Genomic DNA, 50,719 nt, shown 5'->3' with positions numbered 1-50,719 from the left:
GGTTTACACGCACAGCAACAGGGCTGGGATAAGCATTTTCAGGCCAATACCATTGGGCATCGAACGGTACTCTCAACGATTCGCTTGGGATTGGAGGTACTCAGGCGGCCTGATTATCAAATCACGGAGAAAGAATTGCTGGCGGCCTGGGTATTATTCGCCAATCAGTTGCTCAAATATGGCTATGCTATGGCTGATTTATGAGGGGATCCTTCAGTGCACCGCTGCATTTTACCAAAGGTCTGAGTAAGCTACTCAATCCCATAGGTGAACTGATTTATTAAACCTTTTGACTGAGTTTTTAAACAACAGCAAACGCATAGATTCATTTATAAATTCAGTTTAATGAGTCCATTACATAACTGACTACGATTAATCCCATTAAAATGACCTATTTTAGTGGGATTTTTTATAACATTTACCTATAAAACGGCAATATTAACCTTAGTCAATTACCACAAAAATAAAAAACAACCCATAAACAGACCTAACTATACCTCTTTAAATCAAGTAAATAGCCACGAAAAATACACTTTAATTCAACATTAGCAAATAAATAATGACATCGAATAAAAATTAAACTTGCATAAGCTATTTTTATTGATATACTGCACGTCGTTTTGAGATACACCTTGTTGTTTACCTTTTTAACCCAGCCTGATATTTAGCAATCAGAGTTCGGTCCTCATAAAGAAAGCCTACTACAAGCAAAACCCCATAAGCTCAATCATTCGATATCACTAAAATCATGTGGTTATGTCTGTGAACTTACCGTTCTCCTTGTTGTCATAGTATTGTCATTAAGCTATGGTCAACTGGTTGAATCGAGTTATTCCATTGACGTAATCGACAACATGAAATATTTATCGATTAAGCATCTCTTGATTAATGAATCAAAGATGGGGTAACCTCGATACTCAATAGAACGAATCTTTCGCACAATTGCTAAGGATATTTTATAGTTACAACTATCTCACCTATGGGTGAATTAACAAAAAGGAGTGTGGCATATGTCATACAAAATTAATGGACATGAAATTACAGTGAACTTCCCTGTAGATTCAATCTCAGTAAATAAAACCTCAATTGCTTTTACCGATCGTCAAGGTAAAAACAGACAGACTTTTTCTAAACGTACAGAAGCCATCAGCTTTATGAAATGGTTATTGTCCGCGAACAAATAAGTCAAAAAGTAAGTAAAACGATAAGTTAAAAATTAATACCGCAGTACCCGTTTACTCAAGTGTATTTAATCGGTTTCCATTATCTTCGCAGTACCGAGCACTTAAGTAGACTGATAGCCGAATGTCACGAACACGCTATCCTTTTTTACGTCATTATGACGAGCACATTTGGTTCAGGCTGTATCTCTCTCACACAGATACCTGCCGAACCAAATGAGTCAAATCCAGCGTTAGATCACCTCTTTCCATTGCAGCATCCGCTAATATTCATACACATGAATACTGTTCAGCACATCATCTATGCCAAAACCCAATACTCAAATTGCCATGCAAACCTTGATAAACCAGATCAAAGAGACTATTCCACTCAATTTAGAAGAAGCACAACTGTGCCAGGGACAATGTTTAGGTTGTTCGAAAAAAATGCTGGAAATGTTAGATGCCGAAATCAGTTATTGGCAATTTAGTGAGGTGACGCCTAGCCTAAAAGATTTAAAAAACCTCGAAAACATTGGCCGTCGTACCTATAAAATTCTTAAACGGAACCAGTTACTGTCTTAATCGCTTGTATTTGCATTTGACTATTTATGGGGCGCTTTACTTACACGACGTAAAATAAATTCAAAACTTAACTGACAATATGACCCTAATAGAAATCACATTGCCAGTTTTATCTTCGCTATTGTCGATAGCCGTTAAAAATCACAAATCGATAAGCTCAACTTCTAGACTCTGCCAACCTTGCGCGAATATCTGCCAAAGAATATTCCGTTAATAGTTCACCATCGGCAAATACGGGAACAAACTCGCAATTGTTGACATCTTGCCAGCTGGCTTGATCTTTAAGATAAAATTGACCCTGCTCATCTTTAAATACCGCTACTAAACCCTTAGCGGATTTTTTAGTGCCATCATCTGTTTTAGGATCTTTAAATATTTCTCTATCTTTACCATCAACTTTCGCAAAGGTCGCTTTCACGGCATAACCGTCAGTATCTCGGGTCACGTGTTGATAGGTAAAACTGCCAATCCCAAACACAATATTGGTTGACGCAAAACCTTTGGCCTTTAAACCAGCACAAATGGCTTCAGCACGTTCTATGGTGATTGAATCGCCATAGATCAGTCCAACATGGCTATTCAGCGCTTTGTAACCTTTGGCAGTTGTGCTACCCCCAAAGACGTCCCACAGACACTCAATAGCGCCTTTATATTCAGGACTCCCGATTGGTGCTTGTGGATCGCCACAAATGATCTTCACAGGGCAACCGGTATCAGGCCTAAACACCACTTTGCCATCGCGGGCAAGAATGCGGTCTTTTAACGCTAAGGTGAATTCTGTCATCACCTGCCAAAAATCCCAAGAATCTGAAACAATGCTGACAATGCCCGTAGGATAAATATCTTCAATCAGACGGCGGAACGTCTCTAATTCATTCTCCATGCCACCTGCACACATCACACTGTGCTCCGTTGCGGCCACACTGCCGCCAACGAGTTCATTATCACTATCGGCACGGTAATATTGCTCAAGAAAATCAATCGCGGGAATGGTATCTGTACCCGTAAAACTGAGTAAATGGGCGGCGCCGCTCATTACCGCAGCCTCTGCACCATACATGCCGCGGAAACTAAAATCATGGCCCTGCCAATCAACAAATGCGATGTCACCATCGGTTTCTAGCGCGTAAGTCTCAAATATTTTGCGGTATTGCAGCGCGGTAGTAGCACTGGTACACATACCCCACACATTAGCGGAAAGGATGGTTTCGAGATAATTGGTCAACCAAAAGAACCGCTCATCGGTATTGTACAAAATCAAGCAAGGCACTTTTAATGGATACACTGAGCCTTCAGGTAATGCCATAATTTTAATTGGTAAATAACCTAAATCATGCAACTCCTCAATATGCTGAGTGCCAACATTATTCGGCCCGAGATAGTTATTGATACGGCGGGAGAATTGACGAATGACCTGATCTTTAGGTTGTTGAAAGAAATCACGGTTCCAACTGTCGATCAAGAAATGCTTGATAAAATACTGCAAGCCAAAAAACACCATTTGGTCTGTATAACCACGACGGGATTTACGGGCGGTCAAGTTACTAAAAATCACTTGAGTATTATCGGGATATTGACGACGGTGGTCGACTTTATAGCCATCAATGGCGGTAACGGGATTCAAGTACATAATATTTTCCTTAATGATTCATATAACTCAAAACAGCATGGCAATCACAGAACTCGCTCGAAATATGTGCAGGGACACCTAAACTATCGGTACAAAATAATCTGTCGATGCCCACCTCGCGCAGAGCCGATTCGCTGGCCTTATCTTCATAATGTGACACGATCAAAATGACGCTTTGGGCCCCCTTTTGCTTTAACTTGATGGCAAGTTCGATAAAAGTTCTACCACCAGCACAAATGTCATCGACGATTAAGCAGGTTTTACCCGATAAATCATCACAGAACACTTCGGTAGCGATAATATGACCATTGACCACATCGCGATGTTTATCGGCCCTGATCACCGGCATTCCCTGTAACGCTTTAGCTAAGCCGAATACTTTTTTATTCGCCCCCGCATCGGGCGAGACTAACACTAGCTCACCCGATAATTGGGCAGTGATAGCGGCGACAAAGCTGTGATTGTCTATAACCTGAACTCGGTCTAACAATGCGGCGGTGACATCGCTGTGAGGGTCAAAAACGGTGACCGAAGCATATTGCTGCTGATTAATTAGGCTAGCATAGACTTTTACCGACAAGGCCTCACCGGCATTACACACCCTATCTTGGCGAGCGCCCGGCATATAAGGCAGTAACAGCTCAATTTGCTCTGCACCACTACGACGCAATGCATCAGTTAACAACAAGAGCTGCATGATGGAATGATCGCCACGATAACCGAAGAAAACTGTGACGCGTTTCGCTGGAGGAACCAGTAGTTGAACATGGTTTTCCCCCGCACCAAATTGAAATAAACGGTAGTGAGTCTCATCGCTAGCTGCGGGTAACCGATAAAAATCGGCTTGCGAACGTTGAGCGTGAGAAGCATCTTGAGACGTTTGAATACGTTGAGACGCTTGAATACGTTGAGACATAGTAACCTCCTGTCTGTGGCAAGATTGCCGAAATTGACGGCGCCCTTGTTATCTACATGAACAATAGTGTCTTAAAGACATTATTGTGTAAAGTTGATTTTTAGACTATTTCAAACGGAGCAACCTGAAATGTTATGCTTAAATGGCATATAGTGTCTTTTAGACACTATTAGTGGGAAAGACAACTAAGAAGCTACAATATGGGTATCAAGTGATACAAGAACCGGAGACATTAAGGCAAAATCAGTAATTAAACAGCCTTTACTGATTCAAAGTCACCATGAATAAGGCATAAGCAGTCGCCGTTACTCATATTGAGCAAGGCGAATATCTTGCTTAAATCCATATTCACTGTGATCAACATTCTAAATTTCTTAAGAAGCGATACGATGCGGTATTGGGTTTCAAGCGGTATAAATTAGCAGGACGACCACGTTCGGTGCGCTTTAATCCCGTATCGATCAATAAATCAGCCTGTTCAACCCGCCGACGAAAAGATTTACCTTGGATAGGCTTGCCCAGTAAAACCTCATGTACATGCTGCAATTCTGGCAAGGTAAAAGGTTCAGACAGTGCAAATCCTGGCACTAAAGAATATAAGGCTTTTTGTGTTAAGCGTTCCCGCGCTTGCTCGATTAACTGCAAATGATCAAACGCCAAGGGCATCTGCAACACATCCACTAATGGCCACCACTTAACATCACTCACTGAATCAATCTGAATTTGGCAAGCTTGATAACTCATCAAGGCGGTATAACACACAGTCACCGACCAGCCTCTGACATCGCGACGACTATTACCCACAGTGCAAAGCTGCTCAATATAAGGTGGCACTACTGCGGTTTTCTCATGCAGTTTACGTAATACAGTTTGCTCAAGGGATTGATCGCAATTTTCATCGATAAACCCTCCAGGTAATCCCCATAAACCTAAAAATGGATGATTTGAGCGTTGTACTAAGAGTACTTTAAGTTGCTGATCGTGATAGGTAAACAATACGGCATCCACTGTCAGTAGCTGAGCCTTAAAAACCTTAGGATTGTAATTGGCGAGATATTCCGCTTCAGTCATTGATATTCCCCATCGTTCCAAATCATCAGCTTAACTTAGCATTACACAGCTTCAAACATATTATGTCTTAGTGTCACTAAGTCAATGATCTGAGGCACAGGATTAGCCACTTTGGCCAAATTTACGCTGATAACGCGGCAACATGGTCTCGTTCCCCAATAATCCGCCTTGATGCAAATACATCACATGACCTGGTTCACTACGTTGTAAATAATCTTCAAGCACAATAAAACCTAAGGGATCGTAGAGTAATTCAAACTGCACGCCTGAGGCGCAGACCCGCTGCCACATGGCATAAAATTCGGGGTAAAGTTTACCAAAATGATATTTCTTGCCGACATTAACAATCTGTGGATGCTCACTGGTATTGGAATTAAGTAAGGAAAATTGCAAGCGCAAATAATCATCGCCACCGACAACAGCACAAGTCACGACGCGAATATCCGTTTGCTGACGGATAAAATACTGATTTAAAAATAACGCAGTCGTTCCCGTCCCCGATGGTAAAAACACCGTTAAATCAACCAATCCATTCGCATTCGCAAACAGTACTATCTCTTGCGCCAATCTATTAACCCCGTATTCGGCGTAAGCACAGCGACCACCCTCTGGGATAAAAAGCGCCGTCGGCTCATTCACGAGTACTTGAGCCTCGATATAATCTGGGCAACTCAGTCGCACATCGCCCACTTGCGCAGTAGGGTCAGGCCTAGCATTAAGATTTGACAAAACGTGAGGCTCAGATTGCGACTGAGTGCACGCCTGCTTTTGTGCTATTAACACACTTAAATCGATAATATTAGCGCCATTCGCTAAAGCGGCAGCGTAATTGCCCGTAGGATGTTTAACCACTTGACTGGCAATATGATCTACATAAAAATCACATTGCCAGCCTTTCATCTTCGCTAATGTTGACAATGAATACAGTGAGTTAGCCAATGGCGAGCCGTGACCTATCACCTTGCTGATGCCTGCAAATTCATGATCTAAAAAATAGCCGAATTTGCGAGCTTTATTGCCACTAAACGCCGGATGCAGTAAATCATCACGTTTTAGGAATATGTCTCTGCCAGCAAAGGCAAATGTATCGACAGGGGAATTTGCAAACATCAAGCTACTCAAACGATTAAATTCTCTGGTTTTTAAGCCAGTTAAGGGAAGGCTAGTGTAACTCCGACCTTCCTGTTACGCCCTTAAGAAATTATCAATTTGGCGAAAAACTAGTGAAAATGACACATGAATCTCGAATGCATAAATTTAAACCATTGATTATTAATAAGTTAAATAGTTGGCATAGTTATCGCTTAGACATTGACATATATTCAATTTATCAAAGCTAACGATAAAGGCTAACAGGGTAAACACAAGGAGTTTTCAATGGCTGTATTACGCTTAATATTCAACATAGCTTGGTTTGTACTCGGCGGATTTGTAATGGGACTCGCTTGGTGGCTCGCAGGTATCCTGTGTTTTATCAGTATCATTGGTATTCCCTTCGGCCGCGCCTGTTTTGTTATCGGCGAAATGACCTTTTGGCCCTTCGGCCAAGAACAAATGAACCGTCGCCACTTAACTGGACGTGAAGACTTAGGCACAGGTGCATTAGGCATGGTAGGAAATATCATTTGGTTCTTACTGTTTGGGATCTGGTTAGCCATAGGGCATTTGGTCCACGCCTTAGCTTGTTTTGTGACGATTATCGGAATTCCCTTTGGGATACAGCATCTTAAGTTGGCTTTACTCAGCCTCACACCGATAGGCCAAACCGTAGTGGCTAAAGCTTAATAAGACAATGCGTTAACTGCGCTATTCACTCTCGATTATTTGGTTTCAAGAGTGGATAGCGCTTTGTCATCCCATACAGCAAATATCGCTTCGTTTAAGGCTATTTCTTCCTCCAATAAATCATTGCAATCATATTGAGTATTGGCAGACTCGCTATCCGCAGAAAACTGCGCTTGCGGCTTAGTCGCCCCCACAATGTCCAACAGATAATGCGCCAGTTTTGCGGGTGCATCTATAGCAGCATCGTGACCACAATACGCGAGTACAATCAAATCGGTGTAAAAATGCCGTGCTAACGCCTTACTCGATGCCATACTCACCAGCGCATCACGGTCACCGCAGAGCACAGTTATCGGTACTTCCACTGTCAATGGACATTGGTATTGAAAAGCCGCCCAAAGTTGTCGCCATACATTGCGTCGACTTGGTGTGGTATCGCGGCGAAACTCACTCCACTTGACAATTAAATCTCGGTCTCGCCGATGACGAAAACTGGTTAAACGCACTATAGTCGACTCGATTGGATGTAAAGCATTACCCCGAGCACGCATGAAAAAAGCCTTCAATGCATTCAGCGGATTAAATCTTTGATACCAAGACGATAAATTCGCCGCACTGCTGTTTAATACAAAGACATGCCTTATCTGCCAAGGTCGCTGGCATGCCATTTCCAACGCCAACATACCTCCCATAGACAAGCCGAGGAGATAAATAGTCTCCCCTTCCTGTGCCTGCTCATCCAATTGCTGCCACACGGCATGGGCATAATCAGCAATCTTAAGCGGACTTAATTCGTGGGATAGCGTCCCATTGCCCGGAAGATCCGGTGTCAGCACTCGCAATCCCTTTTGTCGCAGACGCTGATCGAAACCATTCCAATGGCGCTGATCACGCATTAATCCTCTTAATAACACCCAAGTGGTCATGACTGAGACTCCCGATACCAATAATGCCGTGCGCACTCTGTCAGCTCAGCCAAACGTTCAGGTGTTAACTGCTCTAACGATTGGGCATAGGCCGCTTCCATCATAAATTGCATGAGTACTGTGTGCCTGCGTAAAATTCTGTGGTGACGATGTGTTTTTTGTGGATTAAAAAATCCAGCAAAATTAAATATTTGTCTAGGATTCTTCTTTATCCATGCCCAAGATCCCATCTCTAATGTCAAAGGTAAAAATGGCACCTGAGCAGAAGGATCTGCCACTTGGTGCTGGCGATAGAGATAATCCCAAATATCACCATGAGTGCGATAAAACTGGCTCTGCGGCGCGAGCCGATAATGGCCGTGATGGGGATAACTCTGTTCAAATAATTGTTTTAGATGAAAAATATAATTGGCATTTTCGAAGGCGGTACGGGTATGGGCGTAGGGGAACCAGATATGATCACTCAAACCAAATCCCGAGTGGGCATCGAGCGAAATCAAACTTGTGCTGCGACTCAACAGTTGTTGTACATAGGCAACTAAGCCCGCCGTTTCCAGCTCCATTCCCCCAATACCGCGATACCAGGGCAGCCGTGACGATATACGCTGTCCTCCCACCATAAAGGACACTTTTTCACGGGATTCTATCGGAGCGTTACGCATCAAATCCACTTGATTACCATTGCCCCGCGTTCCCATGAATAACCCAACAGGATTCACTACAGGTACAAAAGCTAACCGCAGGCCCGTTAGCATCTGTTGTAGGTGTTTATCCCAAACAAGCCGCTGCAATAAACTGTTTAACAATGCCAAAATAACTTGAGATCCAATACGTTCAACCCCATGCACGCCACCCACAAAGAGCACTGTCGAACAAGGCGTATCTGTACCACCTAACTCAACACTGTAAAGGGGGAAATGCTCTTGGCGGAATGGAATGTCGGCAAGGATCTGATAATCCAACTTAAGATGATGAGTATCAATGAGTTGCTGCAGTGTATCTAACTCAAATGGAAGCTCAAAAGGAAGTTTCTTCATGTCACCTTAATCAATAAAATGAGAGAACAACTCATGCCGTTAAAGTGATACTAATAGTGAACAAAGACAAAATGATGACAAACTGCATATCAGAAGTGACTTTACGGGGAAATAGGCGGAAAAATAGCGAGTAAAACAAAGAATAAACTATCCTAAAACCCTACATTAGTCTTCACGATAAAGTAGCTCTCCAATGATGGTTTCTACGTCAACCTGCGCTAAACCTTGGTCAACAATATCTCGCCAACGCCGTCCCTCTTCTGTATTACGAAACGCGATATAGAGCTGCTTATTCGCCAGAATTTGCCGATTGATTTGCAACTTTGTCACCAGCGGCTGTAAGGGCTTTTGCTTGAGTAAATAGTGCAGAACGTTGACATCAATCACCGCGGCATCAATCCGACCTGCGGCAACTTTTTTAACATTATGCTCATCCGAAGTCACAGCTTCAGTCCGCTGTACACCGGAAACGATCATGCGATCTAAGGCCTGAGTATTCACATAATCTTTCACCACACCTAAGGTATAGCGATTAAGATCTTCAATATAATTCCAACTTACTGGATGGGACTTTTGCTCCACCAGCCCCAATGGACTTTCGCCAATCGGTTTTGAAAAAATAAACTTTTCAGTTTCTACATAGTATTCAGGAAAATAACCTATGTAGTCAGAGTTCGGCATAGTCGTAAGTTTGACAGCGCGGCTCCACGGATAAAAATCCACTTTTAACTGATGTCCCATAACGTTCAGCGCCGCCCGTACCACGGCAATACTGGCACCCTGCTCCGTTAATTGCTCTCCTGAATAAGGCGGCCAAAGTAAAGAAGTGAGCATTAAGGTATCCGCTTTAGCTACGCTCAATCCCATAAAGGAAAGACAATACACAAGGAGCATTGAACGCCATCGAACCATTTAGTACTCCTTTGCCTACATGGATTTACGACTACATCATCGACAACTTAACGCTTTCGTTTTTATCTGCCGAGATTTTATGACTGGTTAGATTTTATGACTAGTTTTAGTATAGCCATCAAGCCACAGTGGGGAAGTGAAGTTTTGTTACAATTAGAATAACGACATTAGCAGCAAAAGCTAACTCAAAGTGCAGCTTGGCTTGATGGTATGACTCGCCGACTTTTTCGTTAGCCAATTAGCTTGTTCGTTTATCTACTAACCGAAATAGCTAGACAGAATCAAATTCAAGCCGCATTGCGCGGCTTGGAAGTCAAATATCAATAGTATTAATCAACTCAAAGCCAAATGACTTAAGCATTAATATCTTCATATAACTCTTGATACATCAGCTCACGCATTTTGAATTTCTGAATCTTCCCCGTCACTGTCATTGGATACTGATCCACAAACTTGATATAACGCGGCACTTTAAAGTAGGCGAACTTCTCGGTGAGAAAATGACGAATATCAGCCTCTGTAATCGCGGCTCCTGAGCGGACTTTGATCCAAGCACACACCTCCTCGCCGTATTTATCGCTTTGAACGCCAAAGACAGCCGCATCCTGCACATCTTTATGGGTGTAAAGTTTCTCTTCAATCTCACGGGGATAAATATTCTCGCCGCCGCGAATAATCATATCTTTAATGCGCCCCACAATTTGCACATAACCTTGCTCATCCATTTGACCAATATCGCCCGAATGTAGCCAGCCTTGACTGTCTATGGTTGCAGCCGTTTTCTCAAGATCATTCCAATAACACTGCATAATGCAATAACCACGACTACAGACTTCACCGGGTTGATTAATTGGCAGCACTTCGCCAAATTCATCGACAATTTTCACTTCGGTATGGGGTAAAGCACGGCCAACCGTGAGCACACGTTTCTCTACGGGTGAGTCGATTTCAGTAATGTGATTGAGCGGACTGCACTCAGTCTGACCATAACCAATCAGCACTTCCTTCATATACATCAGGTTTTGTACACGTCGCATCACTTCTTCAGGACAAGTTGCCCCCGCCATCACGCCGGTACGTAAGGAACTCAAATCAAAACGAGCAAATTCTGGGTGTTCCAACTCGGCAATAAACATGGTCGGTACGCCATGCAAAGCGGTGCAACGCTCTTGCTCAATCACTTGCAATGTCGTCAGTGGATCAAAGGATTCTCCGGGGAACACAGCAGTTGCGCCTTTAGCTAAGCAGACTAAACTGCCGAGTACCATGCCAAAACAATGGTATAAAGGCACTGGAATACAGAGTTTATCGTGACAGGTAAACTTCATCGCCTCTGCGACTAAATAGCCATTATTCAATATGTTATGATGGGATAGGGTCGCACCTTTCGGGCTGCCCGTCGTGCCAGAGGTAAACTGGATATTAATCGCATCGTATGGGCTTAATTCCTTAGCAATCCTCTCGAGCATTATCCTGTCAGCGGCGGTCACATCAACGATCAAGTCATCAAAATTCAACATACCGACGGATTTCTCTGCGCCCATACGGATCACAAATTCAAGCTCAGGCACGGCTTTAGCTTGTAATTTACCCGCTGGGCAAGAGGTTAGCTCAGGCGCCAATTCATATAGCATCTCAAGATAATTGCTGGATTTAAACTTATCGGCACAAATTACCGCACGGCAACCCACGTTACTCAGCGCGTATTGCAACTCTTCAGGACGATACGCAGGATTAATACACACCATGATGGCGCCAATTTTAGCGGTCGCATATTGAGTTAAACACCACTCGATATTGTTAGGCGACCAAATCCCTACCCTATCACCAGACTTAATACCGAGTTTTAATAGTCCTGTGGCGAGCGCATCGATTTGGGCAAGATATTGGCGGTAATTCCAGCGGATATGTTGATGGTGTACGACGACAGCTAATTGGTCGGGATACGTTGCCGCAATCTCATCAAGATATTGACCTATGGTCTTCTCAACGAGTTTCGGTGATGACACGCCTCTAAACTCGCTAACATTGAGCGGGCTTATAACTTGGCTTGTAGGAACTGACATTAAGGCCTCCGTGCATTTATTATTATGGTTAGCGAGGTCCAAACTAACCAATCCACGGATCATGTCACAAGTAAAAAAGCACTTTATTAGACTAAAGAGTAAGACAAACGATTAGATAACAATCCATTAAAGCCCAGTGCTAACGGCTGATAAACTCAAAATGAGCACTCGACTTAGGCACATTTAAGCTTTGTAACCGCTCAACAATGGCCAGTAACACCCCTTGGCGACGCATATTTTCTAACACGCCGGGGCTAAAAACCTCGAGTCGCGTCATGGCCGTCAACAGCAACTTACATTGTGCGATGCTCGCATCACGAATATAGGCAGGTTTATCGACTAAGTAACTGTTGTTATACCAATAGTCCCAAGTGAAATTAGCCAATAACCAACCTTGCGTTGTCAGGTCATTAATAAATTCCAGCATTCGCTCATGACTTAAGATCACATCACCCGCCGTAAAATCCTTAAGATATTTAGTGTATAAGCCACAATCGGATGTCATTGTTGAAGTCCCCATAACACACCTCACAGGTTTTGGTTGCCTCTGCTGCCACAACTTGTACGACACCAGTCACAAACCGAGATCGAATTTGACGCTTTGCCTTAGAAACGAGAATTTGCATAAGGCATACCAAATAAGATTACTGTCAACAGGCTAAGCCACGTTATCTGAACGGAAACTTAATCAAACTCACAATATTTGATATGGGTGACGAACTGGGGTATTCGACAAAATTCAGATAAACTCAGCGGTATTGAAGCGCTTAACGGCAACTATGAGTAAAGGAAACAAGATGAACTACTGGCTTATGAAATCGGAACCCGACGAATTCAGCATAGATGATCTTAAGGCTTGCCCTAACCAAACTGAAGCTTGGCATGGGATCCGTAACTATCAGGCGCGTAACTTTATGCGCGATGAGATGCAGATTGGGGACAAGGTATTTTTTTACCATTCAAGCTGCAAAGTGCCCGGAATTGTCGGCATAGCAGAAGTCGTGACAAATGCGTATCCCGACAGCACGGCCTTCGATCCAGAATCGAAGTATTTCGACCCTAAGTCAGATCCAACCAAACCAAGATGGCTGCGAGTAGATATACGCTTTGTCAAAAAATTTAACGAGATTATTCCCTTAAGTTTGATAAAAAGTTTACCCCAACTGGCGGACATGTATTTAGTCTCTAAGGGGTCAAGACTCAGTATCCAACCTGTGACCGCCGAACAATGGCAAGCCGTACTCATGTTAACCCGCTAGAAAGCAATCTTGAACCAGAACGTTCAGCTATAGTTCATTTCGCATCGCCTATTGTTGGCCACATCCAGCATTGGACACAACATCAACTCAATGCCCCTTAGGAGTACAGATGAATAAATTGACCTCAGTGGTAATCACAGGACTTGTCCTCAGCTTAACGATGTCCATCTCAACCTTTGCTAAAGATGACCATGAGCACCATAAAAAGGATAAAAGTCTACCGCCGGGATTACAGAAAAAAGTTGACCAAGGTCAGCCACTGCCACCCGGTTGGCAGAAAAAACTCCACCGTGGTGATGTGCTTGAACATGATATTTATGATCGCGGCCGCATCGTAGTGCCCTTAGACAAAGATGGCATCATTAGCATTCAAGTCGAAGGTGCACTAATCAAACTCGATAATAACAGCCATAAAATCCTCGATATCGTCAATATCATTACCGATTAACTTCGCATGGCAAAATGGCATTTATAACTGACACTTTTACAACTACGCCCAGCGCTTATCTGGGCGTAGTTGTACTTCCTAATACTGCTTTGATCTATCAAAAAACGTTGTTTGTAAGACAATTTATCACCCCAGTCCTCACTCAATAACGTTCTAACTTACAATAAAGCAACATATTGATATTTATCATATCTTTACTATCTGGCTATTGGTCGTAAATTGGCTAAATGCTAAACTCATGCAGGGTGAAAAGATATCGAACAGAACAAGATAAGTGTCACCTAAAAATACTCATGCGGCTAAGGCAAAATCTTAATTGAATTCATAGCATCCCGATAATGACCGTAGACTAACGCTGGATTTTTGATAATGGAAAACACCTCACTTCAACGGGTTAAGCAGGCAATTATTGCGGGGTTCTGGGCATCACTCGCCAGTATTTCTGTGGGGTTTCTATTTAAACTCTGGCTAGCACAATGGGTTGCCAAAGCCGATCTAGCGCTCTATCACACAGTGATCGACATTATCTCACTGTCGCTAATCCTAATGACGGGATTTCGCTCCTCTATGGTGGTGACCTACTCCCAGACCAAGCAAGATGTGGATATCACTAATATATTCCGCTACAGCTTGATCGCTATGGTACTACTGACATGGGGCTTAGTTTTACCCTATATCAAACACAAACTTCAGCTCAATGTAGAATATTTTCAATTGGTTGGGATTATTCTGAGTATGGGGCTCAAGGTCTATTTTACCAATCAAATTGCCATGTACCGGCTATATGCCATCTCCAATAGAGTCACTTGGTTAGAGCCGCTCGCGCAAGTGACTAGCTTTTTATTATGTTTCTATGGCTTAAAACAAACCGCCATTGCATCACTCTTTTACAGCATGACACTGTCATCGCTCATCGTTGCCTTATATATGTACTTAAAACGGCGCAAAGATATTGCCACTCCGCCCTTAAGTGCAGTGCATTTTGATACGGGTTTACGCAGTTTTATGAAGAAAAGCCTGACGGCGTCCATGGAAGCGGGGGCCAGTATCTTGATGATTTACATCACCGTACTGCTGACTATTGCCTATTTCAGCATAGATGAACTGGGTGATTTCCAAGTGGTGGTGCGGCCGATGATCACTTACCTCACCCTGCTTTTTGTCTTTCCCATCTACCGGTTTGTACTGCCCGAAGTCGCAGTGTGCGTACGAGAAAAACGCTTTGACGAAGTCCAACAAATTAAATCATGGCTGACGAAAGTTTCTTTGTGGATCAGCGGTATTTTTTTTGTCGTTATGGTTTTTGCGAGCAAGCCGTTAGTCGCTTGGTTATTCCCCGAGCAATACATTAAAGCGGCCCCAGTATTAATGCATTTCTCCATGTTTTTTATATTTATGATGCTCAATGGCTACCAGCTAGCTTATATCAAAGCTCATGGCTACTTTACTCAAAGCCTACTTATTCGCCTTGCTGGTATCGCAGTACTGGTCGGTACTTTCTACGCTTACCGCCTGTATACGGAGAATGTCGTCGCGGTGATTTTAGCCTTAGGCACGGGCTATTTGATGATGTATCTCATATCTAAACTAATTGAAAGACGCATTCAACAAAGCCTTAACAACGGCGAAAATGCTTAAAACAATAAAGGAAATGACAGGTTTCAACTAAAAAGGCATCCCAGAGGATAGTCTGGAATGCCTTAACAGGAGACAGCATGTCAGCTTATAATTTAGCGCCCATCGAGCATGCGACCAATACCACCAAGCACAGAGCCTTCACCGCGATCACTGCCACCCGCTGATGGGGCATGGGCGATAATACGGTCCGCCATACGTGAGAATGGCAAGCTTTGTAGCCAAACCGTCCCGTGGCCTTTGAGTGTGGCTAAAAACAAACCTTCACCGCCAAAGACCATAGACTTTAATGAGCCTGCACGCTCTATGTCGTAATCAATCCCTGAGGTAAATGCAACAAGACAACCTGTGTCAACTCTTAAGGTTTCACCTTTTAGTTCTTTTTTCACTAAGGTGCCCCCCGCATGGATAAACGCCATACCATCGCCCTGTAGACTTTGCAGAATAAACCCTTCACCACCGAAAAATCCGGTACCTAAGCGGCGATTAAATTTCATCGTCACGCGTGTACCTAAAGCCGCAGCCAAAAAACTGTCTTTCTGACAGATAAGCTCACCACCATGTTCGGCCAAGTCGATCGCTAGGATAGTGCCAGGATAAGGGGCGGCAAAAGCGACTTTACGTTTTTGATTGCCTTGGTTGGTAAAGTGAGTCATAAAAATGCTCTCACCCGTCAATGCCCGTTTACCCGCGCCCACCAACTTGCCAAAAAAGCCTGACTCAGGCTCAGAGCCATCGCCCATTTTGGCCTCAAAGCTAATATCTTGCTCTAGATAATTCATCGCGCCCGCTTCAGCGACCACGGTTTCGTTGGGATCGAGTTCCACTTCAACCAACTGCATACTGTGGCCGATAATTTCATAATCCACTTCATGACAACGTCTAGACATACTGTTCCCCTTAACTGTCAGTTCCTTGTTACTATCCTTTAGATTGACCCCGATGGACGACTCTTTACCTATCGCGGCTCAATTTCACTCTTCATCTCGACCCTAATCTAGATCTAAGCTCAATCTGAATTTAGGCCTTATTTTAACTCTCAATCTAAACCTTAATCTGACCTAGGCATTAATCTATGACATAAAATGTCAAAATGCGATTATTTTATGCGGTAACTTGTATCAAAAGATGACAAGCGAAGACTTATCAACCCAAACCCACACCATTAAACTGCTCAGCCTTAGCAAACTCCTCTAATATCAACTCGGTAAAAAGTTGTCCCGCACGGCCTAACGGACGCTCTAAGGTCGAGACGAGCTGTGGAATAAACGTAAAACGACTGCCACCGACGAAGTCGATTTCAACTAATTCGCCCTTAGCTAACTCTTCTTGCACTAAAAAGTCCGGCAACCAGCCAAAACCTAAGCCTTTTAACAAGGCGTTCTTTTTCATGATAAAGCCAGAAAGATAAAACACTTTATCGCCGCCAAATTGCATTTCATCGCGGTAACTTTTATTGGGTGAAGAGTCTTCGATAGTTAATTCCACATGTTGCTGCAGCTCAGACAAACTAATTTCGCGAATAAAAGATAAAGGATGCGAAGCACTGGCCACCAGTACGCTAGTAATTGCAGGCAACGGCTGCGGATGATAGTAGGGGCCAGTGCGATAATCTTTCACTAACATCAAGTCAGCATTATCACGCTCGAATCTGTGTTGTACACCGCCTAAAAACTCCATATTCAGCTGAATTTTAGTGGGGATCTGATGTTCAGCCATACGCTTTAAGGCCGTCATGATAGGCTCCATCGGTAAGGCACCGTCTATCACTAGCTCTAGCTTTGGCTCCCAGCCTTCACTGAAACGACTGGCAAGATGTTCAATGTTTGCAAGGTGTTGCAGTAACCTTTGTCCCTCGGCCAAAATCACACGGCCCTCTTGCGTCAGCTCAGCACGATATTGCTCACGGCTAAAAAGCGGCACGCCTAAGTGCTCTTCTAACTTTTTAACTTGATAACTCACCGCCGATTGCGCTTTGTGTAATCGCTCCGCCGCCTTGGCAAAACTGCCCTCTTCCACCAGCACTTGCAGCACATTAAAAGCATCAATATCGATGCGCATGGTCACTCCTTGGCTCTAATGAACATGTCACGGAAACACTACGATTCGTAAAGATTAGAATACCATCTAATTTTTAGATTGAGATAACGGATTTATTATTCTTTTTTTTGTTCATTCAAGCAACTAAATTGATAACAAGATCACATAACCATAACGACAAGCGAAGTAGAGCTAATCTCACGCCGCTGTAAAAACCAAGGATCCTCCATGCCATTTTATGTGAAACAAGGCCAGATTCCCCATAAGCGCCATATCGCATTTGAAAAGGAAAACGGCGAGCTTTACCGTGAAGAGTTGTTCTCAACCCATGGTTTTTCCAATATTTATTCCAATAAATATCACCACAACATGCCAACCAAAGCATTGGAAGTGGCGCCCTACAGCCTAGGCCATGGTGCCAATTGGGAAGATTCGCTGGTCCAAAACTATAAACTCGATTCCCGCGACGCCGACCGTGAAGGTAATTTTTTCAGCGCCCGTAACAAGATTTTTTATAACAATGACTTAGCACTGTATACCGCCAAAGTCACCGCTGATACCGACGATTTTTACCGTAACGCCTATGCCGATGAAGTGGTTTTTGTCCACGAAGGCGAAGCCACACTCTACAGCGAGTACGGCACGATTAAGGTCCAAAAGTGGGACTATCTCGTGATCCCACGTGGCACCACTTATCAGCTTAAATTCAACGATTACAGCAATGTGCGACTTTTCGTCATCGAGTCATTCTCTATGGTGGAAGTGCCTAAGCATTTCCGTAACGAGTATGGTCAGCTATTAGAATCGGCACCTTACTGCGAGCGCGATTTGCGCGTACCTACATTGCAAGATGCTGTGGTTGAGCGCGGCGCCTTCCCCTTAGTGTGTAAGTTTGGCGATAAGTACCAACTCACCACACTTGAATGGCATCCCTTTGATTTAGTGGGTTGGGATGGCTGCGTTTATCCTTGGGCATTCAACATTACCGAATACGCGCCAAAGGTAGGCAAAATCCATCTACCTCCTTCTGATCACTTAGTCTTTACCGCCCATAACTTTGTGATTTGTAACTTCGTACCGCGCCCCTACGATTTCCACCCTAAATCGATTCCGGCGCCTTATTACCACAACAACATAGATAGCGACGAAGTCTTGTATTACGTCGATGGCGACTTTATGAGCCGCACGGGCATTGAAGCGGGTTACATGACCTTACATCAAAAAGGTGTGGCCCACGGACCACAACCGGGCCGAACTGAAGCCTCAATTGGCAAAAAAGAAACCTATGAATATGCAGTGATGGTGGACACGTTCGCCCCACTGAAATTAACCGAACATGTACAAAATTGCATGAGCAAAGACTACAACCGCTCTTGGCTAGAAGACTAGCCCCAAGCCACCAGCACTCCCATGCGGGAGTCATTAGAGTGACGGCGTGTTGCACTAAAATAACGAGGAAAACAACATGGCAAGCGAACTAAATCCACTGGGCCTATTAGGTATCGAATTCACTGAATTCGCCAGCCCTGATACTGATTTTATGCACAAAGTCTTTATCGACTTTGGTTTTTCTCTGCTGAAAAAAGCCAAGAACAAAGACATCCTATACTACAAACAGAATGACATTAATTTTCTGCTCAACACTGAGCGCGAAGGTTTCTCAGCTAAGTTTGCTAAATCCCACGGCCCAGCCATTTGTTCTATGGGCTGGCGTGTAGAAGATGCCGGTTTTGCCTATCGCGTTGCCGTTGAACGTGGTGCAAAACCCGCCGATGATTCCAACAAAGATCTGCCTTATCCTGCGATTTACGGCATTGGCGACAGCTTAATTTATTTCATCGACACCTTTGGCGCAGATAACAATATCTATGCCGCTGATTTTGAAGATTTAGACGAGCAAGTCATCACCCAAGAGAAAGGCTTTATCGAAGTCGATCACTTAACCAACAACGTCTACAAAGGCACAATGGAACATTGGGCTAACTTCTATAAAAACATTTTTGGTTTTACTGAAGTGCGCTACTTTGACATCAGCGGCGTACAAACCGCGCTAGTGTCCTACGCCCTGCGCTCACCCGATGGCAGCTTCTGTATCCCGATCAACGAAGGTAAAGGCAGCGATAAGAACCAAATCGATGAATACCTGAAGGAATACAATGGCCCAGGTGTGCAACATTTAGCCTTTAGAAGCCGCGATATCGTTAAATCTCTGGATGCGATGGAAGGCAGCTCAATCCAATGCCTAGACATCATCCCTGAATACTACGACACCATTTTCGACAAGTTGCCTCAAGTGACTGAGAATCGTGAGCGCATCAAACATCACCAAATTTTGGTGGATGGTGATGATACAGGCTATTTATTGCAAATATTTACTAAAAACCTGTTTGGACCGATTTTCATCGAAATCATCCAACGTAAGAATAACTTAGGTTTTGGTGAAGGCAACTTTACTGCCCTGTTTGAATCAATTGAACGGGACCAAATGCGCCGCGGCGTACTGTAAGTATTCATCCTGCTAATAAAAAACGGTACGCACTGCGTACCGTTTTTCTTTCTACGAATATCTACATCGCCATCTAAATCACCATCAGCTTTGACACCAATCACTCGGCTTTAACTTTCCTACGCTAGTCCATATCGATAGGTTTGATAACCTTACAAGGGTTACCCGCCGCCACACAGTTCGACGGAATGCTCTTATTCACGACACTACCAGCACCGATGACACAATTATTACCAATGGTCACACCGGGTAGTACAGATACGTTTCCGCCTAGCCAGACATTATTACCGATTTGAATTGGCGCGCCGTATTCCGTCGTTTGCCGCGCAATGGGATTAATAGGATGTGTTGCGGTAGAAATCATCACATGGGGACCAAACATCACATTATCGCCAATCGAGACGGAGCAAACATCTAATATGGTTAGATTATGATTGGCGTAAAATTGTTTGCCAATATGGATGTTATAGCCGTAATCGCAAAAGAAATTAGGCTCAATATGGGCGCAGTGTTGAATATCAAGCAGGCCACGAAGATGCTCCATTCGGGCATCAAGCAAAGTCGGTTCGGCCAGATTAAACTGATGACAAATGGATTTCGCCCGCATCCGCTCAGCCAATAACTCATCATCCCAAGCCTTATAGGGCTGGCCCGCCAACATTTTTTGTTTCTCAGTCATCGTATTGTCAACATTCAGTCCATGATGACCTAACCCTAACAATCGATTGATGAAAGTTCAAGAACTGCCTCATATGCTCTTGAATGAACTACCCGTCTTGCTGACAGAACATTTAGCTAATAGCCAATGTGAGTCACATTCAAGCATTAAATCTCAATCGAGACAAAGGTCATTGCCTTTGTTCGTCATCACAATAGAGTTCTGCAAATAAATACACTAGACACAAACTGTTCAGCGGCATGACAGGATTTGTCCAAATCATCCGGCTGTGACGCCCTGCTTCACCGAAGATTTCAAGCAATAAATCCGAAGCCCCATCGAGTGCTTTAGGATGTTCAAAGCAAGATTGATGCACATTTAGCACTCCTTCCAAGCGGTAAATTTGTTTTATCCGCGAAAGCTCACCGCAAGCCTGTTTCAATTGGGCAATGGCATTTAGGGTCGCAAGACGACAGGCAGCGTAGCCTTCGCTCACAGTATGATCTGCGCCCAATTGTCCTTGATACTGAAGCTCGCCCTCTAAATAGGGAAACTGACCCGAGGTCATTAACTGACTGCCAACAATTGAATAGGGTTCATAATTTCCAAGAGCCGCAGCAACCTCAGGTAGTTCAAGCCCAGCGGCCACTAGCCGCGATTCAGGAGTGATCATCATAATGTCACCTCCTGAGATGAGACATTCGCAGGATTAAGCAGCGGGGCTAACCACGTCGTCAAATGCTGAGGATTGACTGTCAGCCAGTTCGCAGCGGCCTCATCTTCCGTCATTCCTTGTCGATTAACCGCATAATCGAGTTCTGCAACCATTTGATTCGATAATACTATGTTATCAAGTACCTGAATTTGTGCGGGCGAGAAATTAACCGCTAACTCGCGTTCACGGGCGAGCAATACCGCTTTATCTTTTCCCCCGAGTAAACCTTTAGGGTCCTGAAGATCGCGAATGCCGTATTGATGATGTAAAAATTGTGGATGCCACAAAGGAACGATCACCCAATCGTTTACCGCCACAGCAGATTCAAAAGCGGCGACACAGTCGGCCTGAGTGCCAGTTCTAAATTGATAACCCGCCGCCGTTAATCCATATTGCGCCATGATATTTTTAGAAAATCGCGTGATCCCCGCCCCCTCACCAATCCCTTGAATGATGGGCCGCATACGTTGCTGCACGTTAGGTTTGAGTAAATCCTCAATGCTCGATACTTGCTCAACAGGCACATAATCGGGTACGCCCCAGAGCGCATAGGGTCCATAATGTAGCCCGAGTTGCCGCGTAGCAACTCGCTCTTCGACACCTTGTCGATAAATCCCGTGGCTATGGGGCAGCCATGCTGAACACAGCATATCCACTTTGCCTTCACCTAGCTGCTCAAAATTAGCCTCGTGCAATGCATAGCTTCGTTGCACCTCTTTACCCATAATCCCTATCACATGGGTCACCACAGCGGCGGTGACGCGATGAAAACTTAAGTCTGTCACTCCCATGCGAATCATCGGCTTACCCTGTGGGCTCTCCATATTTGTACTCGTATTCAATGAATTCATACCCATCACACCTCGAGGAAATAATGCCAATGATGCCAAACTGCCCAATCCCAGCGTTTGCAATAATTGCCTTCTGAAGACATTAATCTCCGCCATGTTCAGGCTCCTTGGTGTCTAAAATAGTGAGCCTATCCATCACAATTCCTACGATGGCGTTATCCTTTGCATAGGGGAATATCATCTCTACTTTGATGCCATTCGGATCTTCAAGAAACAACTGATGTTCACCAATCTCAGGCACAATTCGTTCCTCAAAAATCATCCTCTGCTGGCATAAATGCTGCTGCATCTGGTGTAAATCCGTACCACGAAACGACAAATGGTCAACACGTCCCGAGCCATAAATATTTCTGCTTTCCCCTAAGTAGGCATCTAGCGCTTGATCGCCCGCTTCCACCAAATGCAAAATGGGCTTATTTGAGGCATAGAGCCAATGTCCAGGAAAACCAAACTGTGGCCGCCAACCTAATTTCAATCCAAGGATAACTTGATAAAACAACAGCGTTTCAACCAGTTTGGGTGTTCTGATGGTAAAGTGATCCAATCCGATTATGTTCATATTGTCATCCTCTGGCAGTACTGACTCGGTATAACCAAGTGCGAATCCAAACCGTTTTAATCCGCAAAAATCGTGTGAATAAATTCAGTTAAGATAAGCACTTGACGTAAGGTTATAAGATTAATTGTTAAGGTTAATTACCACGAACGCCCGCCGCTAACGGCTTAAAACGGAAAATATAATAAGGTGGACTGTTTTCAGCTTTGCCATTGTTTAATGGTGCCGATAACGGTAATTGCGCAGCCCCAGAGTACAAATAACCTTGCTTGCCATAACTCACACCGTCGGGCCAAACCATACGTTCATCATGGACATAAGTGCGATACTGGCGAGAATCAGCAGGGATCACACCAATGGCCCGCTCTCCCACTTCTGTTAGATACAAATTATTCGCTTCATCAATACTTAAGCCACCGTTGTCGGGCTTATCGGCATAAGCCTCCACTTTGGCAGAGAGTGCCGCAGGCGTTAACGAAGGATTGATGAGATCTGTCATCCGCACACGGTAAACTTTGTCTTTATTCATCGGGGCAAAGTAGAGCCATGTTTGGGTTTTATCTAAAGCAATGCCATCGGCACCCACATAGACTTCAATCTGCTTTCTACCTTTTGAGTCCTTATCGATAATCAGTGGCCGCTGTAAGTCTGGCATCACACTGTTATCACCCTGTAATAGGCGCCGACTTTTCCCTGTATTTAAGTCCACAACCACCAGCGCAGCCTTTTCACCAATGGGACCCGTGCCAATCCCCTCATCGGCAATCACAATCGCTTGATGTCGAGATGAGATAACAAAGTCATTATGTTGTGACTCAGGAAGAGAGACTGGCGCGGGCAAATGAATAATGCGATCTAATTGGTTTTTCTTGGTATCCCACGCCACTAATTTAGGCTCAATACGTGGCGCCTGCTGGCCAGAGTCTAATAGCCAAACTCTGTCTTGATCGTCGGTTCGCAGCCCCAACACCCAATTAAGGCAAGTGTCAGGTTCTTTCGCTTTGCCCTGCGGATCATGGCATTGCTGCCAATCCGAATTAGGAAATGGCTTAGTACTACCATCCGCTAAAAGCTCTGCCACCTTAATGTTAGGTTGATAGAAAGGGTGATAACTGAAAATCAATCGATCATCTGATGTGAAAGTAATACCGCCCACAGCCCCATCAAGTTCGGCAAAGACTTCCATTTTTGCCAGCGGCTCAGTCTGTGTCGCCCATGAGTGAGAACACAACAAACTGGTTGCCAGTAGAGTAAAAGCCTTTGATAAAATTGGGTATGTAATGCGCTTAGATAATATGGTCATCTTCATTCCTCCTAACGTGGGCCAGCTAAAAGCGTTAAACTTGCTTCGCCTAATCTATGCTGCCAAAGATAGAATCCCACCAAAGCGGGTGTTGATCCCTTGTCTATCGGCAACTGCGCCACATCCAAAGCATGCACTGTCCATACATAACTGTGTTCACGTCCCTCTGGTGGACAAGGTCCAAAGAATCCAGGTTTACCTAAATCGGTATTAGCTTCAATGGCACCACTGGGTAGCGCTCCGCCATTCACACCACCTGCGAGAGTCGACACCGGTGCCGGAATGTCATACACAACACGGTGCCAAAAACCACTGCCAGTAGGCGCATCTTTGTCATATAAAGTGACAGCAAAGCTCTTGGTACCGGCAGGTACATTTTGCCAAGTTAAACGCGGCGCAATATTTTCGCCCGAACAACCAAATTGATTCCAATAATACTCAGGAGGAAACCTTGAATTATCAGCTAAATTACTTTCGAGACTAAACGCAGAGGCACTGTCGTCAGCCATAACGTAATTAATACTGGCAGCCAAAGCGACAGTCACCAAGAGAGTCTTTTTAAAAGAGGAGAAATAAGGCGATTTCATAATGTGCTGAACCCATTTTTGAACTGTCCTAGAACAGTCATTAACCATTGATTTGAGAATGTGGGTTAGCATATCAATCAAATTATGATTGATAAGGCGCATTTGGTTGATATGAGTTTCAAAAAATATTGGATAATCTCAACATGCTTCTCAGTTATTTTTAGGTTATGGTACTTTCAGCAAAAATAATGCAAAAAAGTAACAGCCAAACGACTAAGATATGTTCGTAACACAATAATATAACGAGGATTCGCTATGATTAAAGCGGCTTATCAACCTTGGTTTCCCGTGAACAGAAACCTAAAGCCACACCCGAACCTGAGTTGCAGATTAGACCATTTATCTTTAACCATACTGTGGCAGGAACTTGATAACGATGCATTCACGATGGAATTATATTTCCCTACGATATCAGGAATACAAGTAATTGATGAGTCAAGTTATCAAACCTTCTTAGATAACATAAGTGATATTCAACATGATGATAAATGCAATACGCCATTCCCTATTGATTCAGATTTAAATATCACGAATCAATCCAATGCCGATTATTTTTCTTTACCTTGGCCAATATGGAAGTCGGTAAAAAATGCACGCCGCCCTTATTATGGTGAATTAGGCGAACATATTTACCAAGACCTATACAGTTATTATATAGTGGGCGCCGATAGTGTTTACTTGATCGATACTGATGTAGAACCTACAGTCAATGTCTTATCTTGTTAACTATGAAGTTAATCGCTGTTAACCGAACAACTGCAGAATTAATCACAATGGGGTTAGTGAGCATATTGTTAATAATAACTACAATATGCTTTTTGCGTGAAATATCGCCAGCCAACACAACCGATTACATTTAAAGAGAGCAAGTTCAAAATAAGCAGATTGGCTAAATCCGCCGTTTTCATTACACTATCGATCTTCTCATCTTCACCCAAGAATGACCAAACCATGCCTGATTTTGCCTTACTCGCTGTGTTTATCCCGACTTTTTTCTTTGTTTCTATCACTCCGGGCATGTGCATGACACTCGCCATGACACTGGGTATGAGCATAGGTGTGCGCCGCACCCTGTGGATGATGTTGGGTGAACTGGTAGGCGTGGCGTTAGTGGCCACGGCCGCCGTGATGGGCGTTGCCAGTATCATGCTCAACTATCCCGAAATCTTTCAAATCTTCAAATGGGTTGGCGGAATTTATTTAGGCTATATCGGCGTACAGATGTGGCGCGCGCGCGGCAAGATGGCCATATTAAGTGATGATGACACTAACCCCAGAGCCAGCAATTTCACCTTGATCTCTCAAGGCTTTATTACCGCCATTGCCAATCCTAAAGGTTGGGCATTTATGGTGTCGCTATTGCCCCCTTTTATCAATGCCGAGCGCGACGTCGCGCCGCAGCTCCTCGCCTTACTGAGCATTATCATGGTGACCGAATTTACCTCTATGCTCGCCTACGCCAGTGGTGGCAAAAGCCTGCGCATCTTCTTGAGCCGTGGTGATAATATTCGCTGGTTAAACCGCATTGCGGGCAGCCTAATGATAGGCGTAGGAGTTTGGTTAGCCATGAGCTAACGGTTTGAACTAACCGCTTAAATGTAACCCGTTCTACCTAAAATGAGCCCAATAAAGTCCTGTTAACGCGGTCTTTATGAAGGCGCTTTTTTGTAGGGCAACACATCCTGCATCTGCGCCATATATTGCTGCATTTGCAGTGTTTCTTGCTCAACAAAGTCGGCAATCGCCGCCTTAAATCCCAAATGGGCGATGTTATTGTAGGAATACATTGCTACGGGTTCAAAGCCACGCAGCACCTTATGTTCCCCCTGCGCGCCCGCATCAAACACTTGAAACTCATGTTCAATACAATATTGAATACCTTGATAATAACAGGCCTCAAAATGTAAACCGTCGAGCTCAACCGTCGTCCCCCAATAACGACCATATAAGCATTTCTGCCCTCGGGTATTCTCACCTTTTAAATACAAGGCGCCAGCGACCATCTCACCCTTTGCATCTTCAACCACCAAGAGTAGGACTTGCGCAGCGAGTTGTGCCCCCAACTGCTGAAAAAAGGTTGGCGTTAAATAGCCGCGATGACCGGAGCGCTTAAGGTAAGTTAATTGATAACATTGGATAAACGTCTGCCATTGCGAAGCGGTGATCTGCTCCCCTTCGACAAACTGAAACTTAAGATTAAAAGGCTGTAACTGCACCCGCTCCTTCAAGATATTTTTACGCTTACGGGAACTAAAGCCCGCCAGAAAATCATTAAAATCCCGATAACTGCGATTATGCCAGTGGAACTGCGTGCCTAAGCGTTTTAACAGCGAATTTGGCAAACTTTCAAATAACGGCGTTTGTGTTGGGGTAACAAACAGGCTGTGCCATGAGGAAATCGGGTTATCGCCCAGCCCTGGCTGATTAAGAATAGCTTCCTCAAGTACGAGATTATCCTGCGCTGATATTAGTCGGCGATTCAATGTCAGCAGCAGTAATGCCGCCACGCGCAGTTGTTCGGCGCGATCTAATGCGGGATGAATGCCCATCCGTTGACCTTGCACTGGGGTAAAAGGGATCGCATTCACCCATTTGGGATAGTAATCGAGCCCATGGCGCTCATAGGCTTCGGCCCACGCCCAATCGAACACATACTCACCGTAGGAGTGGGATTTTTGGTACAAGGGCATGACGGCAATAAGTGGAAACTGATTGAAGTGCTTAGCAGTTTGCACACTGATAAACCCTCCTTCAGCCAAAGGCGACAAGCTTTTATCCTTACTGTCGACATTATTTAATGTGTCACCCGCATCGAACACGCATAAATGTCGAGGCGTCCAACCGGTTGCAGTGCAGGCAGAGCGGCTTTGCTCGAGTGCCAACAGAAACTCATGGCGGCAAAAGGGATTCGCCTCACCCATGGCGGCATTCCACGCACTGGCCGAAATATCCGACATTGAGCTCGCAAAAGCCAAGATAAGCTGTCTCATTGGGTAAATTATCGTCCTTTACTGGTGTGAACAAGTATACGAGGTTGCAATTAAGCCTAATTCTCGGCACATTGCATAGTCATAATTAAAATAAATTCAGGATTGAGTATGCGTCCAACAAGACCTTTTAGACCTCTTATTCTCGCCATTGCGATGGCGCTTCCCTTACTATCATCTCCCAGTCTGCTTGCCGATGAATCGCCAATTTTCAGCCAGATGGCCACCGCACAACCTGTGTGGGCTAAGCATGGCATGGTCGCAAGCCAAGAAACTCTCGCCAGTCGCACCGGCGTTGAGATCCTAAAGCAAGGCGGTAATGCGGTTGACGCCGCCGTGGCTGTCGCCTTCAGTTTGGCAGTCACCTTACCCCGTGCTGGCAATATCGGCGGCGGTGGTTTTATGCTGGTGCATATTGCCAAAGAAAACAAAACCATCGCTATCGATTACCGTGAAATGGCGCCGTCTAAAGCCAAGAAAAACATTTTCCTCGACGAAAATGGCGACGCAGTTGAAAAACTAAGCCGCGAACACGGTCTTGCCGTGGGTGTGCCAGGTACTGTGATGGGCATGAGCTTAGCCCTTGAAAAATATGGCACTATGACACTCGCCCAAGTCGCCGCGCCCGCGATTAAAATGGCGCAGGAAGGCATTAGCGTAACGCCAGATCTTGCCCAATCCCTTGCAGGCCTCAAACGCCGCATGACCCAATGGCCAACCACGGCCGCTATCTTCTACAAAGCTGACGGCAGTGACTATCAAGTGGATGATATTCTTAAACAACCTGAACTTGCCCATTCGTTAAGTCTTATCGCTGAAAAAGGCACCAAAGGATTCTACGAAGGTGAAACCGCCACTAAGCTCATCAATGCGGTGAAAGACGCTGGCGGCATTATGACCTTAGACGACCTTAAAAATTATAAGGTTGTGGAACGTGAACCCGTGCGCGGCGAATACCGCGGTTACCAAGTTGTGTCTATGCCACCACCATCATCGGGCGGCGTGCACATCATCGAAATGCTCAACGTATTGCAGCAATTCCCGATAGACAAACTCGGCCACAATACCGCGCAAACGATTCATCTGATGGCAGAAACCATGAAATACGCCTATAGCGATCGCAGCGAATACTTAGGCGATCCCGACTTTTATAAGGTACCCATCAAAGCATTAACCAGTAAGGACTACGCCCACAAAATCGCCAGCCAAATTGCGATGAATAAAGCTACACCGAGCGCTGAAATCAAGCCCGGCAAGCTCGCCCCCTATGAGAGCGATCAAACCACTCACTTCTCGGTAGTCGATAAATGGGGTAACGCTGTCTCTAATACTTACACCTTAAACTTCAGCTATGGCTCAGGTTTAGTGGCGAAGGGAACAGGGATTCTGCTCAATAACGAGATGGATGATTTCTCTGCCAAACCCGGCGTGCCAAACGGCTACGGTTTAGTAGGCGGTGATGCCAATGCGGTCGAGGGCAATAAACGCCCACTCAGCTCAATGAGCCCAACAATAGTAATGAAGGATGGCAAACCCTTCCTCGTCACTGGCAGTCCAGGTGGTTCGCGCATTATCACCACCACACTGCAGATCATCATGAATGTTATTGATCATGGATTGAATATCGCGGAAGCCAGTAATGCGGCGCGGGTTCACCATCAATGGCAACCCGATGAATTGCGAGTCGAGTCCAGCTTTAATCGCGATACCATTTCCCTGCTCGAAGCCAAAGGACACAAAGTGAAAGTACAATCCGCTATGGGCAGTACGCAATCAATCATGGTGACCGAACAAGGGATTTTTGGCGCGTCTGATCCACGCCACTCGGGTAGCGAAGCCATCGGCTACTAGCATCTCCATGATGCTAATGTTAGTGAAAGAGATGAGTGTAAAGAGATGAGTGAGAGAAATAGGTGGATGAGATAAAAGGATTTATGACCGATTCGATATAGGTCATAAACCCTGAGTAAAGCTTGTCCTTCCACTCAACGAATGCAAACTCTCGCTTAAAAAAGCCCTGCTATACATCACTGTATAAGCAGGGCTTTTTATTATTTTTAATTACACCTTATCATGCTGATTTACATTAACTTTTAATTTGATGAAGCGACAGGTGAGTCATGAAGTATCTACTGAGACCTAACGCACTTATGTACAAAATCCATTGCTAAACTGTAATGTCAGTTATTGGGATCTTAGCGTTGGCTGGTATCCACTCATATAGGCTTGCCATGGCATTCACTCTCCGACTCGCAGCCAGTCCGTCCGTGGATGCTCGACCGCCCCATCCATGGGGCGGACGGTCGTCTCGCTAATCACCATGGCTCACCTTTTTGGCACTAGTGTAACCTGTCTGTATGAAGGAGATACCCTGAACGCTTTTGGACAAAAAGCTGCTGAGTGCTGACGCTAATTGGGGGAACCAAAATTCATGGCAGCACGAGGTCAATTGGAACGCTTTGTTAGCTTTTCGAACTCAAGCTCAAATCTTTCCGAGCTAGTGTGGGCTTGATAAATTTGAACATGGGAAAGTTTGGGATTTGACTCAATTTTTTCTATTATTTCATCTTTATCCGATTCTGAAACTCGGCAACCTAAATAAATAGATTTAATTGAGTGCACGGGTACTTTATATAAAAAAACTGTCGAAGGATCTTCAGAAATCTCTTGTAAAAACTCATGAATAATAGCATCAGCCATAGATAGCTGCATTTCTTCTGCAGAAACGTATTCTTCGTCATAAGGGAATGAACTACTCATCTCGGCTAACAATGGTTCTTTTACATTAATCATATACATATTATTAGCAATGAATTTTCGTTGAAGAACCTCAGGGCTATACATATTATCCTCTATTGAAGATAAATAACGTTTATGAACAATAATCCTATCAGCTGTAACTAATGGCAGAATTATCCGATGCTCTTTTTCATATATCCATTCTTCACTTTTTACAAGAAAATGTTCTAATACACTATCAAATCCTTTTATATTAGGTCGCAAAGAATTATATCGAACTCGTTGAACTGCTCCTGCATTTATTTCTGATTTTAGCTTTGCATCATTTTCATCTAAAACTTCTTCGTCTAATTCTTCATCGAACTTTGTTAATATAGGGCTTTTATAAGATTCAAAAATCGGATTGTCTGTATCAAATTCTATAACAATACCCTTATGCTGGTCAGCGTAATGAGACCACATCAAAAGATTATTATTCGTCTCTGATAATGAAATAACTGCATAGTCAAAATAAGAATTTTCAGAAAGCGTTTCAAAGTCAAGTTTGCTTAAATTAGATCCCTTGATCTTAAAGCTTGGTCGTAGTTCAAATGGATCATTTAAAGCATACTTTTGACTAGCTCGTAATAAAAAGTTATCAAAGAACTCCAATCTCAACGGTGTATATTTATATATTTTGTTAAGCACAAAGTCTCCTTGAAGCTAACGTCTTAGTATTTATGCGCTGTTTGCAGGGCATAAATCGCTTGTTGGACTTGGCCGCTGCCACATCCATGTAAATGGGTATAAATGATGCTATAGGAATTTGCTTTTTTGCGGAAGCGGTTTTTTATACAGTTTGATGGGTAATCACTTGATATCGTTTTAGCTTTCTCATTTTTCGCACTTATTTTTTGCTGATGAATCGCTATCTAACGACTCAAAACTCCAAGGAATACACCTCCCCTCGGAGTTGCCGCAGGGCGAATAGAGCTCTTGATTTAATAAAGAGTGCGTGAGTTCAGTCATGGATGACCGACTAGCTTTCGCAGGTGCAGGGACGCATCCTTCGGAAGCGATAGCAAATTTTCAGATGAGCACAAGGGGCTCTCAACTCCGTTGGGGGGCGTCATGGAGCATCCAAGGAGGATAGGACGAGCAGTCCTCCTTGCTCGACTCTTAATTAAACATCAGGGGGTGAAGCCCCACGACTTTGATTGTGATTAAAGAATTCAAACGAAGTTTGTAATGGTAGAGATCACTATTTCACCGCCGATAGCTCGATAAATGCTGCGGTGTACATTTTTAGGTTCAGCATAAATTGCTTATGGGCGATGAACTCTTTTTCGGTATGGCCTGTGTATTCCACGCCCAGCATCGCTGGGTCAAAACTTAAAGCAATGGGGAATAATTTACTGTTCGTTGAGCCGCCAATTGTAATGGGTTTAGGGTCGACTAAGCCAAGAAAACGTGCCTGAGACGCGATAATATCCCCGCCCAGTTTGCCATCATTTTTTGCTTAAAAGCCTGAAACAAAACATTTGTTACAAACTAAACACAAAATCGATGGAACCCCTAGTCCGATACATGTTAAACAGTCACATTAAGCTTAATTTAATGGTTTTAGCCGCACGTAGACTTCAATTTTTTCTTGAAATCCAAGGCCATCATCATGCAAACATCCATAACAATATCAACCTAACGGGGAACAAATAATGAAGGGACTAACCCTCAAACCGCAAGCCCTCACGCCACGCACTGCTAAGCTCACGCTAAGTGCCATCGCTTTCGCCTTAACATTGGGCGCCTGTAGCACACAACAACCCGATGCCAGTGTTCAAGCAAGTGCGGCGCCAAATGCAGTGTCAGCACAAATTATCAGCCAGAATGCGACTAATCCATTCTTTAAACCCTATGATACTTTTATGGAAATTCCGGCCTTCGATAAAATCAAGCCTGAGCATTTCCTCCCCGCATTTAAAGCGGGAATCGCCCAACAACACGAACAAATTCAAGCAATTGTTGATAATAAAGCCAAACCCACCTTCGCCAATACGATTGAAGCCATGGAGTTTTCTGGCGATCTAGTGACGCGCGTTTCTAACGTCTTCTTTAACCTGACGGGCGCGGATACGAATGAAGCATTGCAAGCACTCTCGAAAGAAGTGTCGCCTATGTTATCGTCCGCCGAAGACGATATTTTGCTTAATGACAAACTGTTTCAAAAAGTTAAAGCCGTCCACGACGCAAAAGACAACCTGAAGCTCAACACAGCCCAAGCCAAATTACTGGAAGATACCTATAAATCTTTCACCCGTGGCGGCGCTAACTTAAGCGAGCCAGATAAAACCAAACTGCGCGCGCTGAACGAAGAAATCGGCAAACTCAATTTAACCTTTGGTGACAATCTATTAGCCGAAACCAATGCCTTCGAATTAGTGGTTGATAGTAAAGCCGATCTCGCGGGTTTACCCGCAGATGTGATTGCCACAGCCTTTGAAACCGCCAAAAAACGTGGCCACGAAGGCAAGTGGGTATTTACCACGTCTCGCCCTTCTATTACGCCTTTTTTGACCTATGCCGATAATCGCCAGTTACGTGAAAAACTCTACAAAGGCTATATCGAGCGCGGTAACAACAATAACGCCAACGATAACAAGATTATACTCGCTAAGATTGCTGCCCTGCGTGCTGAACGTGCTCAACTGATGGGCTATAAAACCCATGCGGATTTCGTGTTAGAAGAACGCACAGCTAAAACACCAGAAAACGTCTACGGTTTACTCAATAAAGTATGGCCAGCGGCATTGGCCCAAGCAAAAACCGAAGTGGCTGATATGCAAGCCATGATTGACGCTCAAGGTGGCAATTTTAAGCTGCAAGCGTGGGACTGGGATTACTACGCCGACAAAATTCGTGTCGCTAAGTACAACTTTAACGAGCAACAAACCCGCCCGTATTTCTCCCTCGACAGTACATTAAAAGGCGTGTTCTACACGGCTAACCGTTTGTACGGTTTGACCTTTAAAGAACGTACCGACTTACCCAAATACAATGCCGAAGTCCGTACTTGGGAAGTTTACGATAAAGACGGCAAACTGATGGCCATCTTTATGGGTGACTATTTCACCCGTGACAGCAAACGTGGCGGCGCTTGGATGAACTCCTTCCGCAAGCAATACAATATGAATGGCGTTGATTCTAAACCTATTATTATCAACGTATTAAACTACCCTCGCCCAGCGGGTAATGAGCCAGCGCTGCTGACCTTCGATGAAGCCAGCACACTATTCCACGAATTTGGCCACGCACTACACGGCATGTTATCGAACGTCGAATATCGCTCACAGGGCGGCACCGCCGTACCTCGCGATTACGTTGAGTTCCCATCGCAAGTGAATGAAAACTGGATGACTCAGCCAGAAGTGTTAGCCCAATTTGCCAAGCACTACAAAACTGGCAAAGTGATCCCGCAGGAGCTAGTGCAGAAAATCCAAGCGGCCAGCAAGTTCAACCAAGGTTTTTCTACCGTTGAATACATGGCGGCCACTAAACTCGATTTAGATTGGCACACACTAACCGATACAACGCCAAAGGATGCGGCCAAGTTTGAGGCGGACTCGTTAGCGGCAATGGGACTGATTGAGGAAATTAGCCCACGCTATCGCAGCACTTACTTCTCGCATATTTTCGCAGGTGGTTATTCAGCAGGCTACTACAGCTACCTCTGGTCGGATATTTTAGGTGCGGATGCTTTCGAAGCCTTTAAAGAAAACGGCATTTTCGACAAGGCCACTGCGGATTCCTTCCGTAACAATATCCTTTCGAAAGGCGGCAGCGATGATCCTATGCTGATGTATAAAAACTTCCGCGGTAAAGAAGCCGGTATAGAGCCGCTACTACGTAGCCGCGGATTACTGGCCGAGTAACATAACATCATCCCTCTAAATTGAAGTTTGAAATATCACCAACAGGGAGCTAACACTCCCTGTTTTTATTTTACTGATACCAAATAGGGAAATGGCGAGAAAGGTCAAGATGACAGAGTGCAGCTTGGCAGGTAACATCTTGGGAAAAAGATGTTACGGAACTTACGCCTAAACTTTTTAAACGCGGATTCGTAAAGGTGGTACGTTTCCGCTTCACATGTTAACCCACTATGATTCACCGCTTAGGCGGCATTAAATTTTCAATAGAGTTATATGATGAATATTGAGATGGTAGAAAAAGCAGATCATCTTAGTCTGCTCAATATTTGGGAAGCATCAGTGAGAGCAACCCATGACTTTTTAGCAGAAGAAGATCTACAGGAATTAAAGCCGTTGATCCTCGAACAATATTTTGACGCCGTTCACTTAAAGTGCGCTAAAAATGACAATGGAGAAATCCTCGGATTCTGCGGGGTACATGATGGCAATATTGAAATGCTGTTCATCTCACCTGACGCGCGCGGAAAAGGGATTGGTTCCATGCTAGCGACACATGCCATTAAAGAACTGGGAGCCACAAAGGTTGATGTTAATGAGCAGAATCAGCAAGCATTAGGTTTTTACCAGCATATTGGTTTTTCAGTAACGGGTCGCTCACCCGTTGATGGACAGGGTAAACCTTATCCGCTGTTGCATCTGGCGTTATATTCCATTGAGGGATTGTAGATGTATCCTGATTCAATCGATGAGAATAGGATTGGAGAGTATCCGGCGGAAACAAAATCAGGCGGCGGTTATTTCTATGATCAAGTACTAGAATATCGTGTTTGGTGCCGCCCTTGGCAAGGTGCTCCAGATGAATTTGATGGTGAAATCTACTATTACGCATTTCATACTTATAATGAGGCTCTTGAATTTTCGAATGAAACTGACGGGTCTGAAGCGCCTTTAGTACTTGTTAAACAGCTTGAATGGATTGATGAACCAGAAGCAGGAAAATTCATTCATAAAACAGGTGAACGCCTAACTGAATGGAGGGTTGAGTGGCTATTAGAGAGTCAACGTAAGGAGGACACTATTACTAACTTTATAAGTGACAATCAAACATAACAATTTAATCAATAAAAAATAGTTTAAGACTGTCTTTCGACAACATTCCAACAAACTATTTTGGAACTGTGATTAGGAGCGTTACCTGCAGATTTCCTTATCCTCTAAACCTCCTGTCTTGAAACAAAAAATGGTTAATAAATCCGCCCTGACATCAATAAAAAAGGCTTGTTAGGTTTCCCTAACAAGCCTTTAGCTTTTTACAATTAATCAATTAATCGACTAAACCGCGGCGCTTTAACAGTGCCTCTGTTGTCGGTTTTTTACCAGTAAAGTGAATATAATCTTGCATGAGATCTTCACTGTTACCTTTAGATAAGACTTCCTTACGGAATTTGTCACCATTATCGGCTTTTAAGCCACCTTGCTCACCCATATAGGCAAAGGCATCGGCGGCAAACACTTCGGTCCACAAATACGCGTAATAACCTGCGGAATAACCACCGGAGAAGGCATGGCTAAAGTAGCTCGATTTATAACGGGGTGGAATTGGCGCAAAATCAAGACCATGTTTAGCTAGCACTTGGTGCTCAAACTTCTCTACATCGCTAATTTGAGTATCGGCGCTGATAGAGTGCCATTCCATATCTAACAAGGCCGCTGACAGGTACTCAACGGTATCAAAACCTTGGCCAAACTTATTTGCCGCTAAGATTTTATCGAGCAGCGCCTTAGGAATTGGCTCACCCGTTTTATAGTGTTTGGCATAGTTAGCAATCACAGCAGGATCGATATTCCAATCTTCGTTAACCTGTGATGGGAACTCAACAAAGTCACGTGCGGTTGATGTGCCAGCCACGCTTGGGTATTTCACCTGCGAGAATAAACCGTGTATCGCATGGCCAAATTCATGGAACAGAGTGGTCACTTCATCGAAGGTCATTAGCGTTGGGCCATCGGCTGGCTTAGGAATATTAAGCGCGTTATAGACAACGGGCTTAGTGCCGAGCAGACCGCTTTGGGTGACGAACTCATCCATCCACGCGCCGCCGCCTTTGCCTTCACGGGCATAGGGGTCTAGATAGAATAAGCCAATAGAACTGTTATCTTTATCAAAGACTTCAAAGGCTAAAACATCGGAATGCCACACGGGTAAATCAGTACGCGGTTTTAAGCTGATGCCATACAATTTATGCATAGCGAAAAACAGCCCGTCTTTCAGCACAGTATTAAACTCGAAATAAGGCTTGATACTGCTTTCATCGAGGGAGTATTTCTCTTTACGCACTTTGTCGGCGTAGTAAGCCCAATCCCAAGGTTGCAGTTCAAAATCACCGCCCGCCTTTTTGATTTCAGCTTGAATATCAGCCGCCTCCACTTTGGCGCGAGCTAAAGCTTTTGGCGCTAAATCATCGAGGATTTCATACACAGCAGCAGGGGTTTTCGCCATTTGATCGGCAACCGCATAGGATGCCCAAGTATCGAACCCCAGTAAATTGGCTTTTTTAGCCCGTATTTGCGCCATTTTGACAATCAATGGACCATTGATTGCGACGGCTCTGTGCGCCGAGGTTTCCCATACTTTTTGGCGCAGTTCACGGTTGCTCAGGCTAGAAAGTACAGGTTGACGTGTCGTGTTGACTAACGTAATCAAATAGCCTTCTTTACCAGCAGCTTTAGCAGCCGCAGCTAAAGTAGCAATTTCGCTGTCGGATAAACCGGCTAACAGGGCTTTATCAGTCACAACAATCACATCATCTTTAAATGATTTTAAGCTGTTTTGTGAAAAGTCCGTCGCTAAGGTTGCAAGCTCAGCGTTAAAGTCGCGCATCTTAGCTTTATCATCAGCCGACAATTTCGCGCCAGCGCGGACAAACTGCTCATAGTAGTATTCAACTAAATGCTGATCTTCCGCATTTAGGCTGCTCTTTTGCTGGTATACGGCTTCAACGCGGGCAAATAAAGTCGGATCGAGATAAATATTATCGCGATGTGCAGAAAGCTTAGGTGCCAGATCCGCTTCAGTTTTCTGGAAATCATCATCAGAAATCAGACCTGCGAGATTAAAGAAGGTACGCGATACGCGCGTTAACAATTCACCCGAGGTTTCCATGGCGAGAATGGTATTGTCAAAACTAGCCGCCTGTTTGTTATTCACAATCGCAGCGATTTCTGCATCGTGAGCTTTAATGCCCTGCTCGAAGGCGGGAGCATAATCTGCGGACTGAATAAGATTAAATTGCGGCGCTTGATCTTGCAGTGGACTCTTGCTCAGCAGCACATTAGTTGCTTGCGCTTTAGCAGCGGATTGAGTCGCAACGGCATTTTTGGCTTCATTGGTGCTTACATCAGGCTTGTCTGAACAAGCGCCAAGTAACAATGCCGCAGCTACGGCTGTGGTAATAACGGACTTACGCATATTAACTCCCTTGGATGTTGCTGCCCTTTCGATTGTATTTTTAAGGTGAAAGGTGCGCGCAAACGGATTTTGGCTTTCGGTTTACAACAGTCTGTTTTAACGAACTTGTGTAGCTTCGTACGTCAATTTCGATGAACTACCTTAACAAGTTACGCGCATTTCAGCCAAGTTTTACCCGCCCAGAGCACAGCTAATTTGTATCACTTTATGTGTATTGCCCGTCTAAATAAGCCTATGCCAACGCTACGCTAAACCTAACTCACCTCAATCAAGCCAAGAGACATGTGAGCATAGGTGATTAACATTGGCTAAAATTTTATGTAAAAGAATTATTTAAAACAATTCTACTGAAATTTTACGTCAAATATCCCCGACATAGACAAGGGGCTGAGCAAATAAAATGCCATTCCAATAACAAATATTAATTCTTCTTAATAAACTGTTTACTGCAATTATTTAAACATTAATGCAACAAATAAACAGGCTAAACGGCTCACTATTTAGGCAGGCAAACCTTGAGTCACAATTTGAAACAGCTTTTATCCGATTAATGTCACATTCAGATCATCAAATGTCTTTATAATTCCCGCTCGTTAACTTAGCGGAAAATTAACCTAACAGTTAAATTACGCTGAATTAACGGGATGATGGGCATGTTCTTTTACGGAACATGCATTGGGGTCAAATAAATATAAATAGAGATAACTATGTTAAATAAGAAAATACTCGCAGTGATGATCACTGCCGCCCTTGGTGTAAGCGCCTGTAATTCTGATGACGACAAAGTCGTTCAAGCCGATTTACGGGTACTCGAAACCACAGATCTGCACACAAATATCATGGATTTCAACTACTACAGTGGCAAAAATGACCCAACTATCGGTCTAGCCCGTACTGCAAGCTTAATCCACGCTGCACGCAACGAAGCCAAAAACAGCGTACTCGTCGACAACGGCGATCTACTACAAGGCAGCCCAATGGGCGATTACATGGCTAAAGTTGGCCTGCAAATGGGTGATATTCATCCAGCCTATAAAGCCATGAACCTATTAGATTATGAAGTCGGTAATATCGGTAACCATGAATTTAACTATGGTTTAGATTTCTTAAATAAATCCATTAGTGGTGCAGATTTCCCTTATATCAACTCAAACGTTTATTGCGCCGACGATAATGGTTGCTGGAATGAGGTTAAAAAAGGTGAGCATTTATTCACCCCTTATATCATCAAACAAAAAAACATCATCGACAGCGAAGGTAATAATCAAACCATTAACATTGGTTATATTGGTTTTGTGCCACCACAAATTCTATTGTGGGATAAACAAAATCTGACGGGTAAAGTGACGGTCGAAGATATTATTGAAACCGCGAAAAAATATGTCCCCGAAATGAAAGCCAAAGGGGCCGATATCATTATCGCCATTCCTCACTCTGGCATTGGTTCAACGGAAAATCCTGGCGATCCTATGGCTGAAAATGCCACTTACGCTTTGACTTATGTTGATGGTATCAATGCGATTCTATTCGGCCACAGCCACTCTATCTTCCCTGATGCTAAGTATGCCGACTTACCCAATACCGACGTCACTAAAGGCCTACTGAACGGCGTCCCCGCTGTGATGCCAGGTCGTTGGGGTGATAACCTAGGGGTTGTTGACTTTAAACTTGAACGTAGAGATGGTAAATGGCATGTCCTTAGTGCGAAAACGCAAGCTCGCCCCATATATAATGGTGCAACTAAGGAAGAGTTAGTTAGCCAAGATCCCGCAATTAAAGATGCAGTCGCAGCCGAGCACCAAGGCACCCTCGCCTTTGTGGATGAACCTATCGGCGTTGCCGCAGCCGACATGTACAGCTTCCTTACCTTAGTGCAGGATGACCCTACGGTACAAATCGTTTCCGATGCGCAAATCGCTAACGTGAAAGCGAAATTACCTGCAGCATTAAAAGGTCTGCCAGTGCTATCAGCCTCCGCCCCCTTTAAAGCGGGCGGCCGCCACGGTACAACCAGTGATGCCGATCAATTTGTGCAAGTTGATAAAGGCCCACTGACCTTTAAAAACGCCGCCGATCTGTACCTATATCCCAATACTATGGTGGCAGTCAAAGCGACGGGCGCCGAATTGAAAGATTGGCTCGAGTGCTCAGCAAACCAGTTCAATCAAATTGACCCTGCAAAAACCACCCCACAAGGTTTAATCAACTGGGATGGTCATCCAACCTATAACTTCGACGTACTCGATGGCTTAACCTATAAAATTGATGTGACCCAACCAAGCAAGTTTGACCGCGATTGCGCAGTCGTTAATGCCAACGCAAACCGTATCGTTGATTTAAGCTATAAAGACGAAAACGGCAAAGTCATCACAGGTGAAGAATTTGCCGCGAAAGAGTTTATCGTTACCTCAAATAACTACCGCGCCTTCGGGGGTAAGTTTGCTGGTACGGGTAGCGACCATGTGGTACTTGAACTGCCCGATACTAACCGTGAAGCGCTAGCTGCTTATATCACAGCGCAATCTAAGTACAACGAAACCACGGGTAAGTACGAAGCTATGGTCAATCCAAGTGCCGATTACAACTGGGATTTCAAAACCATCACTACCAACGTCACATTAGACATTCGCTTCGAAACCCAAGACAGTGACAAAGCCGCTGCCTTTATCGAAGCCAATAAACAACGTGAAATGAAGAAGATAAGCAAGGATGAACTGGGTTTCGCCGTTTATAGCATCAATCTAACCAAATAAGCGTTCAATCCCGAGATATCATGCTAAAAAAGGCTCCTCGTGAGCCTTTTTTATTCCCTACCGATTAAATTAACGCTAATCTGCGCGCTATAAACAGTGTGTCGCCATTTAGTTCATCATGCTCCACACTAAAGGTTAAACCTGCTTTGTGTCGCCAAATATCTGCCTTAGTATTTAGCGGCGTCCTCGCAACAACAGAGAAAGCTTATGAAATATCAATTAATCTTATGTGCCACGGCATTAGTGCTGGGGACTGTGCAGCCAGCAACGGCCGATGTTCATCTCAAACTACCTAAAAATGCTGAAGTGTTAACGGTCAATGGCAAGCCAGCCGTAAAGAGTGGCGATCTCGTTTTAGCCGATGGGACCAATCAGATTGCCTTCCGTTATGCCGCGCAATATCGACAACAAGCTGACTCAGTGCATTATCTCTCCGACGTGCTCATCGTCCGTTTTGATGCATCAGCACAAACACTCACGCTGACACTTCCCGCCATCAACTCAGCCAGAGATGCAAAGAAATTTGATGAGTCACCTAAGCTGACACTATTAAATGCTCAAGATAAAGCAGTGGGTTTTACCAGCGATAAATTGATTAAGAATGGCATTCAACTGGGACGGGATTTCGAACACGAGATACTGCAGTACAACCTTAGCAATCATCCGGCTTCATTAAATCTCACTATGAATACCGCAACAACGCAAGCAAGCGACGCCATTGCACCAGTATTGGCAAGCCAGCCGCAAATACACCAAACATCAGCAGCCACATCCACGAGCTTGATCGCGCAAGCAGTTATGTCGTCAGCAGTCGCAGCGAACAATGATAAGGCTCAGCAAATCACTCCAGCGACGACACCTAGCCAAGCTGAAATCAGTCAAATGCTGGATTACTGGTACAAACAAGCTAACGACAATACCAAAGCCAGCTTCAAAGCTAAAATAAACAAAGAGTGACCCATACCGCTTCAGTTTATCTATTTAAAACCGCCAGCTTAGTGTCACATATGAACTGGCGGCTCTATTAAAGCTTAGTAAAACTGATATTTCAGAAACATTAAAGCTCAGTAAGCCCATTCCCACTTCACAGCTTAATGTCATTTAACACAGCAAAGCTGCTAAGCAACAAATGGTACGAGTGCCTGTAAAGGCATTATTTATATATTTGGTAGAACAAATTATAAATATAAAAGACATATCATTTTACAGTCTTCATAGACTATTATTTATCAACTCGCTTTATAAAAGACAGTTAAGCATTTGTAGATAAAAGACTTATCACTTAATTAACTACAAAGAATTCGAACTGAGTAAAATCGAATAGTCTCTGTTCCTCCAGCCAACATAATTAACTATCCGCAAAGCGTTATCTCATAATTAAATATTTTTAAAAATCAAAACCTTGAGCAAGGATAAATACTATTTAGCCTACACATTTAACCGTATGAATTATGATTTACACTATATATTTTGGCTAGATCCAGAAACAAATGTAACAAAAAATGTCATAAAGGCATTATTTAGCAAGAGTCATTATCAGCTTCAAAGCCTCACTAAGCATGAAAAGATCAATGCTCTAATCCTATTCCATAAAAAACATTCAACCTTTAGACTTATTCAACCTTCAACCTGCTCATTCTTTATACTGATTTAAACTCTCCCCATCAAATGTTAGAAATAAGTTGCCTAAATGATAGGGCGAAAAATTACTAATCAAGTAAAAGGAATAACATGATGGAACTTAAATTAAAAAAAGCTGAGTTAGTGAATCTGTCCCATGATAAAAAAGTCTTACCTAGCGAATTAACACCACAAGTTGCTGGTGGTGTGATAACTCGTGCTTGCGGAGAGTTGACTGCCAATGCATACACCTGCCCTTCTGATCGTACAGGTAGCACTCATCGCTGCTGTCAAATCCCTTAATACGGGGTTCAAGTAACCAAATAGGTTGTGACGTCACAATATAACACAGCATATTTTATCAGTAGATATGTAAAGGGCATATCCACTATGCCCTTTTGACTTTCTAAATGAGCCAATATGTAGAAGCTGTACTTCATGGAAATAAAGGAAGGTGGTTCAGTGCAATTTAATCAACCCCATCAGTCTAGCCTTGCTAGACAGGCATTGAACGACATAGCTGCGCTATTAGTGAAAGATGCCAAACAATCATTAGAGCAGCAAGGGGTTGGTTTGTTAACTGGCTTAGCTGGGCAACAATTATTTTTCTGGCAATTACATAAACAGTTTCCAGAACTAGCATGCCAACATGAATTTTCAGCACGAATGACATTAATAGAAGAGCAAATACCATTCCTACATTCACAGTTCGCGTTTGGCTATGGACTGACTGGTGTCGCTTGGCTATATGAATTTTTTTTGCATGAAGGGAATTACCAAGCGGAGTTTAATCACAATACTGATGTGCTCTTACTACAACATTTACAACAGAACGACTGGACTGGAGAATTGGAATTTATTCGCGGACTAAGTGGTTTTGCAGTCTATATAGCGCGGCGTCAAACCGCGGAATTAGGCTTACCTTTGGCCCAAGCGTTATTGACACTACTGGAACAGCAATGGCATCAATTTGCCGATGGTACTGGTGCTTGGGAAGTGGCAACAAACTCTTTCTTTAGATTTAATCAGGCAACAGATAACCCTGAATATAATTTAGGATTAGCTCACGGAGTCCCTTCAATCATTGCCTCTCTATTACCATTATTAGCGCATCAGCAACTACACAGCCAAATTCAGACGTTGTTGCAAGCCAGTTGTCAGTGGTTAATTCAGCAGCAACAAACATCAGAGAAATTTGGTAGTTGCTTTGCGTACATCACGGAACAACCGTGCCAGTCACGACTCGGTTGGTGTTATGGCGATGCCACCATCGCCTTAACATTGCTGCGAGTGGGCAATGCAATAAACCGTGATGACTTTACCGCCGCTGGTAAGAACATTGCCTTAAAAGCCGCTCAGCGTAGACTAAAAAGCAGCCAAGTACAGGATGCAGGTATCTGTCATGGTAGTGCAGGTTTGGCTTTAATCTTTCAAGTCATAACACGCTATTACACCGAATCCACTCTTTCACAGGCTGCACAATATTGGTTTGAACATACATTAGCACTATATCAAACATCAGGACTCGACGGTTTTAATGCCGTGCGCGAACAAGATAATTCAAACTGCCGCCTACCAGACCATGGCTTACTTGGAGGCTATGCCGGTATAGGTTTAGTGCTATTGATGGCCTTCAACGTAGAAACTAATTGGCTAGATGCGCTTTTATTAACCAATAATTGATTTCGATATATTGGCTATTTTTATAACAAGGAATTGTTTATGAGTGTAGAGGTTTTGCAAGCCGCGGATTTTTTTGTTATCCGGGCACCTAGATCAAGTTTGTCTCAACTACGAAAAATACCAACAGAGCCTACGGCCTTAGTCGATTTTCTCGCCAGTTGGTTAGCAAACCCAGCAGTACAAGAAGCCTTATATCTTGCAAGTCCTTCATTGATGGAACGATTGCCTAATTGGCAACTGCAACCACACAGTAAAGCGGCAATTAAAATAACTAACTCCTTATTGAAATATTTTATTCGGTTTAGCTCTAGAGCGACGCCATTTGGGTTATTTGCAGGCGTAGCCTTGGGGCAAGTAGCAAATGAAACGCGCTTACAGTGTGATAGCATGCTGCGAGATAAGCGCCATACCCGCTTTGACATAGCCTATTTAACTGCAATTCGAGCCCAGTTAAGTGAACCAAATGAGGCCGAGAAGTGGCCGGTATTGTGCTATCAAGCAAATCCGACGTTGCAACAACAGAGCGATGGTCTGCATTATATTGAACCGTATTTTTCAGATACTGAGCAAAAATATCGTTTAAGTACCTTGGTATCAGATGAATATTTGCTTGCTATGCTGCAACTGGCGAAGAAGGAAGGGAGCTTTGCTTCGTTACAAGGTGGATTTCAACAACTCTATCCTACGGCGAATACTGCAAGCATACAGGATTATATTAAGCAGTTACTTACTGCCGGTGTGCTGCAAGTCAAATTACCACTAACATTAACTTCTGGCTCCCCAGATCAAACTTTTATTACGGCGTTACAAAGTATGGGCGCTACAGACAGTGCTGATATATTGCAACGAGCTCTCACTCAGTTAAACAGCATAGATAAACAACCTGTTAACCCGCTTAAGCAATATCAAGAAATTTATCATAGCTTGCAAACACTGCCGTATCCTGTAAGCGAGAATCGCCTATTACAGACTGATATTTTGCGCTCATTTTCACAGTGCCAATTAGCACAAGCAGAAGTATCTGCCCTGATGCCTGCATTATTGGCATTATTAGCGATACGAAAACCTTATAAAACACCACTTAATGACTTTAGCCAAAAATTTGAAGCAAGATTTGGTAGCCAGTATGTGCCACTGTTGACCTTATTAGATGACGAAGTTGGTATTTCATTCTCCAGCGATATTGGCTACCACACTTCCTTGTTAGCGGGGTTAAATATCACCAATCGTCACCCCCCCACACAAGATGTTATCGAACCATTGCAACAGACGATTATCGCTGCTCTAAGTGATGTATCCCCAAGCGAAACTGTGCTGAAATTAACAAGTGATTCGTTATTGTCTAAACATGAAAGTGCGACATTAATGGCTAAGTTACCCGCTTCCTTCGCGATTAATTTGTCAGCGTATCAACAAGAGGATGGCCGAGTTATTTACTATTATCATGGTTGCTATGGTCCTTCAGCAGCGAATTTACTCGGACGTTTCTGTCATTTATCAACAGATATGCTGCAACAGGTCAAACAACATTTATCTCAAGAAGAAGCGCATTCTCCAGAAGTCCTTTTTGCAGAAGTACTACATATGCCCGAGGGACGTCCAGGCAATGTCATCGCTAGACCGACATTTAGAGCCTATGAGATTGTTTTTCTTGCTGACAGTCACTTAGCAAATGAGTGGCAAATCCCAATCAGCGATCTATTTGTCTATCAAGAAAATAACACGTTATGTTTATGGTCACAGCGACTACAAAAAAGAATAATTCCCCGTTTATCCTCTGCCCATAATTTCAGTGATCGTAGTTTAGGGATTTATCGGTTTTTATGCTCACTTCAACATCAAAACTTACAAATGCCTCACTTCTCCTTACCTGATAGCCTGCATAAAGCAAAACGAGTTCCAAGGATCATGTTAGATAATCTGGTCCTGCAAGAGGCCCACTGCAATATTTCAGTAGCACTATTGAAACGCTTATGGCAAGAAGGCCAGTTTGTTGAATCCGATTGGCAACAACTGCAGAAAGAATATGGTTTAGAGCGTTATATGAGCTATGCCATAGCCGACCATGTGTTACTGATCGATCTGCAAAATAATATGATGTTCCAAATGTTGTTGGCAGAGGTAAATCATAAAAGCCACATTAGGTTGAATGAAGTGCTCGCGATGAAATACCAACCTTTACTGCAAGGGCCAGATGGCCCTTATCAACATGAAATAATTGTACCGCTGTCAAATAGTGCCGCAACCCCATACTTAGCACCACGCATAGCACCATTGACGAGCTCAACCAATGACAAGTGTAGGCATTTCGCGCCTGGCTCAGAATGGCTCAGTGTCAAATTGTATGCAGGGCAAAGTAGTGTGGAGCAACTGTTACTAAAGCAATTGGCACCATGGCTAACGCAGATGCAGCAAGATGGTGTGCTCAAACATTGGTTCTTTGTACGCTATGGCGATCCTGATTGGCATCTACGGCTACGATGTTTTGGGGAGCCGGAACGATTATATGGGGAGTTACTACCCGCACTAAATCGCTTATTAACGCCATCTCTAGCCAGTGCAGGCTTACATTGCATTGAGTTGTTCACTTACAGGCAGGAGACAGAACGTTACGGGGGTGAGCATATGATGCCTTTGGCTGAGCACTTTTTCTGTTTGGACAGCCAGTTTGTGTTGCAGGCAATATTATTCAGTCAACAAGATGACAGCTTGAGGTGGCGCTTAGCCATTTTAGCGATAGATTTAATTTTAACTCAATTCGATTATTTACCCGCCGAGAAATTTACACTGATCGATAATTTGCGGACAGGATTTGCACAAGAATTTAAAGAAGGCTTAGAGTTACGCCAGCAAATGGGCGATAAATATCGATACTATCAGTCACAATTACAACAAGATCGCCAATTATTAGATTGGCATAACCAAGCTATTGAGCCATTCAAACAACAAATTCAGCAGAGTTTACAGCAGTTTTCATCTTCGATTACAGCATGTTGTCAGGCAATGTTGGCATTATTTGAGTCCCAACAAGCAAAAGGTAGTCGCGATAGTTTACTAGGCTCATTATTACATATGTTTACTAACCGTTTATTCAAGGCTTATGGTCGAGAGCAAGAGTTTGTCGTTTATGACATGTTACGCCGTATCTATCTAAGCCAGCGCGCACAACCAGTACGAGGTTTATCGCAATGAGCGATTTATTTCGAAAAGAAGTTGTCGTGCAGCAACAGCAAAGATTACAAGGAGAAGTAAGTTTAACCCAGCCAGTTAGTTTTATTGGTTTCACAGTATTGATTAGCACGCTTTTTTTATGTGCATTACTATTTTTGTATTTTAGCGAGTATCAACGCAAAGAACATGTGCAAGGTTCTATCGAGCCAGCCATTATGGCGATTCGTTTGCCCACCCCTAGATCAGTCAACGCAGGGCATCTTTTAGTACAAGTTGGCGAGCAAGTGCAGCAGAATCAACCTTTAGTACAACCGCTGAACCTCCCAAATACGATGGGAAAATCATTTTTACTAAAAGCTCCTTTTACAGGAACGGTTACCGAAGTTTTATTGCCGTCTGGAGAGGATATCGGCCCATCAAAACCCTCAATATCGTTATTACCGCAACCAGAAACCTTGTTCGCAATTGTATATATACCCTCAAGAGTTATAGGACAACTCACATTGGGGCAGGAGCTACAAATGCGCATAGAGGCACTTCCCTATCAACATTTTGGTGTGCAAACAGCCACTCTAGTTGAGATAGGAAGTCAGCCTATAACCATAAATGAATCGCAACCCTTATCGGAGCCGAGTTATAGAGCCGTTTTAGCATTGACGGAAGACGCAAAAAAATTGCCACTGAGAGCAGGTATGGGATTAGAGGTTGATATTAGCTTCGCGCCACGCAGACTGTTGGAGTGGTTGTTTACACCAAATGTTGATGATAAGGGTCAAAACTAATGGCAACACTGCAAGAGAAGCTTAGAACTTGGTCTGGCCGCCGCTTACCCATGATCGTTCAAACTGAGGCAGCAGAATGCGGCTTAGCCTGTGTAGCTATGGTGGCCAGCATGCATGGCTATCAAACTGATTTAAATAGCTTAAGACAACGTTTTTCGCTATCGCTAGAAGGCTGTACCTTACTGGATCTGATGCATATTGCAGAGCAGTTGCAACTCAGTAGCCGCCCACTGAAAATTGAATTAGAAGAATTATCCGACTTAGCTACGCCATGTATCTTGCACTGGGATCTCAATCACTTTGTGGTACTAAAGTCAGTGAACACTCAACACTGTATTATTCATGACCCAGCTTTAGGAGTGCGGCGAATATCCCTAACAGAAGTGTCAAAATCATTTACTGGTATCGCTTTAGAATTGACACCGACAGCTACATTTACTGCAGAACAAGCTAAACAATCACTAACATTCTCATCCTTTTTTTCTAAGATCACTGGTTTAAAGCAATCGTTAGGGTTGTTACTCAGTTTGTCCGTTTTTTTACAGCTGTTTATTTTAGCCTCACCTTATTACATTCAACTCGTGGTAGACGCCGTTATTATCAGTAATGATGGTCAGTTGCTATTAGTGTTGGCATTAGGCTTTGCTTTGTTACTATTATTTGATGTTGCCACCAATGCTTTACGCAGCTTAGTACTACTGAATTTCAGCAGCCAACTTAGTGTGCAGCTAGCCAGTAACCTCTTCCATCACTTAGTGCGGCTACCATTGGCCTATTTTGAAAAACGTCATATGGGAGATCTGGTATCACGATTTGGTTCTTTAAGGCAATTACGGGAACTGCTGACTACCGGCATTATTGAAGCCATCATTGATGGTTTTATGGCGCTAGGAGTTCTATGCATGATCTTCTTTTACAGCCCGTTATTGTCTCTCGTCGTGCTAGTGGCAGTGCTAGCATATTACGCCTTGAGATTAGCGTTATATCGGTCCTTACGCTTAGCCTCAGAGCAGCAAATTCTAGCTTTAGCAGGTGAACAATCTAACTTTATGGAAACGATCCGAGCAATTCAAACGGTTAAGCTATTTGGTTTTGAAAGTCAGCGAGAAGCGATTTGGCAAAATCACTATGTTAAAGCAACGAACAGGACCATTACGCTCGGGAAATATGAAATTTCGTATCAAATAATGAACAAATTGTTATTTGGTACAGAAAATATTGTAGTGATCTATCTTGCTGCAGAATTAGTAATGGCGGGCAGTTTTACCACAGGAATGTTATTTGCATTTATTGCCTACAAAGCCCAATTTATGGAGCGTATGAGCAAGTTGATCGAAAAGTTAATTGAATATCGCATGCTGAGTTTACATTTTGAACGGATTGCAGATATTGCCCTAACAGCCAAAGAGCAAACTTATCCACCACAACCAATGCTGCATAAAGTGGCCGGAAATATCTGTCTACAACAGGTTAGTTTTAGTTATAGCTCCGTCGCTGAGCCAGTGCTATACAATTTAGCATTACAAATAAACGCCGGTGAGTCGGTTGCAATTATAGGTCCATCCGGTTGTGGTAAGAGTACCTTAATGAAACTGTTATTAGGGCTATTAACACCAACCGAAGGTGAGATTTTAATCGATGACATACCATTGGTGAAATTAGGATTAGCTCAATATCGCCAGCAAGTCGCAGCTGTAATGCAAGAAGACCGATTACTTGGTGGGACAATAGAAGATAATATTACTTTTTTTTCGGAAAAAATTGATGTCGAAAAGCTCACTCGTTGTGCACAAATGGCAGCAATACACCAAGATATTTGTCAAATGCCAATGGGCTATAAAAGTTTAATAGGCGATATGGGCTCAGCACTATCCAGTGGGCAAAAACAACGGTTAATTTTGGCAAGAGCGCTGTATCGGGAACCGAAGATTTTATTTATGGATGAAGCAACAAGTCACTTAGACATTGTCACTGAGTCTGTTGTTAATCAAGCGATGAAAAAATTGAATATCACCCGAGTGGTAATCGCCCATCGGCCCGAAACCATTAAAGCTGCAGATAGAGTCATCGATTTAACACAACTTCTACAGCGACCAGCAATTAACAAAGTAAGTTAAATAAAATCAAAATATTGCAGAATTGTTTATGCACTCTATCGACTTAAGCGTGTCAGAAGGCTACTTTTATAGTAACACCCGTGATTCAGAAAATAACTTGGTCAATTCGATAGTTGAGTTACTTATGACATAACTGACAAGAATAGACCTAAGATAAGCAAGCACCTAAAAGCTTGTTATTATCAGATAGAGATTCACTCTTCTACGTTAATCACATGAATGAGAGCAATGTATAGGGGATTAAGACAAATTGCAGACGCAAAAAAGCCAGCTTATTCAGCTGGCTTGGTTACATCTCAATGAGATAATTAGGCGCTTGGCGATGACCTACTCTCACATGGGGGTGAAATCATAGCGCTATCAATACGGAGTATTTAGCCATGATTGAACGCGAAGAAGCTTGTCTTCGTAGCTGGGGAGTCCGCTTAGCGGCGGGCGACCGCCATGGATGGTGGAAGTGTCAATATTGGAGGAACATTTATTGACCGACATCGAGATAAGTTTTCGCGAAGCAAATAAACACAAAAACCCTAGCGGTTTAGGCTAGGGCTTTGGTGTTTATTTGGATGCTTGGCGATGACCTACTCTCACATGGGGAGACCCCACACTACCATCGGCGCGTTTGCGTTTCACTTCTGAGTTCGGGATGGGATCAGGTGGTTCCACAAGGCTATTGTCACCAAGCAAATTCTGTTTATTACCGTGTCCATCTCTGGCTCACGTTAATAATAATTCGGAAAGCTGATTTTCTGTTGAGTCTTTAACTTTATCAAGTGTCGATATTCTGTCTAAGGCTTCTTTGTAAAACCCATCTGGGAAGGCTTCTTTGTAAAACCCATCTGGG

41 protein-coding genes, 1 rRNA gene and 2 pseudogenes are annotated in these 50,719 nt (G+C 43.7%); 22 read left to right on the top strand and 22 right to left on the bottom strand.

Annotated elements, in window-relative coordinates; all coding sequences use genetic code 11:
* The 3 genes and pseudogenes from L5M17_RS19790 to L5M17_RS19780 all read left to right on the top strand — a co-directional run.
* Positions 1-204: pseudogene (locus L5M17_RS19790) on the top strand (IS4 family transposase); the annotation flags it as partial.
* An 806-nt stretch (positions 205-1,010) separates the two neighbouring features.
* Positions 1,011-1,184 (top strand): hypothetical protein, encoded by a 174-nt coding sequence (locus L5M17_RS19785; protein WP_006082106.1) that lies wholly within the window; start codon positions 1,011-1,013, stop codon positions 1,182-1,184.
* Between the two features lie 300 nt (positions 1,185-1,484).
* Complete coding sequence (locus tag L5M17_RS19780) at positions 1,485-1,745, top strand: hypothetical protein (RefSeq protein WP_011789018.1); 261 nt, start codon at positions 1,485-1,487, stop codon at positions 1,743-1,745.
* Between the two features lie 157 nt (positions 1,746-1,902).
* Here the strand turns inward: L5M17_RS19780 and L5M17_RS19775 are convergent, their stop codons facing one another.
* From L5M17_RS19775 to L5M17_RS19760, 4 genes are all read right to left on the bottom strand, one after another.
* The gene (locus tag L5M17_RS19775; RefSeq protein ID WP_263148924.1) at positions 1,903-3,375 is read right to left on the bottom strand and encodes a nicotinate phosphoribosyltransferase; all 1,473 of its coding nucleotides are present in this window, start codon (positions 3,373-3,375) and stop codon (positions 1,903-1,905) included.
* Positions 3,376-3,385: 10 nt separating this feature from the next.
* Positions 3,386-4,291: a ribose-phosphate diphosphokinase gene (prs, locus tag L5M17_RS19770; protein WP_263148923.1), complete on the bottom strand. Its 906-nt coding sequence runs from the start codon at positions 4,289-4,291 to the stop codon at positions 3,386-3,388.
* A 357-nt stretch (positions 4,292-4,648) separates the two neighbouring features.
* Complete coding sequence (locus L5M17_RS19765; RefSeq protein ID WP_263148922.1) at positions 4,649-5,362, bottom strand: NUDIX hydrolase; 714 nt, start codon at positions 5,360-5,362, stop codon at positions 4,649-4,651.
* Positions 5,363-5,464: 102 nt separating this feature from the next.
* On the bottom strand, positions 5,465-6,472 hold the full coding sequence (locus L5M17_RS19760) for a pyridoxal-phosphate dependent enzyme (RefSeq protein ID WP_263148921.1): 1,008 nt from the start codon (positions 6,470-6,472) through the stop codon (positions 5,465-5,467).
* Between the two features lie 267 nt (positions 6,473-6,739).
* On the opposite strand from L5M17_RS19760, the gene L5M17_RS19755 reads away from it, so the two are divergent.
* Complete coding sequence (locus L5M17_RS19755; RefSeq protein WP_028759602.1) at positions 6,740-7,147, top strand: YccF domain-containing protein; 408 nt, start codon at positions 6,740-6,742, stop codon at positions 7,145-7,147.
* A gap of 35 nt (positions 7,148-7,182) precedes the next feature.
* Here L5M17_RS19755 and L5M17_RS19750 read toward each other — a convergent pair whose 3' ends face one another.
* From L5M17_RS19750 to L5M17_RS19730, 5 genes are all read right to left on the bottom strand, one after another.
* Positions 7,183-8,073: an alpha/beta fold hydrolase gene (locus L5M17_RS19750; protein ID WP_263148920.1), complete on the bottom strand. Its 891-nt coding sequence runs from the start codon at positions 8,071-8,073 to the stop codon at positions 7,183-7,185.
* Positions 8,070-9,110, bottom strand: a complete 1,041-nt coding sequence (locus L5M17_RS19745; RefSeq protein ID WP_263148919.1) for a M14 family zinc carboxypeptidase — start codon at positions 9,108-9,110, stop codon at positions 8,070-8,072. The genes L5M17_RS19750 and L5M17_RS19745 overlap by 4 nt, the downstream gene beginning before the upstream one ends.
* A gap of 165 nt (positions 9,111-9,275) precedes the next feature.
* Positions 9,276-10,022: a substrate-binding periplasmic protein gene (locus L5M17_RS19740; protein WP_263148918.1), complete on the bottom strand. Its 747-nt coding sequence runs from the start codon at positions 10,020-10,022 to the stop codon at positions 9,276-9,278.
* Between the two features lie 353 nt (positions 10,023-10,375).
* A complete protein-coding gene (locus L5M17_RS19735; protein ID WP_263148917.1) occupies positions 10,376-12,088 on the bottom strand; it encodes an AMP-binding protein in 1,713 nt (570 codons plus the stop codon).
* A gap of 139 nt (positions 12,089-12,227) precedes the next feature.
* A complete protein-coding gene (locus tag L5M17_RS19730) occupies positions 12,228-12,608 on the bottom strand; it encodes a DUF6508 domain-containing protein (RefSeq protein ID WP_168827411.1) in 381 nt (126 codons plus the stop codon).
* A 277-nt stretch (positions 12,609-12,885) separates the two neighbouring features.
* Between L5M17_RS19730 and L5M17_RS19725 the strand changes: the two genes are divergently transcribed.
* The 3 genes from L5M17_RS19725 (at position 12,886) to L5M17_RS19715 (ending at position 15,433) form a co-directional block, all read left to right on the top strand.
* Positions 12,886-13,347 carry an EVE domain-containing protein gene (locus L5M17_RS19725; protein WP_028759596.1) on the top strand — a complete coding sequence of 154 codons (462 nt, stop codon included), beginning with the start codon at positions 12,886-12,888 and terminating at the stop codon, positions 13,345-13,347.
* 109 nt (positions 13,348-13,456) lie between these two features.
* Entirely contained in the window at positions 13,457-13,795 is a 339-nt protein-coding gene (locus tag L5M17_RS19720; RefSeq protein WP_263148916.1) for a hypothetical protein, read from the top strand.
* Between the two features lie 369 nt (positions 13,796-14,164).
* The gene (locus tag L5M17_RS19715; protein ID WP_219255603.1) at positions 14,165-15,433 is read left to right on the top strand and encodes a hypothetical protein; all 1,269 of its coding nucleotides are present in this window, start codon (positions 14,165-14,167) and stop codon (positions 15,431-15,433) included.
* 92 nt (positions 15,434-15,525) lie between these two features.
* Here the strand turns inward: L5M17_RS19715 and L5M17_RS19710 are convergent, their stop codons facing one another.
* Positions 15,526-16,320, bottom strand: a complete 795-nt coding sequence (locus L5M17_RS19710; protein ID WP_028759593.1) for a TIGR00266 family protein — start codon at positions 16,318-16,320, stop codon at positions 15,526-15,528.
* 256 nt (positions 16,321-16,576) lie between these two features.
* The gene (locus L5M17_RS19705; RefSeq protein WP_028759592.1) at positions 16,577-17,491 is read right to left on the bottom strand and encodes a LysR family transcriptional regulator; all 915 of its coding nucleotides are present in this window, start codon (positions 17,489-17,491) and stop codon (positions 16,577-16,579) included.
* A gap of 207 nt (positions 17,492-17,698) precedes the next feature.
* On the opposite strand from L5M17_RS19705, the gene L5M17_RS19700 reads away from it, so the two are divergent.
* Both L5M17_RS19700 and hppD read left to right on the top strand, forming a co-directional pair.
* Entirely contained in the window at positions 17,699-18,859 is a 1,161-nt protein-coding gene (locus tag L5M17_RS19700) for a homogentisate 1,2-dioxygenase (protein ID WP_263148915.1), read from the top strand.
* A gap of 76 nt (positions 18,860-18,935) precedes the next feature.
* Positions 18,936-19,976: a 4-hydroxyphenylpyruvate dioxygenase gene (gene hppD / locus L5M17_RS19695; protein WP_263148914.1), complete on the top strand. Its 1,041-nt coding sequence runs from the start codon at positions 18,936-18,938 to the stop codon at positions 19,974-19,976.
* Positions 19,977-20,100: 124 nt separating this feature from the next.
* Here the strand turns inward: hppD and L5M17_RS19690 are convergent, their stop codons facing one another.
* The 6 genes from L5M17_RS19690 to L5M17_RS19665 all read right to left on the bottom strand — a co-directional run bounded on the left by L5M17_RS19690 (position 20,101) and on the right by L5M17_RS19665 (position 24,604).
* A complete protein-coding gene (locus L5M17_RS19690; RefSeq protein WP_263148913.1) occupies positions 20,101-20,655 on the bottom strand; it encodes a sugar O-acetyltransferase in 555 nt (184 codons plus the stop codon).
* Positions 20,656-20,824: 169 nt separating this feature from the next.
* Complete coding sequence (locus tag L5M17_RS19685; protein WP_198573679.1) at positions 20,825-21,310, bottom strand: Atu1372/SO_1960 family protein; 486 nt, start codon at positions 21,308-21,310, stop codon at positions 20,825-20,827.
* Positions 21,307-22,296, bottom strand: a complete 990-nt coding sequence (locus L5M17_RS19680) for a glycine betaine ABC transporter substrate-binding protein (protein ID WP_263148912.1) — start codon at positions 22,294-22,296, stop codon at positions 21,307-21,309. The genes L5M17_RS19685 and L5M17_RS19680 overlap by 4 nt, the downstream gene beginning before the upstream one ends.
* Entirely contained in the window at positions 22,283-22,759 is a 477-nt protein-coding gene (locus L5M17_RS19675) for a VOC family protein (protein WP_263148911.1), read from the bottom strand. Before L5M17_RS19675 ends, L5M17_RS19680 begins: the two co-directional genes overlap by 14 nt.
* Positions 22,760-22,892: 133 nt before the next feature.
* Positions 22,893-24,059, bottom strand: a complete 1,167-nt coding sequence (locus tag L5M17_RS19670) for a major royal jelly family protein (RefSeq protein ID WP_263148910.1) — start codon at positions 24,057-24,059, stop codon at positions 22,893-22,895.
* An 11-nt stretch (positions 24,060-24,070) separates the two neighbouring features.
* Positions 24,071-24,604 carry a YbhB/YbcL family Raf kinase inhibitor-like protein gene (locus L5M17_RS19665; RefSeq protein WP_263148909.1) on the bottom strand — a complete coding sequence of 178 codons (534 nt, stop codon included), beginning with the start codon at positions 24,602-24,604 and terminating at the stop codon, positions 24,071-24,073.
* A 297-nt stretch (positions 24,605-24,901) separates the two neighbouring features.
* On the opposite strand from L5M17_RS19665, the gene L5M17_RS19660 reads away from it, so the two are divergent.
* Together L5M17_RS19660 and L5M17_RS19655 are read left to right on the top strand one after the other, a co-directional pair.
* Positions 24,902-25,372, top strand: a complete 471-nt coding sequence (locus tag L5M17_RS19660) for a hypothetical protein (RefSeq protein WP_263148908.1) — start codon at positions 24,902-24,904, stop codon at positions 25,370-25,372.
* A 225-nt stretch (positions 25,373-25,597) separates the two neighbouring features.
* Complete coding sequence (locus L5M17_RS19655; protein ID WP_263148907.1) at positions 25,598-26,221, top strand: LysE family translocator; 624 nt, start codon at positions 25,598-25,600, stop codon at positions 26,219-26,221.
* Positions 26,222-26,295: 74 nt separating this feature from the next.
* Here the strand turns inward: L5M17_RS19655 and L5M17_RS19650 are convergent, their stop codons facing one another.
* Entirely contained in the window at positions 26,296-27,636 is a 1,341-nt protein-coding gene (locus tag L5M17_RS19650) for a GNAT family N-acetyltransferase (RefSeq protein WP_263148906.1), read from the bottom strand.
* Between the two features lie 108 nt (positions 27,637-27,744).
* Between L5M17_RS19650 and ggt the strand changes: the two genes are divergently transcribed.
* Complete coding sequence (ggt, locus tag L5M17_RS19645) at positions 27,745-29,484, top strand: gamma-glutamyltransferase (protein ID WP_263148905.1); 1,740 nt, start codon at positions 27,745-27,747, stop codon at positions 29,482-29,484.
* A gap of 594 nt (positions 29,485-30,078) precedes the next feature.
* On the opposite strand, the gene L5M17_RS19640 is transcribed toward ggt, so the two are convergent.
* Positions 30,079-31,059: a DUF2971 domain-containing protein gene (locus tag L5M17_RS19640; protein ID WP_263148903.1), complete on the bottom strand. Its 981-nt coding sequence runs from the start codon at positions 31,057-31,059 to the stop codon at positions 30,079-30,081.
* A 553-nt stretch (positions 31,060-31,612) separates the two neighbouring features.
* A pseudogene (locus L5M17_RS19635) lies at positions 31,613-31,825 on the bottom strand (hypothetical protein); the annotation flags it as partial.
* Between the two features lie 241 nt (positions 31,826-32,066).
* On the opposite strand from L5M17_RS19635, the gene L5M17_RS19630 reads away from it, so the two are divergent.
* The 3 genes from L5M17_RS19630 to L5M17_RS19620 all read left to right on the top strand — a co-directional run bounded on the left by L5M17_RS19630 (position 32,067) and on the right by L5M17_RS19620 (position 35,390).
* A complete protein-coding gene (locus L5M17_RS19630) occupies positions 32,067-34,280 on the top strand; it encodes a M3 family metallopeptidase (protein WP_263148902.1) in 2,214 nt (737 codons plus the stop codon).
* 276 nt (positions 34,281-34,556) lie between these two features.
* On the top strand, positions 34,557-35,006 hold the full coding sequence (locus L5M17_RS19625; protein ID WP_173248611.1) for an acetyltransferase: 450 nt from the start codon (positions 34,557-34,559) through the stop codon (positions 35,004-35,006).
* Complete coding sequence (locus L5M17_RS19620; RefSeq protein ID WP_173244192.1) at positions 35,007-35,390, top strand: GCN5 family acetyltransferase; 384 nt, start codon at positions 35,007-35,009, stop codon at positions 35,388-35,390. It abuts the gene before it with no gap.
* 214 nt (positions 35,391-35,604) lie between these two features.
* On the opposite strand, the gene L5M17_RS19615 is transcribed toward L5M17_RS19620, so the two are convergent.
* A complete protein-coding gene (locus L5M17_RS19615) occupies positions 35,605-37,749 on the bottom strand; it encodes a M3 family metallopeptidase (protein WP_173244189.1) in 2,145 nt (714 codons plus the stop codon).
* Positions 37,750-38,456: 707 nt separating this feature from the next.
* On the opposite strand from L5M17_RS19615, the gene L5M17_RS19610 reads away from it, so the two are divergent.
* The 7 genes from L5M17_RS19610 to L5M17_RS19580 all read left to right on the top strand — a co-directional run bounded on the left by L5M17_RS19610 (position 38,457) and on the right by L5M17_RS19580 (position 49,875).
* Complete coding sequence (locus L5M17_RS19610; RefSeq protein WP_263148901.1) at positions 38,457-40,502, top strand: bifunctional 2',3'-cyclic-nucleotide 2'-phosphodiesterase/3'-nucleotidase; 2,046 nt, start codon at positions 38,457-38,459, stop codon at positions 40,500-40,502.
* Between the two features lie 207 nt (positions 40,503-40,709).
* A complete protein-coding gene (locus L5M17_RS19605) occupies positions 40,710-41,459 on the top strand; it encodes a DUF2057 domain-containing protein (RefSeq protein ID WP_263148900.1) in 750 nt (249 codons plus the stop codon).
* A gap of 774 nt (positions 41,460-42,233) precedes the next feature.
* Complete coding sequence (locus L5M17_RS19600) at positions 42,234-42,425, top strand: hypothetical protein (RefSeq protein ID WP_147250506.1); 192 nt, start codon at positions 42,234-42,236, stop codon at positions 42,423-42,425.
* A gap of 135 nt (positions 42,426-42,560) precedes the next feature.
* Positions 42,561-43,805, top strand: coding sequence for a lanthionine synthetase LanC family protein (locus tag L5M17_RS19595; protein WP_263148899.1), 1,245 nt, complete (start codon positions 42,561-42,563; stop codon positions 43,803-43,805).
* Between the two features lie 39 nt (positions 43,806-43,844).
* A complete protein-coding gene (locus tag L5M17_RS19590; protein WP_263148898.1) occupies positions 43,845-46,997 on the top strand; it encodes a lantibiotic dehydratase in 3,153 nt (1,050 codons plus the stop codon).
* Positions 46,994-47,758 (top strand): HlyD family efflux transporter periplasmic adaptor subunit, encoded by a 765-nt coding sequence (locus tag L5M17_RS19585; protein WP_263148897.1) that lies wholly within the window; start codon positions 46,994-46,996, stop codon positions 47,756-47,758. The genes L5M17_RS19590 and L5M17_RS19585 overlap by 4 nt, the downstream gene beginning before the upstream one ends.
* Positions 47,758-49,875 (top strand): peptidase domain-containing ABC transporter, encoded by a 2,118-nt coding sequence (locus L5M17_RS19580; RefSeq protein ID WP_263148896.1) that lies wholly within the window; start codon positions 47,758-47,760, stop codon positions 49,873-49,875. The genes L5M17_RS19585 and L5M17_RS19580 overlap by 1 nt, the downstream gene beginning before the upstream one ends.
* A 568-nt stretch (positions 49,876-50,443) precedes the next feature.
* Here the strand turns inward: L5M17_RS19580 and rrf are convergent.
* A 5S ribosomal RNA gene (gene rrf, locus L5M17_RS19575) occupies positions 50,444-50,559 on the bottom strand.
* Positions 50,560-50,719: the final 160 nt, after the last annotated feature.

Origin of the sequence: Shewanella sp. SW24 (genome assembly GCF_025653395.1) — a bacterium.
GTDB classification, from domain to species: domain Bacteria; phylum Pseudomonadota; class Gammaproteobacteria; order Enterobacterales; family Shewanellaceae; genus Shewanella; species Shewanella oncorhynchi.
This window is presented reverse-complemented; position numbering and strand designations above follow the sequence as displayed.

What these genes read in the sequence shown, in the direction of transcription:
- L5M17_RS19595 (WP_263148899.1), top strand. Translation starts at nt 42,561, where the DNA reads ATGGAAATAAAGGAAGGTGGTTCAGTGCAATTTAATCAACCCCATCAG.
- L5M17_RS19725 (WP_028759596.1), top strand. Translation starts at nt 12,886, where the DNA reads ATGAACTACTGGCTTATGAAATCGGAACCCGACGAATTCAGCATAGAT.
- L5M17_RS19590 (WP_263148898.1), top strand. Translation starts at nt 43,845, where the DNA reads ATGAGTGTAGAGGTTTTGCAAGCCGCGGATTTTTTTGTTATCCGGGCA.
- L5M17_RS19705 (WP_028759592.1), bottom strand. Translation starts at nt 17,491, where the DNA reads ATGCGCATCGATATTGATGCTTTTAATGTGCTGCAAGTGCTGGTGGAA.
- L5M17_RS19720 (WP_263148916.1), top strand. Translation starts at nt 13,457, where the DNA reads ATGAATAAATTGACCTCAGTGGTAATCACAGGACTTGTCCTCAGCTTA.
- L5M17_RS19620 (WP_173244192.1), top strand. Translation starts at nt 35,007, where the DNA reads ATGTATCCTGATTCAATCGATGAGAATAGGATTGGAGAGTATCCGGCG.
- L5M17_RS19600 (WP_147250506.1), top strand. Translation starts at nt 42,234, where the DNA reads ATGATGGAACTTAAATTAAAAAAAGCTGAGTTAGTGAATCTGTCCCAT.
- L5M17_RS19785 (WP_006082106.1), top strand. Translation starts at nt 1,011, where the DNA reads ATGTCATACAAAATTAATGGACATGAAATTACAGTGAACTTCCCTGTA.
- L5M17_RS19700 (WP_263148915.1), top strand. Translation starts at nt 17,699, where the DNA reads ATGCCATTTTATGTGAAACAAGGCCAGATTCCCCATAAGCGCCATATC.
- L5M17_RS19775 (WP_263148924.1), bottom strand. Translation starts at nt 3,375, where the DNA reads ATGTACTTGAATCCCGTTACCGCCATTGATGGCTATAAAGTCGACCAC.
- L5M17_RS19670 (WP_263148910.1), bottom strand. Translation starts at nt 24,059, where the DNA reads ATGACCATATTATCTAAGCGCATTACATACCCAATTTTATCAAAGGCT.
- hppD (WP_263148914.1), top strand. Translation starts at nt 18,936, where the DNA reads ATGGCAAGCGAACTAAATCCACTGGGCCTATTAGGTATCGAATTCACT.
- prs (WP_263148923.1), bottom strand. Translation starts at nt 4,291, where the DNA reads ATGTCTCAACGTATTCAAGCGTCTCAACGTATTCAAACGTCTCAAGAT.
- L5M17_RS19585 (WP_263148897.1), top strand. Translation starts at nt 46,994, where the DNA reads ATGAGCGATTTATTTCGAAAAGAAGTTGTCGTGCAGCAACAGCAAAGA.
- L5M17_RS19735 (WP_263148917.1), bottom strand. Translation starts at nt 12,088, where the DNA reads ATGTCAGTTCCTACAAGCCAAGTTATAAGCCCGCTCAATGTTAGCGAG.
- L5M17_RS19605 (WP_263148900.1), top strand. Translation starts at nt 40,710, where the DNA reads ATGAAATATCAATTAATCTTATGTGCCACGGCATTAGTGCTGGGGACT.
- L5M17_RS19710 (WP_028759593.1), bottom strand. Translation starts at nt 16,320, where the DNA reads ATGTCTAGACGTTGTCATGAAGTGGATTATGAAATTATCGGCCACAGT.
- ggt (WP_263148905.1), top strand. Translation starts at nt 27,745, where the DNA reads ATGCGTCCAACAAGACCTTTTAGACCTCTTATTCTCGCCATTGCGATG.
- L5M17_RS19740 (WP_263148918.1), bottom strand. Translation starts at nt 10,022, where the DNA reads ATGGTTCGATGGCGTTCAATGCTCCTTGTGTATTGTCTTTCCTTTATG.
- L5M17_RS19650 (WP_263148906.1), bottom strand. Translation starts at nt 27,636, where the DNA reads ATGAGACAGCTTATCTTGGCTTTTGCGAGCTCAATGTCGGATATTTCG.
- L5M17_RS19780 (WP_011789018.1), top strand. Translation starts at nt 1,485, where the DNA reads ATGCCAAAACCCAATACTCAAATTGCCATGCAAACCTTGATAAACCAG.
- L5M17_RS19760 (WP_263148921.1), bottom strand. Translation starts at nt 6,472, where the DNA reads ATGTTTGCAAATTCCCCTGTCGATACATTTGCCTTTGCTGGCAGAGAC.
- L5M17_RS19680 (WP_263148912.1), bottom strand. Translation starts at nt 22,296, where the DNA reads ATGGCGGAGATTAATGTCTTCAGAAGGCAATTATTGCAAACGCTGGGA.
- L5M17_RS19625 (WP_173248611.1), top strand. Translation starts at nt 34,557, where the DNA reads ATGAATATTGAGATGGTAGAAAAAGCAGATCATCTTAGTCTGCTCAAT.
- L5M17_RS19580 (WP_263148896.1), top strand. Translation starts at nt 47,758, where the DNA reads ATGGCAACACTGCAAGAGAAGCTTAGAACTTGGTCTGGCCGCCGCTTA.
- L5M17_RS19675 (WP_263148911.1), bottom strand. Translation starts at nt 22,759, where the DNA reads ATGAACATAATCGGATTGGATCACTTTACCATCAGAACACCCAAACTG.
- L5M17_RS19610 (WP_263148901.1), top strand. Translation starts at nt 38,457, where the DNA reads ATGTTAAATAAGAAAATACTCGCAGTGATGATCACTGCCGCCCTTGGT.
- L5M17_RS19750 (WP_263148920.1), bottom strand. Translation starts at nt 8,073, where the DNA reads ATGACCACTTGGGTGTTATTAAGAGGATTAATGCGTGATCAGCGCCAT.
- L5M17_RS19615 (WP_173244189.1), bottom strand. Translation starts at nt 37,749, where the DNA reads ATGCGTAAGTCCGTTATTACCACAGCCGTAGCTGCGGCATTGTTACTT.
- L5M17_RS19755 (WP_028759602.1), top strand. Translation starts at nt 6,740, where the DNA reads ATGGCTGTATTACGCTTAATATTCAACATAGCTTGGTTTGTACTCGGC.
- L5M17_RS19630 (WP_263148902.1), top strand. Translation starts at nt 32,067, where the DNA reads ATGAAGGGACTAACCCTCAAACCGCAAGCCCTCACGCCACGCACTGCT.
- L5M17_RS19655 (WP_263148907.1), top strand. Translation starts at nt 25,598, where the DNA reads ATGCCTGATTTTGCCTTACTCGCTGTGTTTATCCCGACTTTTTTCTTT.
- L5M17_RS19745 (WP_263148919.1), bottom strand. Translation starts at nt 9,110, where the DNA reads ATGAAGAAACTTCCTTTTGAGCTTCCATTTGAGTTAGATACACTGCAG.
- L5M17_RS19765 (WP_263148922.1), bottom strand. Translation starts at nt 5,362, where the DNA reads ATGACTGAAGCGGAATATCTCGCCAATTACAATCCTAAGGTTTTTAAG.
- L5M17_RS19690 (WP_263148913.1), bottom strand. Translation starts at nt 20,655, where the DNA reads ATGACTGAGAAACAAAAAATGTTGGCGGGCCAGCCCTATAAGGCTTGG.
- L5M17_RS19730 (WP_168827411.1), bottom strand. Translation starts at nt 12,608, where the DNA reads ATGGGGACTTCAACAATGACATCCGATTGTGGCTTATACACTAAATAT.
- L5M17_RS19660 (WP_263148908.1), top strand. Translation starts at nt 24,902, where the DNA reads ATGATTAAAGCGGCTTATCAACCTTGGTTTCCCGTGAACAGAAACCTA.
- L5M17_RS19715 (WP_219255603.1), top strand. Translation starts at nt 14,165, where the DNA reads ATGGAAAACACCTCACTTCAACGGGTTAAGCAGGCAATTATTGCGGGG.
- L5M17_RS19685 (WP_198573679.1), bottom strand. Translation starts at nt 21,310, where the DNA reads ATGATGATCACTCCTGAATCGCGGCTAGTGGCCGCTGGGCTTGAACTA.